The organism is Litorilinea aerophila, from assembly GCF_006569185.2.
In the GTDB taxonomy this organism is placed as follows: domain Bacteria; phylum Chloroflexota; class Anaerolineae; order Caldilineales; family Caldilineaceae; genus Litorilinea; species Litorilinea aerophila.
Window position 1 is genome coordinate 57672 of the sequence record NZ_VIGC02000024.1, and the last position, 47105, is coordinate 104776.

General features: G+C 64.9%; 46 protein-coding genes (1 of these 46 only partly in view). 22 read left to right on the forward strand and 24 right to left on the reverse strand.

Annotated features, from left to right (window positions below; translation table 11 throughout):
• From FKZ61_RS17005 to FKZ61_RS17025, 5 genes are all read right to left on the reverse strand, one after another.
• Nucleotides 1-1904, reverse strand: partial view of an MGH1-like glycoside hydrolase domain-containing protein gene (locus FKZ61_RS17005; protein WP_141611329.1) — the 5' portion only. Its footprint begins 751 nt before the window's first position; 1904 of the gene's 2655 nt are visible here — the first part of the coding sequence; the start codon lies at nucleotides 1902-1904; the stop codon falls past the left edge of the window.
• 134 nt (nucleotides 1905-2038) lie between these two features.
• Nucleotides 2039-2482: a hypothetical protein gene (locus FKZ61_RS17010; RefSeq protein ID WP_141611330.1), complete on the reverse strand. Its 444-nt coding sequence runs from the start codon at nucleotides 2480-2482 to the stop codon at nucleotides 2039-2041.
• A gap of 126 nt (nucleotides 2483-2608) precedes the next feature.
• Entirely contained in the window at nucleotides 2609-3730 is a 1122-nt protein-coding gene (locus FKZ61_RS17015; protein ID WP_141611331.1) for a hypothetical protein, read from the reverse strand.
• A 407-nt stretch (nucleotides 3731-4137) separates the two neighbouring features.
• Nucleotides 4138-5898 carry an NAD(P)/FAD-dependent oxidoreductase gene (locus FKZ61_RS17020; RefSeq protein WP_170199876.1) on the reverse strand — a complete coding sequence of 587 codons (1761 nt, stop codon included), beginning with the start codon at nucleotides 5896-5898 and terminating at the stop codon, nucleotides 4138-4140.
• Nucleotides 5899-5955: 57 nt separating this feature from the next.
• The gene (locus FKZ61_RS17025) at nucleotides 5956-6930 is read right to left on the reverse strand and encodes a ferritin-like domain-containing protein (RefSeq protein ID WP_170199878.1); all 975 of its coding nucleotides are present in this window, start codon (nucleotides 6928-6930) and stop codon (nucleotides 5956-5958) included.
• 338 nt (nucleotides 6931-7268) lie between these two features.
• Between FKZ61_RS17025 and FKZ61_RS17030 the strand changes: the two genes are divergently transcribed.
• The 10 genes from FKZ61_RS17030 (at nucleotide 7269) to FKZ61_RS17075 (ending at nucleotide 16464) form a co-directional block, all read left to right on the forward strand.
• A complete protein-coding gene (locus tag FKZ61_RS17030) occupies nucleotides 7269-7487 on the forward strand; it encodes a Kelch repeat-containing protein (RefSeq protein ID WP_141611334.1) in 219 nt (72 codons plus the stop codon).
• 260 nt (nucleotides 7488-7747) lie between these two features.
• The gene (locus FKZ61_RS24595) at nucleotides 7748-8143 is read left to right on the forward strand and encodes an isoamylase early set domain-containing protein (protein WP_170199880.1); all 396 of its coding nucleotides are present in this window, start codon (nucleotides 7748-7750) and stop codon (nucleotides 8141-8143) included.
• The gene (gdhA, locus tag FKZ61_RS17040; RefSeq protein ID WP_141611336.1) at nucleotides 8140-9477 is read left to right on the forward strand and encodes an NADP-specific glutamate dehydrogenase; all 1338 of its coding nucleotides are present in this window, start codon (nucleotides 8140-8142) and stop codon (nucleotides 9475-9477) included. The genes FKZ61_RS24595 and gdhA overlap by 4 nt, the downstream gene beginning before the upstream one ends.
• Before the next feature lie 329 nt (nucleotides 9478-9806).
• Entirely contained in the window at nucleotides 9807-10622 is an 816-nt protein-coding gene (gene cnbZ / locus FKZ61_RS17045; RefSeq protein WP_211358607.1) for a 2-amino-5-chloromuconate deaminase CnbZ, read from the forward strand.
• 94 nt (nucleotides 10623-10716) lie between these two features.
• Nucleotides 10717-11493, forward strand: a complete 777-nt coding sequence (locus FKZ61_RS17050) for an SDR family NAD(P)-dependent oxidoreductase (protein WP_141611337.1) — start codon at nucleotides 10717-10719, stop codon at nucleotides 11491-11493.
• 42 nt (nucleotides 11494-11535) lie between these two features.
• Nucleotides 11536-12201 carry a carbohydrate-binding family 9-like protein gene (locus FKZ61_RS17055; protein WP_141611338.1) on the forward strand — a complete coding sequence of 222 codons (666 nt, stop codon included), beginning with the start codon at nucleotides 11536-11538 and terminating at the stop codon, nucleotides 12199-12201.
• A gap of 10 nt (nucleotides 12202-12211) precedes the next feature.
• Nucleotides 12212-13111 (forward strand): nucleoside hydrolase, encoded by a 900-nt coding sequence (locus FKZ61_RS17060; RefSeq protein ID WP_141611339.1) that lies wholly within the window; start codon nucleotides 12212-12214, stop codon nucleotides 13109-13111.
• A 258-nt stretch (nucleotides 13112-13369) separates the two neighbouring features.
• Nucleotides 13370-14395, forward strand: coding sequence for a zinc-dependent alcohol dehydrogenase (locus FKZ61_RS17065; protein ID WP_141611340.1), 1026 nt, complete (start codon nucleotides 13370-13372; stop codon nucleotides 14393-14395).
• Between the two features lie 24 nt (nucleotides 14396-14419).
• Nucleotides 14420-15160 (forward strand): MBL fold metallo-hydrolase, encoded by a 741-nt coding sequence (locus FKZ61_RS17070; protein WP_141611341.1) that lies wholly within the window; start codon nucleotides 14420-14422, stop codon nucleotides 15158-15160.
• A 74-nt stretch (nucleotides 15161-15234) separates the two neighbouring features.
• Nucleotides 15235-16464 (forward strand): threonine synthase, encoded by a 1230-nt coding sequence (locus tag FKZ61_RS17075; RefSeq protein ID WP_141611342.1) that lies wholly within the window; start codon nucleotides 15235-15237, stop codon nucleotides 16462-16464.
• Nucleotides 16465-16499: 35 nt separating this feature from the next.
• Here the strand turns inward: FKZ61_RS17075 and FKZ61_RS17080 are convergent, their stop codons facing one another.
• From FKZ61_RS17080 to FKZ61_RS17110, 7 genes are all read right to left on the reverse strand, one after another.
• The gene (locus FKZ61_RS17080; protein WP_141611343.1) at nucleotides 16500-16838 is read right to left on the reverse strand and encodes a HepT-like ribonuclease domain-containing protein; all 339 of its coding nucleotides are present in this window, start codon (nucleotides 16836-16838) and stop codon (nucleotides 16500-16502) included.
• Nucleotides 16828-17190: a nucleotidyltransferase family protein gene (locus tag FKZ61_RS17085; RefSeq protein ID WP_211358608.1), complete on the reverse strand. Its 363-nt coding sequence runs from the start codon at nucleotides 17188-17190 to the stop codon at nucleotides 16828-16830. Before FKZ61_RS17085 ends, FKZ61_RS17080 begins: the two co-directional genes overlap by 11 nt.
• Nucleotides 17191-17360: 170 nt before the next feature.
• The gene (locus FKZ61_RS17090) at nucleotides 17361-18206 is read right to left on the reverse strand and encodes a carbohydrate ABC transporter permease (RefSeq protein WP_141611344.1); all 846 of its coding nucleotides are present in this window, start codon (nucleotides 18204-18206) and stop codon (nucleotides 17361-17363) included.
• A complete protein-coding gene (locus FKZ61_RS17095; RefSeq protein WP_141611345.1) occupies nucleotides 18203-19144 on the reverse strand; it encodes a carbohydrate ABC transporter permease in 942 nt (313 codons plus the stop codon). Before FKZ61_RS17095 ends, FKZ61_RS17090 begins: the two co-directional genes overlap by 4 nt.
• 364 nt (nucleotides 19145-19508) lie before the next feature.
• Nucleotides 19509-20870, reverse strand: coding sequence for an ABC transporter substrate-binding protein (locus FKZ61_RS17100; protein ID WP_170199882.1), 1362 nt, complete (start codon nucleotides 20868-20870; stop codon nucleotides 19509-19511).
• Nucleotides 20871-21248: 378 nt separating this feature from the next.
• Entirely contained in the window at nucleotides 21249-21608 is a 360-nt protein-coding gene (locus FKZ61_RS17105; protein WP_141611347.1) for a DUF5615 family PIN-like protein, read from the reverse strand.
• Nucleotides 21601-22026: a DUF433 domain-containing protein gene (locus tag FKZ61_RS17110; protein ID WP_211358609.1), complete on the reverse strand. Its 426-nt coding sequence runs from the start codon at nucleotides 22024-22026 to the stop codon at nucleotides 21601-21603. Before FKZ61_RS17110 ends, FKZ61_RS17105 begins: the two co-directional genes overlap by 8 nt.
• Before the next feature lie 237 nt (nucleotides 22027-22263).
• Here FKZ61_RS17110 and FKZ61_RS17115 point away from each other — a divergent pair, with 237 nt between their 5' ends.
• The 5 genes from FKZ61_RS17115 (at nucleotide 22264) to FKZ61_RS17135 (ending at nucleotide 27035) form a co-directional block, all read left to right on the forward strand.
• Nucleotides 22264-23427, forward strand: a complete 1164-nt coding sequence (locus tag FKZ61_RS17115) for a M20 family metallopeptidase (RefSeq protein WP_141611348.1) — start codon at nucleotides 22264-22266, stop codon at nucleotides 23425-23427.
• A 119-nt stretch (nucleotides 23428-23546) separates the two neighbouring features.
• Nucleotides 23547-24545 carry an AraD1 family protein gene (araD1, locus tag FKZ61_RS17120; protein ID WP_141611349.1) on the forward strand — a complete coding sequence of 333 codons (999 nt, stop codon included), beginning with the start codon at nucleotides 23547-23549 and terminating at the stop codon, nucleotides 24543-24545.
• A gap of 117 nt (nucleotides 24546-24662) precedes the next feature.
• On the forward strand, nucleotides 24663-25634 hold the full coding sequence (gene ltnD / locus FKZ61_RS17125) for an L-threonate dehydrogenase (protein ID WP_141611350.1): 972 nt from the start codon (nucleotides 24663-24665) through the stop codon (nucleotides 25632-25634).
• Entirely contained in the window at nucleotides 25631-26017 is a 387-nt protein-coding gene (locus tag FKZ61_RS17130) for a RidA family protein (RefSeq protein WP_141611351.1), read from the forward strand. Before ltnD ends, FKZ61_RS17130 begins: the two co-directional genes overlap by 4 nt.
• Nucleotides 26018-26246: 229 nt before the next feature.
• Nucleotides 26247-27035, forward strand: a complete 789-nt coding sequence (locus FKZ61_RS17135; RefSeq protein ID WP_141611352.1) for an SDR family NAD(P)-dependent oxidoreductase — start codon at nucleotides 26247-26249, stop codon at nucleotides 27033-27035.
• A gap of 134 nt (nucleotides 27036-27169) precedes the next feature.
• On the opposite strand, the gene FKZ61_RS17140 is transcribed toward FKZ61_RS17135, so the two are convergent.
• On the reverse strand, nucleotides 27170-28882 hold the full coding sequence (locus FKZ61_RS17140; protein WP_141611353.1) for a PQQ-like beta-propeller repeat protein: 1713 nt from the start codon (nucleotides 28880-28882) through the stop codon (nucleotides 27170-27172).
• 218 nt (nucleotides 28883-29100) lie between these two features.
• Between FKZ61_RS17140 and FKZ61_RS17145 the strand changes: the two genes are divergently transcribed.
• The 5 genes from FKZ61_RS17145 to FKZ61_RS17165 all read left to right on the forward strand — a co-directional run bounded on the left by FKZ61_RS17145 (nucleotide 29101) and on the right by FKZ61_RS17165 (nucleotide 34766).
• Nucleotides 29101-30108: a LacI family DNA-binding transcriptional regulator gene (locus FKZ61_RS17145; protein ID WP_141611354.1), complete on the forward strand. Its 1008-nt coding sequence runs from the start codon at nucleotides 29101-29103 to the stop codon at nucleotides 30106-30108.
• A 164-nt stretch (nucleotides 30109-30272) separates the two neighbouring features.
• Nucleotides 30273-31604 carry an ABC transporter substrate-binding protein gene (locus FKZ61_RS17150; protein ID WP_141611355.1) on the forward strand — a complete coding sequence of 444 codons (1332 nt, stop codon included), beginning with the start codon at nucleotides 30273-30275 and terminating at the stop codon, nucleotides 31602-31604.
• A gap of 104 nt (nucleotides 31605-31708) precedes the next feature.
• Entirely contained in the window at nucleotides 31709-32713 is a 1005-nt protein-coding gene (locus FKZ61_RS17155; protein WP_229964299.1) for a carbohydrate ABC transporter permease, read from the forward strand.
• A 99-nt stretch (nucleotides 32714-32812) separates the two neighbouring features.
• Entirely contained in the window at nucleotides 32813-33685 is an 873-nt protein-coding gene (locus FKZ61_RS17160; protein ID WP_141611356.1) for a carbohydrate ABC transporter permease, read from the forward strand.
• A gap of 109 nt (nucleotides 33686-33794) precedes the next feature.
• Nucleotides 33795-34766, forward strand: a complete 972-nt coding sequence (locus tag FKZ61_RS17165; protein WP_141611357.1) for a glycoside hydrolase family 130 protein — start codon at nucleotides 33795-33797, stop codon at nucleotides 34764-34766.
• 76 nt (nucleotides 34767-34842) lie between these two features.
• On the opposite strand, the gene FKZ61_RS17170 is transcribed toward FKZ61_RS17165, so the two are convergent.
• Nucleotides 34843-36336 carry a sulfatase-like hydrolase/transferase gene (locus FKZ61_RS17170; protein WP_141611358.1) on the reverse strand — a complete coding sequence of 498 codons (1494 nt, stop codon included), beginning with the start codon at nucleotides 36334-36336 and terminating at the stop codon, nucleotides 34843-34845.
• Nucleotides 36337-36512: 176 nt separating this feature from the next.
• On the opposite strand from FKZ61_RS17170, the gene FKZ61_RS17175 reads away from it, so the two are divergent.
• Nucleotides 36513-36848 (forward strand): nucleotidyltransferase domain-containing protein, encoded by a 336-nt coding sequence (locus FKZ61_RS17175; protein WP_170199884.1) that lies wholly within the window; start codon nucleotides 36513-36515, stop codon nucleotides 36846-36848.
• Nucleotides 36826-37239: a HEPN domain-containing protein gene (locus FKZ61_RS17180; protein ID WP_141611360.1), complete on the forward strand. Its 414-nt coding sequence runs from the start codon at nucleotides 36826-36828 to the stop codon at nucleotides 37237-37239. The genes FKZ61_RS17175 and FKZ61_RS17180 overlap by 23 nt, the downstream gene beginning before the upstream one ends.
• Here the strand turns inward: FKZ61_RS17180 and FKZ61_RS17185 are convergent.
• The 10 genes from FKZ61_RS17185 to FKZ61_RS17230 form a co-directional block, all read right to left on the reverse strand.
• On the reverse strand, nucleotides 37236-37931 hold the full coding sequence (locus FKZ61_RS17185) for a PIG-L deacetylase family protein (protein WP_170199886.1): 696 nt from the start codon (nucleotides 37929-37931) through the stop codon (nucleotides 37236-37238). The two genes, FKZ61_RS17180 and FKZ61_RS17185, sit on opposite strands and share 4 nt — an antisense overlap.
• A 245-nt stretch (nucleotides 37932-38176) precedes the next feature.
• Nucleotides 38177-38854 carry a response regulator gene (locus FKZ61_RS17190; protein WP_141611362.1) on the reverse strand — a complete coding sequence of 226 codons (678 nt, stop codon included), beginning with the start codon at nucleotides 38852-38854 and terminating at the stop codon, nucleotides 38177-38179.
• A complete protein-coding gene (locus FKZ61_RS17195) occupies nucleotides 38854-39402 on the reverse strand; it encodes a cupin domain-containing protein (protein ID WP_141611363.1) in 549 nt (182 codons plus the stop codon). The genes FKZ61_RS17190 and FKZ61_RS17195 overlap by 1 nt, the downstream gene beginning before the upstream one ends.
• A gap of 6 nt (nucleotides 39403-39408) precedes the next feature.
• A complete protein-coding gene (locus FKZ61_RS17200; protein WP_170199888.1) occupies nucleotides 39409-41439 on the reverse strand; it encodes a sensor histidine kinase in 2031 nt (676 codons plus the stop codon).
• A gap of 34 nt (nucleotides 41440-41473) precedes the next feature.
• Nucleotides 41474-41725 (reverse strand): hypothetical protein, encoded by a 252-nt coding sequence (locus FKZ61_RS17205; protein WP_141611365.1) that lies wholly within the window; start codon nucleotides 41723-41725, stop codon nucleotides 41474-41476.
• Nucleotides 41725-42624 (reverse strand): NmrA/HSCARG family protein, encoded by a 900-nt coding sequence (locus tag FKZ61_RS17210; RefSeq protein ID WP_141611366.1) that lies wholly within the window; start codon nucleotides 42622-42624, stop codon nucleotides 41725-41727. Before FKZ61_RS17210 ends, FKZ61_RS17205 begins: the two co-directional genes overlap by 1 nt.
• Nucleotides 42625-42652: 28 nt before the next feature.
• Complete coding sequence (locus FKZ61_RS17215) at nucleotides 42653-44689, reverse strand: Calx-beta domain-containing protein (protein WP_170199890.1); 2037 nt, start codon at nucleotides 44687-44689, stop codon at nucleotides 42653-42655.
• Nucleotides 44690-44801: 112 nt separating this feature from the next.
• Entirely contained in the window at nucleotides 44802-45068 is a 267-nt protein-coding gene (locus FKZ61_RS17220; RefSeq protein ID WP_170199892.1) for a hypothetical protein, read from the reverse strand.
• A gap of 140 nt (nucleotides 45069-45208) precedes the next feature.
• Nucleotides 45209-45796, reverse strand: a complete 588-nt coding sequence (locus tag FKZ61_RS17225; RefSeq protein ID WP_170199894.1) for a DUF3592 domain-containing protein — start codon at nucleotides 45794-45796, stop codon at nucleotides 45209-45211.
• A gap of 114 nt (nucleotides 45797-45910) precedes the next feature.
• Nucleotides 45911-46807, reverse strand: a complete 897-nt coding sequence (locus tag FKZ61_RS17230; RefSeq protein ID WP_170199896.1) for a c-type cytochrome — start codon at nucleotides 46805-46807, stop codon at nucleotides 45911-45913.
• Nucleotides 46808-47105 lie beyond the last annotated feature (298 nt).

Below are 47105 nucleotides of genomic sequence, written 5' to 3' on the forward strand. Positions count from 1 at the left end.
TCGGGAAGATGGAGCGCGTCATAATAGAATCCATCGGTATCATCCCACAGGGAGACGCCCCGACCGCCCAGGTGGTTCATGGCCGTGGCGATGCGCAGAAAGTGCTCGAAGAACTTGACAGCCGTGTCCTGATAGACCGGATTCTCCTGGGCCAACTCCAGCGCGATCTGCATCATCTGCAGGCTGAAGAAGCCCATCCACGCCGTGCCGTCGGCCTGGTCCACATGGCCGCCCAAAGGGTGCACAGTGCTGCGGTCGAAGAGGCTGATGTTGTCCAGCCCCAGGAAGCCACCCTGGAAGACGTTGCGACCGTCCGCATCTTTGCGGTTGACCCACCAGGTGAAGTTCAGAAGCAGCTTGTGGAAGATCCCTTCCAGGAAGGCCCGGTCGGGCTCTCCGTTCTGTTGGGCATCGATTCGGTAGACCTGCAGCGCGGCCCAGGCGTGCACCGGTGGATTGGCGTGATCACAGTCCCATTCGTAGGCGGGCAGCGCACCATTGGGGTGCATGTACCATTCCCGGGCCATCAGCGTCAGCTGACGTTTGGCGTAGTCTGGGTCGATCAGCGCCAGGGGGAGGCAGTGAAAAGACAGGTCCCAGGTGGCATACCAGGGGTACTCCCATTTGTCCGGCATGGAGATGACATCGAAATTGGTCAGATGCCCCCAGCCGTTGTTGCGTCCCTGCCAACGGGACGCTGGCGGGGGCGGCATGCCGGGGTCGCCCTGAAGCCATTGGAGGACATCGTAGTAGTAGAGCTGCTTAGTCCAGAGCAGGCCGGCGAAGGCCTGTCGCTGGATGCGGCGCTCTTCTTCATCCAGCTCCGGGGGGTGGATGGCCGCGTAGAAGGCGTCTGCCTCTTCCTGACGCCGGGCGAAAATCGGGTCGAACCCATCCAGCGGGTGGGATAGCTCTGCCGGGGCCAGGCGCAAGCGCAGCTGGACGGCCTTCCCCGGGCCAATTTCACGAGAGTAGAGGGCCGCTCCCTTGGTGCCCACGTTTTCGGGGTTCACGGCTGCAAGGTCGCCCTCCACCAGGTAGCGGTGAAAGGCGTCTTTGACATACGGGCAAGGATTCGGGCTTTCAAAAAGGCGTTCTCGATTGGTTTCGTTCTCGGTGAAGAGGAGTTGATCCGCATCCTCCGCGTAGAGCCAGTAGACACCCGCCTCCGGGTGGTCGGCCCGGACCCGGGCCACGCTCTGGCTACGTCCCACAAGATGGAGCCGCGGTCTCTGGGGGGTATTGTCCATAGGACCCCTGGGATAACCCCAGCTCCACGTATTGCGAAACCAGAGGGTAGGCAACAGATGGAGCGTGGCGGCTTCGGGGCCCCGGTTGTGGGCGGTGATGCGGATGAGAATATCGTTCTCATCTGCCTTGGCGTACTCCACGAAAATGTCGAAGTAGCGGTTTTCAGCGAAGACGCCTGTGTCCAGCAGCTCGTACTCGAAGTCGTCCAGGCCGCGCCGCGCGTTTTCCGCCACCAGCTCGGCGTAGGGGAAGGCTGCCTGGGGGTACTTGTAGAGCATCTGCATGTACGAATGGGTGGGCGTGTTGTCCAGGTAGAAGTAATATTCCTTGACATCCTCCCCGTGATTGCCCTCGGCATTGGTCAGGCCGAAGAGCCGCTCCTTGAGGATCGGGTCCCGGCCATTCCAGAGGGCCAGGGCAAAGCAGAGCCACTGGTTCCGGTCGCTGATACCCGCCAGACCGTCTTCGTTCCATCGGTACGCGCGGCTGCGGGCGTGGTCGTGGGGAAAATAGGTCCAGGCTTCGCCATCAGGGCTGTAGTCCTCCCGCACGGTGCCCCAGGCCCGCTCGCTCAGGTAGGGGCCCCAGTTGCGCCAGTTGGCCCGTCGCTCCCGATGGGCCAGCAGACGCTGGTGTTCAGCAGTGTTGGACATGGGCTTCATTCCCTTCGCGCATCCTGTTCCCACGGATTGTTCCCCAGGACCACGCCCACAGCGCTCACTCGGGTTAAAGATCCTGGAGCTGTGGGATGATATCCAGCCCCCAGGCCGATGCTATGCCGTCGGGGTTATCGATTGACCCACCAGGCATAGACCAGCCCGGCAATACCCCCGTAGATCAGATGGCCCACCAGGCTCATCATGTTGGAGCTGGTGAAGGCGTTGCCGAACTGGGGGCCCATGCCCATCATGATGGGCATGATCAGCAGCGGGCCCAACACCCACCAGACCAGGCCGTAGAGCAGACCCCAGCCCAGGCCGGCGCCATAGGTGCTGCTCATGCGGCCGAAGATCACGCCAAACGACGCGCCGATGAGCGCGCTGATCACCATGTGCACCAGGAAGCCCACCACGGCGGAGCTGCTGCCTACCATGCCGGCGATCATGGGGAGCGCACCCATCATGCCCATCATCATGCCGAAGACGATCCCCCCGGCCAGGCCGCCAATCACACCGGCGACAGCTTGCTGTGTGAAGTCGGATGTCTGTCCCTGGAAAGTCGATTGAGTCATTGGAATCCTCCGTTCTGTACTAAGCTTTTGAGTGAGCCGACAATGATGAGTATGGACGACGTCCGCGCTTTGGACTGTAACCAGCCCTACCTCACGATCATGGCTTCCAGTTGGGACCATCTACCCTCATCCGGCCAGCAGCAATGGCAGGATCACGCCCATTCCCAGGGCAAAGGCCCACAGAGCCGGCACCGGTGTGTCGGTCCGGGATGCCGGCTGTTGCTCCGTTCTGGGGCGGGGGGGCACCCTGTGCCGCTGGATCAAATGGTGGGAGAGCAGGCCGGTGGCACCGCCATAGGCCAGGTGGCCCACCAGAGAGGGATAGGCAGCCAGGCCCGCAGCCAGGGTCCACTGGACAGACCCGCCCAGCAAGATGGGCATCAGGGTCAGTGGACCAAGAACCCACCAGGTGAAGCCATAGAGCAGGCCCCAGGTCATGCTGTCGCCGTAGGTTGCGCCTTCTCGCCAGAAGAGCAGGCCATAGCTGGCGCCGATGACGGTGCTGATGGCCATGTGCACCAGGAAACCGACTGCCGGAGCAGATTGGCCGATCAAGCTGGCGACCTGGGGCAATGTGCCGGTTTCCACCATGATCAGGGAAAAGAGCAGGCCGCCGGCCACGCTGCCGGCCGCTCCAATGGCCAGCGCGCGCAGGCTGCGCGTCCCCGGGCCCTCTGGATCCCGGTAGAGTGGATCGGACTCGGTGAAGAGCAACCGCACCAGGCGGTCGATGGCCGCATAGATCACGCCCAGCAACACGCCGTAGACCAGGTGGCCAACCAGGGAGCCGAAACTCTGCTGCACAGCGGCGAGGCTCCAATCGACCCCTGACCCCGACCACCAGGGAAGCAAGGTCAATCCCCCCGCGATCCACCAGATGAAGCCGTAGGTGATACCCCAGGCTATGCTGGCCCCCAGACCTCTGACGTCGGGGCGAAAGAGCAGCCCGTAGCTCGCCCCAATGATCACGCTGATCAGAAAATGCAAAGAACGCCCCGTCTCGGGCGACTGGGAGCCTACCAGCCCGGCAATCAGCGGAAACATGCCCACCTGGGCCATCCAGGCCCCAAAGGCCAACCCGCCAATCCAACCGGCTATCCCTCCCATGAGGGCCGAACCCACGGAGGCACGCAGGCCCCGGGCCATGGCCGGAAAACCCTTCCAGCTCAACCAGGTAGCCGACCCTGTATAGAACAGACCCACAAGCCCACCATAGTAGAGGATGAAGTGGAGCAAGAGGGGAAGCATAGCGCGTGCAAATTCCGGTCCCGGCTGCGGTGTTCCTGGGAACGGTTCACCTCCTGGGAAATGCCAGCCTGCGGCTCCCAGCATCGGCAGGATGAGAAGCCAGCCAAAGAACCCATAGGCCACTCCCCAGATCAGGCCGGCACCGGGGCCGCGTGCCCGGCGGCCAAAGAGAAGGGCAAACGTCACGCCGCTGGTGATGCCCAGAAGCAACTGGGTTGAAGGCGGCGGCTGAAGCCCGTCAACTCGCGGGACCGCCAACCCACACAGAGCGGCCAGCAGACCCGCTCCTGCGCCACGCCAGAGTCTGCCCACCATGGGTGAAAGATACATTCGCTCTCCCTTCCAGCGATGGTTTTGCTGCCGCTTTCTGCGTTTTTCCGCTTCGGTGCGTTTTTCTTGGGGGGGAGCTATTTTTCTGCCCGGCGATTTTCAGCGGGCGCCGCCAATGTTGCGCTCGCCGGCCGCAGGTGCGCCCCCGGGATGGTGGCCAGCTCCACGATATCACGGGGGAAGAACAGGTCCACCAGCCAATCCAGGCTGACCCGGAATTTTTTCTGCAGGGTGGGCAGCTTGGCCAGGTAGATACCGCGCCACAGCCACCAGGCCAGCATCCCGGCAAAGCAGATTCCGTAGAGCTCTGCGCACGCGGTCTGATGGCCCAGCACAGCCAGCGCACCCACATTGCGGTGGGCAAATGTTTTGGGCGGCCGACCGTGGAGGGTGGCCCAGATGTTGTAAGCCAGCACTGCGGCGGCCCGGGTGGCGTGTTGGGCCGTGGGGGGCGCGATTTCACCCGTGGCCCGATTGGGGATGGCGGCGCAGTCCCCTACGGCCCATAGGCCAGGATGCCCAGGCACGGCCAGGGTGCTGTCCGTCTGGATGCGTCCCCTGGGATCCGTCTTCAGTTTCAGCGTGGCCACCAAGGGGTTGGCCCGATTGCCCGCCGTCCAGATCAACGTCTGAGCGGGGAATCCCTCCCCGCTCTCCAACATCACATATCCCGCCGTCGCCGTCGTCACCCGGCTGTGCAGTTTCACAATGACCCCCCGCTCTGTCAGCTTGCGCCGGGCAAACTCCGCCAGGGCAGGACTCAGTTCCGGCAGAAGGCGCTCTCGGGAATGGACCAGGTAGAGGGAGATTTCCTCGGGCAGGATGTTGGGGTAAAAGCGTAGGGCGCCGCGGACGAAATCGTTGAGCGCGCCGGCCAGTTCGACACCGGCAAACCCCCCACCGGCCACCATGAAGGTTAACAGCGCCCGGCGCATGGCCGAATCCGGCGTGGCGTCCGCCCGTTCCATCTGTTCGATGATGTGGTCGCGCAGGCGGATGGCATCCCCTAGGCTCTTGAAGGGAAAGGCGTGCCGCTCCACAGAGTGGTTGCCAAAAAAATCTGGCACCGCGCCCACGGCCAGCACCAGGTGGTGATAGGAAAGAGAAACGAGTTGGGGAGCCGTTCCCGCGGCCAACTTCACCTCCCGATGCGCCAGATCCACCTGATGGATGCGCGCCTGAATGAGCCGGGTGCGTCGGAAAAAGGTCCGGAGCGGGGTGCTGATGTGTTGGGGCTCCACACTGCCGCCTACCACTTCCGAGAGCATCGGGGTAAACAGCAGGTAGTTGGTCTCGCTGACCAGGACAATTTCCGTCCCCTCGTCGTCTCGCAGGAGATGTTCCAGTTGCCGGGCCACGGTCACGCCGGCAAACCCGCCCCCCAGGATAACGATGCGGCGGGCCGTCGGCTTTCGGATGGGCGGGATGGATTCCGCCGCGGCCTGTTGGCGCCACCGCAGCAGTGGAGGGAGCGTCAGGGCCATCCAGATTCCCTGGCCTATGGCCGAGATCAAAGCCGGCAGGGCATCAGCCGCTGCCTGGACATGCCATCGAGGAGGGTGCCCCCCGGCCAGGGGAATGACGACCAGGGCAATCAGCAGCCACCAGATCACTCCATAGACCAGGCTCGCCATGAGGCGGTCGGGCATGTCGGCCGAGTATTCCTTTCCCCACAGTTGGAGGTAGATCACGCCGAAAAGGGCGTTCAGCACGAAAAATGTCACCAGGTCGATCTCGGCAAGACGTTCCCCGGGGGTCTGGATCACAACCTGAGCCGGCTGGATACCCACAAGCGTAGCAACCAGCAGGCCTCCAGCCACGCCTGCGCTGGCTGCCATCAACGGCCGACTCCACCTTGACATCATCGATGAGCCTCCCTGTCGGAAAGGGTCCGGCTAAGTCGGGTGCACAGAAATGGCAGCAGAGCGGTCGGCTGCATTGACGCCCTGCATGATTTGCGCGGCTTCTGGCGCCCGTTCGGGATGGACCAGGACCTGGAGGAAGATACGTCCATGATGGACACCTTCGTTGTACAGGTACTGATCCTCCTCTGCGATGCTGAGTCCGATCAATAGCCCTATCATGGCCAGGATACCCATACCGACAAGGGCGCCACCTGCAACATACGGGGCAAGTCGGAGAATGAAAGCCGCCAGGGAAGCGACACCCCCGTCGATCCAGGCCAGGGCTGCCAGACCTACCCCTGTACCCAGGAGGGCGCCCAGGGTCAGGCCCAACAGCACGGCGGCCAGCATAGTCTCAAAAATCGTGCTCCGACGGGTCTGGGGCTGATAGGGGCGGAGCAGATTGTCCAGGTTCCTCGTGTCGATACGGCTGGCGTCGAAGCCGGCCTGGAGCAGTGTCTCTTTCGCCAGCGCTGCTGCCTGGGGGGTGTCAAAGAGGCGAACAACCAGCCGCTCCTCCCCGGTGCCCCGCAGACACGCCACCTGGTGGATGACTTTTTCAATTCGCTGATGCTGGCGGGTGAGAAGGTCATGGAGCTCCTGGGATAGGGGCACTTCCAATGCGCGGCGATAGGCCTGTTGGGCCACCCGTTCCCCGCGCAGGACTTCATCCAGGACGATACGCTCCGTGTTGAGGGGGCCAATGATCATGGCCGCCTTCAGGTCAATCCAGCCCCGATGCAGGGCAGCCAACAGGCTGCCGCTGCAGCTCGGCTCCCCGTCCAGTTGTCGGATGGCAGCCGCCAGCTCCCGGGCAAATTCCACCCGTTCTTGGGCGTACGCCTTGAGCAGCATCTTGAGTCCCCGGTTGCTGATGTTTTCGGCCGCCACCTGGAATCCAGCTTCGCTGTCCCGGCAGAGGCACAGGAGCCGGTTGAGTATGCGCGTCCCCTGTTGTGGATCCATGGGAATCCTCCTGTTTATGAGCTGTCCACCGAAACCCTTTGGATGCCCTCTACTATTCCCGAATTGGGGCTGGGAGACTGTGAGCCCCCCTACGTCGACATGGCAGCGATGGGCACCCGTCGTCATGCCTGGGTTTTCGATTTCGGGAATGTCAGGTTGCGCAGTTACAGTCTTCGCTTGACGCCTGGAAGCCGCCCTTTCGTCCAAACAGGGGGTGTGTCCATGGGCCTGTTGCTGGCCTGGTTGGCTCTTCTTCCTTCACCGGCGCCTGGTCTTCCGGGGGCAATCTGACTGCGACGTATACTGCGCCTGGGCTTGCGCTGCTGAGGGATGGGCGGGTGCTGGTCGCCGGCGGCAGCCTCAACGGCGGCCCGGCCAACGTCGCGGAAATCTATGACCCGGCGACGGGTGCCACCACCATGGCCAGCACCATGGCCGGTCCCTTCGTGTGGGGCAGCTATGTAGCGGTGCCCCTCAACGACGGTCGGGTGCTGATCTTCGGCGGGAATGACGGCCAGTTCCACAACCTCAACAGCGCCGAGCTCTACACGCCCTGAAGCGCCGCCCCCTCTCTCCTGGATTTTGGGGTCGGCGTAGGCCCATGTAGGGCGTGTTACGGCAGCAGAGGCCCGCGTGCTGGTAGGCTGGAATGACCCCAGGCACAATGATGGTTTGGGCTGGTCTATCCCGGCGGAAATCCATTCAGAGCCGTTGCCCGAATCCGCGCCGTCCGATTCCCGCCGGAGTCGTTACGCTAGTTCGGCGAATTTCTGCCGGGATTTACCAGCCTGTACGAAGGCTGGTAAGGAGGACACCCATGATCGAAAAGCGCTTTGTGGAGCAAGCGGGCCGGATCGTCCTTCAAGTGACCTTCCGTCTGCCGGAAACCCTGTGGGCGGATGAAATTTTTCTGGTGGGCGATTTCAACGGCTGGAACCGGGCCTCACATCCCATGCAGCGAGATCGAGCCGGGTGTTGGTTCCTGACGCTGGAGCTGGCGATAGGGCGTCTGTATCAGTTCCGCTATCTGCGGGATGGCGCGGAGTGGTTCAACGACGATCACGCCGATGCTTACATCTATAACCATTACGGCAGTTGCAACTTTGTGGTGGTGGCCGATCCCCATTTTACCGGTTACGTGGATGAACAGAGCAGCCGACCAGATTTCTGTGAACCATCGGCGGCTCCAAGGCAGGCGGGAGGACCCCAATGACCATGCATCTTGATTCGTTTATGGCCGGCCTGATCCGCCGCAACCCCGGCCAGCCTGAGTTCCACCAGGCCGTCTGTGAAGTGGCGGAAACCCTCATCCCCTACATCAATGCCCACCCGGTCTACGAGCGGGCTTGCATCCTGGAGCGGCTGACCGAGCCCGACCGGATTGTCATCTTCCGCGTCTGTTGGGAGGACGACGCGGGCAACGTGCGGGTGAACCGGGGGTATCGGGTGCAGTTCAACAACGCCATCGGCCCTTATAAAGGCGGGCTGCGTTTCGATAAGTCCGTTTCCTTGAGCATCCTCAAATTTTTAGGCTTTGAGCAGATCTTCAAGAACAGCCTGACCACCTTGCCCATGGGCGGTGCCAAAGGAGGCAGCGATTTCAACCCCAAGGGCAAGTCCGACCGGGAGGTGATGCGCTTTTGCCAGGCCTTCATGAGCGAGCTATACCGCCACATCGGCAAGGACGTGGACGTGCCCGCCGGCGACATCGGCGTGGGCACCCGGGAGATCAGCTACCTCTTCGGCCAGTACAAACGCCTCCGCAACGAGTTCACCGGCGTGTTGACCGGCAAGGGGTTGGCCTTCGGCGGGAGCCCCGTGCGCACGGAGGCTACCGGCTACGGCTGTGTCTACTTTGCCCGGGAGATGCTGGCCCGGCAGCATGAGGGGCTGGAGGGCAAACGCTGTGTGGTCTCCGGCGCCGGCAACGTGGCCCAGTACGCGGCCCAGAAGCTGATGCAGGAGGGGGCCAAAGTGTTGACCCTCTCCGATCGCAGCGGCTACATTTTCGAGCCGGAGGGATTGACCGAGGAAGAGCTGGCATTCATCATCGATCTCAAAACCAACCGACGGGGCGACCTTTCCGAAGTGGCCAAAGAATTTGGCACCGACTACTTCCCCGGCGAGAAGCCGTGGGGTGTCCCCTGTGACATGGCCTTCCCCTGTGCCACCCAGAACGAGATCGAAGAGGAAGATGCCCGGCGGCTGCTGGCCAACGGCTGCCGGGCCGTGGTCGAAGGCGCCAACATGCCCACCACCCGGGAGGCTTTGCGACACTTCCGGGCCGCCCGCATTCTCTTTGCCCCTGGCAAGGCCGCCAACGCCGGCGGTGTGGCCATCTCCGGCCTGGAGATGACCCAGAACTCCATGCGCCTGACCTGGCCCCGGGAAGAGGTGGACCGTCAGTTGCAGCAGATCATGAAGCGCATCCATGAACAATGTGTGGCCCATGGCCAGGAGGACAGCTGGGTCGACTACGTGAAGGGGGCCAACATTGCCGGTTTCATCAAAGTGGCCGGCGCCATGCTGGCTTACGGGATTCTTTGAGGGGGGAAGTGGATACACGGGAGCACGGACGCAGGCACGATGAAACCCGATTTGACGGCGGATCTGCCAGGGATGGTGTTGTCCTACTACAAAAAACATAGCGCGTGTGGGTAGGTTTACAGAAGGACGCTGCGCCGGGGCGTATTTCCCCTATTGTGTCTCCACCCTTTCCAGCGTCGGTGCCGTTCTGGAAGCCCGTCGCGTCCACCCGATCCCGGGGGAGGATAAGGAGAGGGCATCCCTTTCGCCGTCCGCCCGGATGTGATATCCTGAACCGTGGCCAATGCGGACGGCGTCACTCTTTGGCCGCGCCCAAAGCTGTGCTATGATTGAAAACAGCCGAACGGACCGCCCGGCCTACGCCCAACCTGCCAGGAGGAAGCACCATCCGCCTCGTCGACCACCCCCAGGGCCACTACCGATTCCTGACCGGCATCGCCCCCTATTCGTCCGGTGTGATCGCCATGCCCGGCTACGAGATCGTGCGGGCGAGGCTGGCCGCGCCGCTGCCCTATCGCCAGGGCTTCGAGCTGATCGACCGCCACCTGGACGGCTGCGGGCGTCCTCCCCAGGCCCTCTGCGCGGTAGAGCTGCGCATTCCCGAGCCCCTGACCTTCGACGGCTTCGCCGCCTTCAACGCCGACTATCAGGAGCTCCTGGCTCGCAAGGGACTGTTGGTGGAGGGGCTCAACCCCATCGCCCGCACCAACGTCGCACCGGCCGTGGCCCCGCCCGAAGAGGCGGTGCTCTACGCCTTCTCGTACACGGTACCCAACCCAGAGACCCGCCCCACCTTCGTGGTGGCCGGCGCCGGCGACCTGCGGGATCAGGCCGATCTTTCCCCCGCGGCCATCGTGCGGCCTGGTGACACCACGCCCGCCGGGCTCCGGGCCAAGGCCACCTGCGTGATGGAGGTCATGGCGGCACGGCTCCAGGGGCTGGGCCTGGCCTGGGCGGACGTGACAGCCGTGGACGTGTACACGGTACACTCCTTGTCCCCCTTGCTGGTGGATGTGTTACTGGCCCCCATGGGGCCGGCAGCCCGCCACGGCGTCCACTGGTTTTACAGCCGCCCGCCCATTTCGGGCCTGGATTTTGAGATGGATCTGCGGGGCGTGGCCCGGGAGATCCTCGTCACGCCCTGATAGGCGCGCACCCAGGCCGACCGTTACGCGGTGCGTGGTCCGTTCACCACCGGGACTTACTACACACCAGCCCATTGCCGTAAGGATCGACCCGATGGACCCATCCACTGCCCGTCTCCTCGACCTATCCGGACAGGTGGCCCTGGTCACCGGGGCCAGCCAGGGCATCGGCGAAGCCATCGCCCGGGTGTTGCATGGGGCCGGCGCCCATGTGGCCTTGCTGGCCCGCAGCCAGGATCGGCTGGCGGCCCTGGCCGCAGAGCTGCGCCAGAGCCGTCCCAACGCCCCCGGCGCGCTGGCCATCCCCACCGACGTGGCCGACCCGGGGCAGGTGGACGGGGCCGTGGGGCAGGTGTTGGAGACATGGGGGCAGATCGACATCCTGGTCAACAATGCCGGGCTTATCCGCGCCGGCCCGTACACGGAGATCGACCTGGCCGAATGGCAGCGCCTGCTGGACGTCAACCTCACCGGGGCCTACGCCTGTGTGCGGGCCGTGGCGCCCCACATGCAGGCCCGCGGGTACGGCCGCATCGTCAACATCTCCTCCATCAGCGCCCAGACCGGCGGCGTCTCCGGCGGGGTGCACTACGCCGCATCCAAAGGCGGCCTGCTGGCCATGACCAAAACCCTGGCCCGGGATCTGGCCCCCCACGGCATCACGGTCAACGCCATCGCCCCCGGCCAGATCGACACCCGGCCGGACCTGCTCTCCCCGGAGGAGCGCCGCAGGTTGGAAGCCCTCATCCCCCTGGGGCGCCTGGGTCAACCCGAGGAGATCGCCTACGGGGTACTCTTCCTGGTATCCCCCATGGCCGCCTACATCACCGGTGCCACCCTGGATGTGAACGGCGGCATCCTGAAGCGTTGAGCATTCAGTGCCGGCTGCGAGCCCAAGGAGGAAACCTAACCCATGACCACCCAACTGCCTCGTTTCTCGGTGCTTCGCGCCCCCGCCTGGGACCGGACCGCAGATCCCGCCACCTGGGACTGGTCCGGCGTGCCTGCCTTGCCGCCCTTCACCCTGGCCGACGGCAGCGGACCCGCCCGTCAGCAGACCCAGGCCCGACTCTGTGGCGACCACGAGGCCCTCTACGTCCGCTTCGACTGCGAAGATCGGGACATCTGGGGCCACTACACCCGTCGGGATGATCCCATCTACGACGAGGAGGTGGTGGAGGTCTTCCTGGCGCCCGGGCTGGCCGACCCGGTGGACTACTATGAGTTTGAGGTGAGTCCCAACGGCGTGCTCCTGGACGTGCGCATCCACAATCCCCGCGGCGACCGCACAGCCATGGAGGCGGACTTTTCCTGGGACTGTCCGGGCCTGCGCTGGCAGGCAGGGCGCAATGACCCTCAGAACCACTGGTGGGCCATCCTGGTCATCCCGTGGGCCGCGGTCTCCCCGCCTGGTGAAAGCCCCCGCTTCTGGCGGGCCAACTTCTATCGCATTGAACGGCCCCATGACGGGCCGCCCGAGTTCAGTTGCTGGTCGCCCACCCTGACCGCCCCGGCGGACTTCCACCGTCCGGCCCGCTTTGGCGTGCTGGAGATGGAGGGTATAGTTTTTAACCAGTGAGGGAGAATCCATGGCCGAACAACCCACCACCGAGAAGATCCTCCTGGACACCGACATCGGCTCGGATATCGATGACGCTGTCTGTCTGGCCTATCTGCTGGCCCAGCCCCGCTGCGAGCTGCTGGGCATCACCACCGTCACCGGGGAGCCGGTGAAGCGGGCCATGCTGGCCAGTGCCCTGTGCCAGGTGGCCGGCAAGGAGGTACCCATCTATCCAGGTGCCGCGGACCCCCTGCTGGTGCCCCAGAAGCAGCCGGAAGCGCCCCAGGCCCGGGCCCTGAAGAACTGGCCCCACGCCACCCGCTTCCCCCAGGGCGAAGCGGTGGAATTCCTGCGCCACACCATCCGGGCCCACCCGGGCCAGGTGACCCTGCTCACCATCGGGCCGCTCACCAACATCGCCCTGCTCTTCGCCGTGGACCCGGAGATCCCTTCCCTGCTGAAGGGACTGGTCATGATGTGCGGGGTCTTCACCGAGCACCTCTCCACCCGGGCCACCCGGGTCGAGTGGAACGCCCGGGTCGATCCCCACGCCACGGCCATGGTCTACCGGGCCCGGCCGCCCATCCATCGCTCGGTCGGGCTGGACGTGACCACCCGGGTGACCATGGCCGCGCCGGCTGTGCGTGCCCGTTTCCGGACGCCCCTGCTGCGCCCCGTGTTGGACTTTGCCGAGGTCTGGTTCCAGCAGCGGGAGCAGATCACCTTTCACGATCCCCTGGCGGCCGCCACCCTCTTCGACCCCGAGATCTGCGGCTTTGAGCGGGGACGGGTGACGGTGGAACTGCAGGATGAGGCCCTGCTGGGGCAGACCCGGTGGGAACCCGGCGCTGACGATGGCTACCATGAGGTGGCCTTGCGGGTGGATGCCGACCGATTTTTCGCCCACTACTTCTCCGTCTTCCATTGAGGGACGCTGTCTTTGTAGATTCGATTCGATCCACAGATTGCACAGAGGGCACAGATTTTTTTGGGTCTGTTGAAACGCTTACGACCGATGGGGTGTACAGTCGTCCTCCGTCGGTAGGGGCGGGCCGCCACGGGGGGCGGCCCCTACCGTGGGTGCCAGTACCCAGGCGGATGAAAGGACGGCGACGGCTGTTCCCGTCCGTCCTCCCATCTGTGAAATCTGTATCATCTGTGGATCCAATCTAGAAGGAGTTGCGCCATGCAAGCACTTGTCTGGGAAGGCCCCCGGCAGATGCACCTGCGGGAGGTGTCCGATCCCCAACCCGCCGCGGACGAGGTGTTGATCCGCACTGCCTTTTCCGGCATCTGTGGCTCGGAGCTGGGCGGCTACCTGGGCCACAATTCCCTGCGCAAACCGCCCCTGATCATGGGCCATGAGTTTTCCGGCGAAATCGTAGCCCTGGGCGAACAGGCCACCGCAGTCCGGCCAGAGCTGGCCGTGGGCCAGCGGGTGACCGTCAACCCCATCATCGCCAATCCCCTCTCCCGGGCCAGCCTGAAGGGGCGGCCCAACCTGAGCCGGGACCGGCGCATCATCGGCATCCACCGGCCGGGCAGCTACGCGGACTATGTGACCGCACCCGCGGCCAACGTCTACGTTTTGCCCGAACACCTGAGCCTGGAACTGGCTGCCCTCACCGAGCCCATGGGCTGCGCCCTGCGGGCCGCCCGGCTGGCGGGGATCACGGCCACGGACCGGGTCCTGATCACCGGCCTGGGGCCCATCGGCCTCCTGATCTTGCAGGTGGCCAAAGCAACCGGCGCTCGCACCATCTTTGCCAGCGACCTGGACCCGGATCGGCGGGCCATCGGCGCCCATTTCGGCGTCCGGGTCATCGATCCCCGGGCCGAAAATGTGGTGGAGGTGATCCAGGCCGAGACCGGCGGCGAGGGGGTGGATGTGGCCATCGACGCGGTGGGCGCGGACGCCACCCGGCGAGAGTGCATCGCTGCCGTGGCCTGGGGCGGCAAGGTCATCTTCACCGGCCTCCACGCGGAGGAGAGTCCCATCCAGGCCAACCTGGTCATCCGCTCCGAGATCACCATCCAGGGCAGCTTTGCCTACACGCCCATTGACTTTGAAGACGCCCTCACCTGGCTGGCCGATGGGCGCCTGGAGATCGAGCCCTGGCTGCTCAAGGCGCCCCTGGCCCAGGGCGGCGCCATGTTCGAACGCCTGTTGGACAGGCCAGGGCGGGTAGCCAAGATCTTGCTTCATGGCTGATGCCACTCCTGAAGGGGGAATCCCATGCGCATTGCACCCCACGTCCACCTGGTGGCCAGCGGCCAGATGGGCTTCGACCTGACCGACCGCTTCGACTGCAACGTCTATCTGCTGGCCGCGGGGGAGGAGTATGTACTCTTCGACGCCGGCGCGGGCCTGGGGGTGGACCAGATCCTGGCCGTGTGCGCTGAAGACGGCATCGACACGGCTCGCATCCGGCATCTCTTTTTGACCCATGCCCACGCTGACCACGGCGGCGGCGCTGCGTCCCTGCGGGAACACCTGCCGGTGACGGTCTACGCCGGGGCAGCCACGGCGGGCATTCTGCGGGCCGGCAATGAAGAAGCCGTCTCCCTGCCGGCTGCCCGCCGGGCCGGCATCTACCCCGCAGACTATCGCTACCGGCCCTGCCCCGTGGACCGGGAGCTGGCCGACGGCGGGCAGGTGACCATCGGCCCGCTGACCATCGAGGCCATCGCCACGCCCGGCCACAGCCACGACCACATGTCCTATTGGGTCAGCGGCCTGGACCGGCGCTACCTGGTCAGCGGCGATGCCATCTTCCACGGCGGGAAGGTGGTCCTGCAGGACACCTACGACTGCAACGTCTACGAGACCAACCGCTCCATCGAGAAGCTGGCCGGTTATCCCTTTGAAGCGCTACTGCCCGGCCATCTCACATTCAGCCTGCAGCGGGGCCGCCGCCACCTGGAGGCTGCCTGCGCCGTCATCGCCCAGCTCGGCTGCCCGCCGGCACTGGGCTGAGTCAGAGTCAAGAGTCCGAAGTCCGGAGTCCTGATTCCAGACTTCGGACTCCGGACTATCCTTCAGGAGGTATCATGGCCCACTACCAGGTGATCTGTCTGAGCTGCCAGGCTGTGCAGGACGAGGCCGCCATGACCAGCCCGGCGGTTGGCTGTACCCGCTGTGGCGGCCCGCTGGGCTTTCACTACGACTACCAGGACGTGCGCTGGGACGGGCGCTTTGGCCGCACCATGTGGCGCTACTGGCGCCTGCTGCCTGTGCCGGATCCGACGCAGCTGGTGACACTGGGCGAAGGGGGCACGCCGCTCCTGCCCAGCCGCATGTTGACCGGCGCGCGGGTCTATCTGAAGGATGAGACCCGCAACCCCACCGGCTCCCACAAGGATCGGCCCCTGTCGGTGGCCATCAACCACGCCCGCCGCATGGGGGCCACCGCGTCCTTCGTGGTTTCCACCGGGAGCACCGGCATCTCCAACGCTGCCCTGGCCGCGTGTGCAGGCCTGAAGAGCGTGGTGCTCATGACCCAGGGGACCCCGGCCGCCCGGGTCTACCCCATGTACGCGCTGGGCTCTCAGGTGGTGGAGGTGGAGGGGGCCATCGACGACCTCATCGAGCAGGTGATCCAGCTCTGCCGCCGTCACGGCCTCTACCTCAGCTCCACCAGCCGGGCCTCCAATCCGTACCAGGCCGAGGGGAATAAGACCATCGCCTACGAGCTGGTGGAGGAGTTGGGGCGTGCGCCGGACTGGGTGGTGGTGCCGGTGGGCGGTGGCGGGACCCTGGCCGGCCTTCTGCGGGGCTTCCAGGATCTGCAGCGGCTGGGGCATGTGGAACGGCTGCCCCGGCTGGTGGGGGTAGTGCCCCGGGACTACAACGCGCTGGAGGTGGCCTTTCAGCGGGGACTGACCCGTTGGGAGGAGGTGTTGGCCTTACCGTACCACGACTGCCCACCCTCCATCCTGGTGAAGTTGGCCCACAGCTATCCACCCGACGGCATGGAAGCCCTGGAGGCGGTGCGGGCGTGTGGAGGGTGGTTTCTCTCTGTGACGGATGAGGAAGCCCTGGCCGCCCAGGAGGCCTGTGGGCGGCAGGAAGGGCTCTACGTGGAGCCATCCACGGGTGCGGCGCTGGCTGGCGCCGCGCGGCTGTTGCAGGGGGGCGAGGTACGGCCGGAGGAGACAGTGGTGGTGTTGGTCAGCGGCTCTGGCTTCCGGGAGAACTTCGTCACCATGGAGCGGCGTCCCCTGGAGAAGCGAACCACCACCGTTCAGAAATTGGAAACGGTCTTGCTTGCCATGGCTTGATGATATTTTCTTTGGTACGAGTGAACTTGGGACTCTTATCGATCTAACAGGCGGCTGACATCTTCTAACAAGAGGCTCAAGTCATCTTGACAAATTTCCCATACTACTTCATCGGATATCGCGTCATAACCATGGGCCAACAAATTCCGAAAGCCGATGATTTTTCGGTATTCGCGAATATCTTCCAACACGTCTTCGTCTGAAATCTGTAGACGCCGAAGGGCCTCGCCGATAATTTCAAACTTTCGCTCCACTGCAGCGCGCATCATTTCGTCCTGCTGATAATCGACCAGGCTTTTGCCTTTCACGAACCGTTTGATTGCGCTGCCAGCGTCGAAAATATCAAACAGTAATTTCTTGGTTTCAAGCTGCATAGAGGAGTTTTTTGTCACGCTCGATAGCCTGCAAGAGGTAAGGGTTTCGGATTGCCTCCTGCTCCAGTAAGTCGACTTGCCGACCCAAATGCTCTTCCAGATAAAACAGCAGGCCGAAAAAACGATCCGAGCGTCTATCCGTACCTGTTGGTGCCTTGTCAAAAGTAACGACAAAGTCATAATCGCTCGCCACGCTGGAATCACCCCGGGCGTGAGAGCCAAACAGCTTCAATTCCTTGACGCCGAACTGCTTGCAGGCTGGAGCAACCAGCTCCCTGAGCGCCTGCAAATCAGATACATCCTCCTGCATGTTTGTTGACTCCAATGTCGCAGCCTGAGGGTCCTGCTTCATGTTCAAATACTTCTCTAGTTCTTTCCCCGCTTTGCCACTTCTTCTCCAGGATACCATATCTGACTCTGCTGCAAAAAGGGGCACATAACCACAGAAAGTCTCCTTGGGACATCTCTGCGTCCTCTGCGGTGATATGTCCCTTTTTACCGTAGAGCCATCATCACGCCCAGTTACCCCTTGACTGCGCCCGCTGCCAGGCCGCCCACCACGTAGCGCTGGGCCAGGATGTAGAGAATGACCACCGGCGCCATGGCAATCAGGGAGCCCGCCATCATCGGCCCCACCATGTAGTAGTCCGAGCGGTAAAAGTTGCTCAGCCCCACGGAGATCATCCGCCTGCTTTCATCCTGGGCCAGGACCAGGGCGAAGATGAACTCGTTCCAGACGCCGTTGAAGACGAAGATCGCGGCGGTGACCAGGCCGGGGACCGAGAGCGGGAGCACAATGTGCCAGAGGGTGCCCAGGCGTGTACAGCCATCGATCATGGCCGCCTCTTCCATCTCCGCCGAGATTCCCCGCAGGTAGCCCATCAACAGCCAGGTACAGAAGGGCACGGCAAAGCTCATGTTGGCAATGATCAGGCCCAGGTAGGTATCCTTCAGCCGCAGGTTGACGATGATCAGGTACATGGGGATGAGCATGAGGGAGCCGGGGATCAGGTAGACGAAGAGCACCCCCCGGGCCAGCCAACCCCGCCCCGGGAAGCGCAGGCGGGTCATGGCATAGGCCGCCAGGGTGGAAAAGACCACCACGATGGCCGTGGTACTCAAGGCCACAATCAGGGTGTTGCGCAGGTAGAGGGGAATCCGAAACGAGTAGATGACGGCCCGGAAATTTTCCAGGGTGGGCTCCCGGGGAATCCAAGTCAACTCCGAGTAGATCTCCCGTTCCACCTTGAACGCGGTGGTGGCCATGAAGTAGAGGGGAAAGAGGATCATCCCCAGCAGCAGGGCGATGACCACAAAGGCGATGACTCGAAACACCCCTTCGGGAATGCGGTCCAATAGCGCAGTCATTGTTGCGTCGCCTCCCGGTCCATGTAGCTGGCCACGCCCAGGACCAGCATGGCGATGACGGGTAACATGAGGATGGGCACGGCCGCACCCTCACCCAGCCGAAACTGCACCAGGGCCAGATGGTAGGTCAGCAGTGGGAAGACCTCGGTGGCGTTGCTGGGTCCGCCTCCGGTGAAGAGGAGTGGGATCTCCAGGGTGTTCATGGTCCAGATGGTGGAGAGCAGGATGACCACGCCCATCACCTGGCGCAGGCCCGGCAGGGTAACGTGGATGAAACGCCCCAGGCGTCCGGCCCCATCCACCTTGGCCGCGTCGTAGAGCTCGGCGGAGATGGTCTGCATCCCGGCCAGAAAGGTCAACGCGTAGAAGGGGTAGCCCTTCCAGACCAGCACAAAGATCAGCAGGGCGATGGCCGACCAGGGCCGGGCCAGGAACGGGATGTTGGATTCGATCAGCCCCCAACTGGTCAGGATCTGGTTCAACACCCCGGTCTGCCCGTCGAAGATCCAGCGCCAGACCAGGACGATGATGTAGGTGGGCAGGATCCAGGGCAGCATGAAGACGCCCCGCAGGATGTTACGGCCGCGGAAATCCTGGTTGAGGGCCGTGGCCAGGATCAGCCCCACCACGGTCTTGAGAAAGACGGCCGCAATGGTGAAGGCGACCGTCCGCGCCACCATCTGGCCAAACTCCGGCCAGCCCAGGATGAAGCGATAGTTGGCCAGCCCCACCCATTCGCCCGGCCCCCGCCCAATCATGCGATCGGTGAAGCTGATGCGGATGGCCTCGACAAATGGATAGCCCACCATGCCGATCACCACCAGCAGGGCCGGCGCAACCAGCAGCCAACCCAGGCGTGCCTCCTGGGTGTAGACGGAAGTCTGTTTCCGGGCCGTAGCGCCCGATGGCAGCGGCCTTGGCAAAGATTGTTCAGCCATGGGGATCCCCCTCGTACACGCTGTTTTGAAAACTCCTGGGCCTGGTGAAATCGGGCGGCTCTCAGCCGCCCCTACGGCAAATCGGCGTCCTCTCCCGTAGGCGCAGCCCGCAGCTGCGCTTCGTCGCCTTTCCTTCACCCGCCCGGGGCTGGCGGAATCGGGCGGGCACGGAGGCCCGCCCCTACGGGACAGGGTCGCCCCTTCATCTGCCTGGGGTCAATTACGGTAGGGGTGAATAATTATTCACCCCTACGTCCCGGCCTGCGCAACCGTTGCCGTGCCTTCACCCGCCCTTACGGCCAATCGGCGTCCTTTCGGGCCTGGCGAAGTCGGGCGGGCACAGAGGCCCGCCCGGCGGGACGAATTAGAAGTACCGACGGAACACGTCTTTGGAGAACTGGTCCGCTTCCAGGATCGCCTCTTCCGGCGTCCACCCATCCAGCAGCACCCGCACCGTCATGGTGCCGATGGGGTCGTTGGGCCCCAGCAGGTCGGCCATGGCCGCGTTGTCGTAGGGGGCCGGGTAGCCGCCGTAGACGCCCAACTGGGCCGCCAGGTTGAACTGGGCCCGCTTGCCCGTCCACATGGGCAGGTCGTCGTACTCGTGCAGTACATTGGCCACGAAGCCGGCCTCCAGCCAGGGCGCATAGATCTCCTTGTCGTAGAGGGCGCGGATGAGATCGAGGGTGGTCGCCTCGTCCCGGACATCCTTGGTCATCACCACCGTGTAGCGCAGCCCGGCGTTGGTGGTGTCCCGCACATCCTTGGGCTTGGGCGCCAGGCCGGTGACCTCGGCCAGCTCCGGCTTGTTCTGGGTCGCCCAGACGTAGATGGAGGCGGCGTTGATCACCAGGATGGCCTGATCTTCCTGGTAAGCCTTGTTGTTGGAGGACCAGTCCCAGGAGGCAGCGTCATCCGGGAAGAGGCCCATGTCCCACGCTTCCTTGGCAAAGTTGAGGGCTTTGGTGGCCTCTTCCATGTGTTGCTCGGCCAGGATGATGTTCTGGCCGGTCTCGTCCCAGAGATCTGCCCCCATGTTGCGGAAGAGGTCGTGGCACCAACCATCGTGCTGTTGCTTGACCACGCCGAAGCCCCAGCCCACCATCTTCTTGCCCTGCTCTTCGGTGAACTGCTGGGCCTGCAGGCAAAGATCCCGGGTCTCTTGCCAGGTCCACTGGCCTTCAGGCACCTGAATGCCCGCTTCTTCGAAGATGTCCTGGCGGTACTGGACCATGGGGGTGTCGATGGAGTAGGGCAGGAAGTGGACCTCACCCTCGCGGGTGACGTATTCGGTGAGCTTGGGCAGCCATCCCCCGTGGGCCTCGCCAATCTCGGCAAAGAGGTCGGTCAGTTCCCGGGTGCCGCCGGCATCCATCATCAGGAGGGCCGGCCCCGAGCCCACGAACAGGGCATCGGGCAGGGTGCCCGCCTCCAGCGCGGGCATCACCTTGGTCTGCTGGTTGCCGTCGCTATCGCGCGAAATTTCGATGGTCACGTTGTTGGCTGCCGCCCACTCCCGCAGCTTCTGTTCCATGATCTCATCCGCCGGGGGCGCAAAGGTGTTCCACATCCAAAACTCCAGGGTTTTGGCCTGGGCCGGGGCCTGCTCGCCGGTGCCCGGGCTCTGGACCGTGGCCGGCGCACAGGCCGCCAGGGCCAGCGCGGTGCCGGCGCCGGTCCACTGCAAAAACGCACGCCGGGACAGTCTGCGGATCTGCTGTGACATGGGGTAGCCTCCTCTTGGTTCTTGGGTACGGTTTTTGATGACCTGCTGGCAAAGGTTTGGTGAATGCGGAAAGGATGGAAGCAAAGGACAGAAGCAGGAATCCAGCATCAACGATTCGGGCCGTACGGCTGTCTGGCCCGTGCACCAAGGGGGAGCAGCACGGCTCAGAAGCAGCTCGTGGGAAGCACGGTGGGGAACCCTGTCAGTTCCCCTGATGGTTGATGGGCAAAATCCTGTGGGACCACAACCATTATACCGATGGCCCGTGGCGGGTGTCAACACGGATGAAAACAGGGGAAAACAGGGGTCAGTCGCCGGAATGCCGTCGCCGGGCTCCTGGGTCAAACCCGGCTGGCGCAGACCCTGCGAGGCAGGCTGCTATGGCACCCGCCACTGGCCGAGCCAGCGCACCTGTCCGATCCACTCGTCGGCCTCCGTTTCCGACAGCATTCGATCCAGGGCAGCGATCAATTGGGAAAGATTCCACCGGCTCTGAGCCGCCAGCACGATGCCCCGGTGGTATGGGTAACGCTGGGCCAGCTCCAGGTAGTCGCGAATATTGAAGGTGAAAATCACACGTCCCTGCGCGGTGGCGCCGAGCAGTTGGGCCTCGTCACTGGCATCTAACGGCATCCATGGGGTCGGTGTCCGGGTGACGTCATGTCCTCGCTGCAACAGCGCCTGCTGCAACGCCTTGATGGCGGCATCAGCGTCTAGATGCAAACGTGGTTTAGGCATCCTGATCCGCCAGCGCGTTTTCAGCGGCAATGTTCAAGTCGATCTCCTGGCGATGGGCTGTGTAGAAGGCCAGGGCCTCCTGCACCAGATCGACCCTTAGATCATATTCCGCCGCGATCTGTTCCGGCGTCCACCCCCAATGATACGCCGCAATGACAATCGTCTGCACCCGAATGCCGCTGCCATGCAGGACCGGCTGGGGTTGGCCGCTGGCTCCGCGTCGATAGGTGATGTGGGGAAACCGCAGATCGTCAAGCTGCTGGTTGAGCGCCCCTATCTTTTCGGAAACCGCCCACAGGATAAATTGGTTGAGAGAAACTCCCTGGCGGGCGGCCCAGGCTTCAGCTTCTTGTTTCAACTGTACGGGCAAATTCAGAGGGTAGCGAGCCACCCAATGCCTCCTTCCCTGTATCGTCATGATCCTCTAGATGTGCTATCCGCAAACATGTTATGAGAAGTCGTATACGATGTCAAATATGATGTCTAATCTTAGTGAGGATGGCTACTATCGGCGTTCATCTGCGTGGGGCATCTGGGGCGGTGCCGGTCTTTGGCAAAGTGGGCCTGCTCCTATAAGATTAAGGTATCTGCGGATCGTATCCGGGTTGCTTGACACTTTTGACCCCCGCCATTTACCACAAGGAGACCTGACCCCATGATCCCTGCCCCTGCCCTCGCGGCATGGCTCAGCCGCCTGGTCCAGATCCCCAGCGTCACGCCGGTGCAGGCCGGCCCCAAAGCCCTGGCCCACGGCCCCGCCGGCGAGGCCCGCCTGGCCGAACGTCTGGCCGAATGGTTCCAGCAGTTCGGCGGCCAGGTCACCGTGGAAGAGGTCCAGCCCGGCCGGCCCAGCGTCTACGCCCTCTGGAGCGGACGCACCGACCGCTGGGCTGCCCTGGATGTCCACACCGACACAGTCGGCGTGGAGCAGATGGACGACGACCCCTTCAGCGGCGCGATTCGGGACGGCCGGGTCTGGGGGCGGGGCGCCGTGGACACCAAGGCCTCCCTGGCCATTGCCCTGGCCCTGCTGGAGGAGATGGACCGGCGGGGCATACAGCCGGAGCCCAACCTCCTCATCGGCGCCACGGTGGATGAGGAGTTCGGCGCCACCGGCGCGCCCGCCTTTGCCGCCTGGATCCAGCGACAGGGCCTGGTGATCCACCAGCTCATGGTGGCCGAGCCCACCGGCTGCGTGCCGGTCCACGGCCACAAGGGCGTGGCCCGCTTCGAGCTCACCGTCCACGGCGAGGCTGCCCACACCTCCCAACCCGAGCGGGGCAAAAACGCCGTGGTCGCGGCTGCCCGCATCGTCCTGGCCTACCAGGCGGAGCACGAACGCCTGCAGACTTTGCCTCCCACGGCCCTGGGACGGGCCAACCTCACCGTGGCCCAGATCCAGGGCGGCACGGGCATCAACGTGGTACCCGATCGCTGTCGCCTGGGCGTGGATCGACGAGTCCTGGATGGAGAGTCCCCATCTCACCTCATAGACGAGCTCTACGCCCTGGCCCAGTCTGCCACTCCCCTGCCCGTGGAAATTCAGCGGCTGCGGGAGATGGACGCCTTCCTCCAGCCTCCCGATGCGCCCTGGATTCGGCAACTGGCCGCCTGGTCCGGCCACCAACCCGCGGTGGCGCCCTACGGTACCAACGCCTGGGCCTACAAGGATCTGCCCGGAGAAACGGTGGTTATGGGACCCGGCTCCATCGACCAGGCCCACGCTGCTCAGGAGTGGGTCGCCATCGACCAGCTGGAGAAGATGGCCGGGATCTATGCCCGCTGGTGGGGGCTGGCGGAGGACGGAGCCGCCGCCTGATGGACACAGATTTTTCGATCTGGTCCATCAGGCGGTTGCTACAGTGGGGTCAGCGATTTCAATGAGCGATTCCAAGAGGAGAATTCTTGTTCCATTCCCAGCCACGAGGAGCAGAGCCCATGCGACTGGTTCAATTTGTGGATGCCCAGGGGGGGCGCCGGGTGGCCCGGGTGGGCGACGATGGCCGTACCCTACACCCGTTGCGAGAGGTAGCATACTTGCGGGACCTGGCCCTGGAGGCCCACCGGGCCGGCGTGCGCCTGGCCACCCTGGTTCAGGCGCGGCAGGAGGACGCCCCCGAAGACTACGATCGGGTCATCGCTGAGAAGCGCCTGCTGCCCCCCCTGGATCATCCCGACCCCGCCCACTGCATCCTGTCGGGTACGGGCCTGGATCATCTGGGCAGCGCCCAGGCCCGGGATGCCATGCACGCCAAATTGAGCGGCGATCAGGAGCTGACCGACTCCATGAAGATGTTCAAGCTGGGGTTGGAAGGGGGGAAGCCCGGCCCGGGCGAGATCGGCGTCCAGCCCGAGTGGTTCTACAAAGGGGACGGCAGCTGGCTGGTCCCGCCCGAACAGCCCCTGGAGCTGCCCGCCTTTGCCCTGGACGGCGGCGAGGAGCCCGAGCTGGTGGGCCTCTACGTCATCGGTGACGATGGACAGGTGTTGCGGGTGGGCTTTGCCCTGGGCAACGAGTTTTCTGACCATGTCCTGGAGAAGCAGAACTACCTCTACCTGGCCCACTCCAAGCTGCGCAACTCTTCCTTCGGGCCGGAGGTGTTGCTGGGCGAACCGCCCGCCGACATCCAGGGAACCGTCCGCATCCTGCGGGAGGGTCAGGAGCTTTGGTCTGCGCCCTTTTTAACCGGCGAGGCCAACATGACCCACTCCATCGCCAACATCGAACACCACCATTTCAAGTACCGGGCCTTCCGCCGTCCGGGCGATGTCCACTGCCACTACTTTGGCACCGCCACCCTGAGCTTTGCTGCTGGCGTCCAGGCCCGGCCGGGGGATGTGTTTGAGATCGCCGCGCCCGACTTCGGCCGGCCCCTGCGCAACCCCCTGGCCGCGGCAGCAGAGCCGGACCGCCTGGTGGAGGTCCATACCCTTTGAACGCAGGTCGCAGGCAGCCCCGTAGGGGCGGGCCCCCGTGCCCGCCCGCTGTTCCCAGGCCCAGGTGGGCGAAGGGACGGCGATCGACATCAGACTCTACCAACCAGGAGGAAGCGCATGACCAAGGGGACCGAAATCACCGTCGGCTTTGTGGGCCTGGGCGCCATGGGCCTGGGCATGGCCTGTTCCCTGCTGCGGGCCGGCTTCACCGTCCAGGGCTACGACATCAACCCCGACGCGGTGCGCCGCTTTCAGGAGGCCGGCGGCCGCGGGGTGGAAAGCGTGGCAGACGCCGCCCGGGGTGCCCCGCTGTTCATCGTCATGGTGGTCAACGCCGAACAGGCGGAAGACGTCCTCTTCGGGACGGGACAGGCCGCCAGCCATCTGCCGCCGGGCGCGGTGGTGCTTCTCTGCAGCACCGTGCAGCCGACCTTCGCCCGCCAGACGGCCCAGCGCCTGGCCGCCATGGGCCTGGAGATGCTGGACGCACCCGTGAGCGGCGGCACCGCCCGGGCCGCAGAGGGCCGGCTCAGCATCATGGCCTCGGGACCGTCGTCCGCGTTTGAAAAGGCCGCCCCTGTGCTGGACGCGCTGGCCGAGCACGTCTACCGCATGGGTGACGAGCCGGGCCAGGGCTCCACCATGAAGCTGGTGAACCAGATCCTGGCCGGCGTCCACATCGCCGCAGCCGCGGAGGCCATGGCCTTTGGCGCGCGGGCCGGTATCGATCCCCACCAGATTTACCAGGTCATCTGCAACAGCGCCGGCGCGTCCTTCATGTTCCAGAATCGCATGCCCCATGTCCTGGCCGACGACTACACGCCCCACAGCGCGGTGGACATCTGGGTGAAGGACCTGGACCTGGTGCTGGCGGCGGGCAAAGAGACCCGCTCGCCCCTCTTCCTTTCAGCCGTGGCGCACCAGCTCTTCATGATGGCGGCGGCAGCCGGCTTCGGCCGCCTGGACGACGCCGCGGTGATCAAGGTCTTCGAGAAGATCGGCGACTTTCGGGTCCTGGATGCTGCCCGCTCCGCCTCGACGGAGTCTGAAACCCCAACCCACACAGAAAAATCGACAGGAGCAGCATGATGCGAAAACCCATCTTCAGCGAAAAGGGCGCGAAGCCCAAAGGACCCTACACCCCGGCCATCGTGGCCCAGGGGCCCATGGTCTATGTCTCGGCCCAGGGCCCCTTCGACCCGGAGACAGGAGAGATCCGGGCCCGGGACTTCCGGGAGCAGGCCCGGCAGGTCTTCGACAACGTCACCGTCCTGCTGGAGGCAGCCGGCACCTCCTGGGCCCATGCCGTCAAGGTCACCGTCTACCTGGCCGATTTCAAGGACTTTGCCGTCATGAACGAGGTCTACAGCCAGTATGTGACGGAGCCGTACCCGGCCCGCACCACCGTCCATTCCAAGATCGGCCAGTCTGACATCGCGGTGGACTGCATCGCCCTGGTGCCGGAAGAATGATTGACTCCCCTGCAAAAAGGGCATGTTTGAACGCAAAGACGCAAAGGCGCAAAGAAGCGCAGGGGAGAATCACCCGAATCAGCGTTCATCTGCGTGGGTCAGCGTCCTCATTTGGCCTTTGTGCAGTAGAGCCATGATTCGAAATCCTCCGATGCCGACCCAGGCTGAATCTGACCATATCTGTGTCATCCGTGGATAGAAAAAGGGCAATGAAAGCCGGAGGGATGAGATGAAATTGGAAAATCGCGTGGCCATTGTGACCGGCGGCGGCTCGGGCATCGGCCGGGCGACGGCCGAGCTGTTGGCCGCGGAGGGCGCCCGGGTGGTCGCGGCCGACCTGCATGAGGCCCGAGCCCGAGAGACCGCCGACGGGATCACGGCCCAGGGCGGTACGGCCCTGGGCGTCCAGGTGGATGTCTCCCAGGCCGCGGCGGTGGACCTGATGGTGACCCGAGCGCTGGACACCTTTGGCCAGGTGGACATCCTGGTGAACAACGCGGCCATCGCCGAAGGGGACGATATCCTGACCATCGACGAAGCCACCTGGGACCGCAACCTGAACGTGGTCCTGAAGAGCGTCTACCTCTGCTCCCGGGCGGTGCTGCCCCACATGATCCGGCAGCGCCAGGGAGCCATCGTCAACATTGCCTCGGTCAACGGGCTGACGGGCCTGGGCGAGGAGGCCTACAGCGCGGCCAAAGCCGGCGTCATCAACCTGACCCAGAACATGGCGGTAAAGTACGGCCAGCACAACGTCCGGGCCAACGTCATCTGCCCCGGCACCATCCACACCCCCATCTGGCAGTCTCGCCTGGACCGGGATCCCCAGATCCTGGAGCGGCTGGCCGCCTGGTATCCCCTGGGCCGGGTGGGCCGGCCGGAGGACGTGGCCAAGGCGGTACTCTTCCTGGCCTCCGACGACGCGGCCTGGATCACCGGCGCGGTGCTCAACGTGGACGGCGGGTTGATGGCCGGCAACTATCGCATGGCCCGGGCGCTGGAAGGCGAGGCTGGGTAACCCTCACCCAACCCCTTCCCTCCCGAGGGAGAAGCCGTTGGCGCGTCGTGGCGGTTGGTGGGCCATCGGCGGCCGTGGCGAATGTGGCTGCTACCCCCGCGCCCAGGGACGCCCCTGGGGCGCGGGGGTGTTTTCTACCGGTAATGGGGCGTGTCCTTCAGGTGATACTCCAGCAGATGTCCCCGCGCGCCCACGTAGAAGACCCCGGGCCGCCCCTCCACAATCTGGTACAGGTCGGGGATGGGTGGCGGATCCAGGTAGACGATGCGGTCGGTGCTCACATCCAGCTTGAAGAGATCCCGCTGGGTGACGCCGTAGATGTCCCCATCGCTGCCGGCCGTCAGGTGGATGATGCCATAGGTCTCGGGCACGCCCATGAGGGGCGTGCCCCGGCTGCGTAGCTGCCAGTGCCGCACCACCTGCCGCTCCTCCCGGTCGAAGGCGAAGAGGTGGCCGGTGTCGGTACTGCCGTAGACCAGGCCGGTAGCCGGGCTCACCGCCAGGGAGGTGACAGCGATGGCCTCCGAAATCGGGATGCACTCGAAGACGCGCCGTTCCGCCGCCGGGTCAAAGAGGAAGAGCTTGCCCTGGGTGGTGGGGTCGATGCATCCCCGGCCGCCGCTGATGCTGGTGCCGCCGTAGACGAAGCGGTCGTCGGCGGCCACACTCTGGACGCTCTGGGCTTCGTCCCGGAAGACATGGAGGGCATCGGTGGCCGGGTCATAGCGTCCCAGGCCGCCGCCGGTGACGCCGTAGTCGGCCCGGCAGGCGATGTAGATGCGGTCATCCGGCCCCACCGCGTACTCGAAGGGCCGGTTCATCTGCTGGCCGAGCTGGCCGATGAGGCGCGGATTGGCGTCGGGTGCCTGCCCCTGCACCTCCGGCCGGGGGTTCCAGGGGCGGGTCGGGTCATAGACGGCCCAGTAGGCGCCTGTGTAGCTGCCCATGTAGAGCCGGTTGCCGTGGGCGATGACGTCATAGATCTCGCCGTTGCCGAAGCCCACCCGGCCCAGGTCTTCCAGCCGGCGGCTGTTTGGATCGAAGCGGAAGAGGTGCATGGAGATGATGGTGCTGCCGTAGATGCAGCCGTCCGGCCCCTTGTTCAGCCCTACGATGTCGGTGGCGACCGACGGCTCGTACTGGAAGGTGCGGGTGACGCCGTCCACTGTGTAGGCGCGGCGGTAGAGATTCGCCTGGATCTCCCGGTGGACGCCGGTGGAGGTGGGCACCAGGGATGGCAGCTCCTCCAGCACCTGGCGCTGGCCGGTGGCCGGGTGAAAGGCGATGTGCTGGCCGGGCCGGGTGCGCACGATGGTACAGACGATGGCCCCTTCCTGGCTGACACCCTGGGGGCGGCACCAGATCTGCTGGCCGGGGACGATGGGCTCGGGCGCCTGACAGCCATGGTCCTGCCAGCTTTCGGTGACCGGGTCGAAGCTGACCAGATGGCCGTGGGGATGGGTGCCGATGTAGACCCGACCTTCCTCTCCCAGGATCGCGCCCACAAAGCGTTCGCCGCTCAAGGGGGGGAAGCCATGGGAGATCACCCGGCGCGTTTCCGGGTGCCACGACAACAGCAGGTTGCCCGGCTGGTTCAGGCCGTGGTAAGTCTGAATCCAGACCCGGCCATCAGCTGGATCCACCACCAGGGAAAATTCCCGGGCGCCGATGGGGTGCTGCTCCACCAGGGCGCCGCTGTCCGCGTCCACCGCGAAGAGGACGGCGCCCTCCTGCCCAAACTCACCCCCCCAGATCAGGTCCAGGCCCCGTACCGGGTCATGGGAAAGCCACGGCCCCCCCATCCAACCGCCGACCACCGGCCGGCCCAGGTCGTAATAGATGCCCATTTCCTCTGTTCCTCCTCTGTGTGTGTTGTCCTGTGGGATGCCGCTCCTACGGCAGCTTAAACGATACCCCTGACAAGTCGAATTTGACAAACAGGCTTCCTTTGAGGAATAATGAACGTAAGCGTTTACGTTGAATTTTCGTTCATCCAATCTTTGTTCATCTCTCTGTTTCCTGGCCCGTGAGCGAATCATCCTCTGAAAAAAAACAGGCAGCGACCATGAAGGAAATTGCCAGGGCGCTGGGCGTCTCGGTGGCTACCGTCTCCCGGGCCCTGAACGACCAGCCCGGGGTGGGCGCGGAAACCCGGCGGCGCATCCTGGAGATGAGCGAGAAGCTCAACTACGCCCCCCACGGCGCGGCCCGGGGCCTGGCCACCACCCAGACCCGCACCGCGGCCTTTTTGACCGTCCACCGGGCCCTGCCCCTGGATGCAGACTACTTCTACCAGCGCATCCTGCTGGGCGCCCAACAGGAGCTGACCCACCACGGCTATTACCTGATCGTGGCGGCCCTCTCGCCGGAGCAACTGGCCGATCTGCCCGGCCTGCCCCTGCTGCGGGAGCAACGGATCGACGGCGCCATCCTGGCCGGCCCCGAAATTCCTGCACGCCACATTCTGGCCCTGCGCGCCCAAAAGCTGCCTCTGGTGCTGGTGGACAACGCCCTGCCCCACACCCCCGTGGACTGCGTCCTCAGCGAGGACGAGGCCGGCGGGTACGCGGCCACGGCCCACTTGCTGGAGCACGGCCATCGGCAGGTGGCTGTATTGACCGGGCCCCTGGACTGGCCTTCCAACCGGGCCCGCTACCAGGGATATTGTCGGGCCATGGCCGAGAAGGGCCTGGCTCCGCTGGAGGTTCACGAGGCGGAGACCACCATCGACAGTGGCTACCGGGCCATGCAAACGGCGCTGGAGCGCCACCCCCATCTGACCGCTGTCTTCGCAGTCAACGACTCCATGGCCATCGGCGCCATGCGCGCCGCCCGGGAAGCAGGCCGGGTTGTGCCCCGGGATCTGGCCGTGGTGGGTTTCGACGACATCGAGTGGGCCACCCATGCGGACCCACCCCTGACCACGGTCAAGATTCCCAAGCGGCAGATGGGCGCGGTGGCCGCACGGCGTCTGGTGACATTGATGGAACAACCGGAAGAAGTGCCCATCCGCAGCATGGTGGCCACCCAGCTGATCGTGCGGGCCTCCTGCGGCTGCCCAGGCGCATCGTAGGCCTCTGCCCACCCCTGGCCCATGCATGGCCAGGGGCGACCTGTCTGTGCGCTTGACTTGGCGTGGTTGCAACAGAACGCCGCCGTACCCCTTTCGGTACGGCCACCCTGTCCAAATTCCATTTTCGTTTTCCTTTTCGTTCACAAGAACCAAGGAGAATCCCCATGAACATCCGAACCCTACGTTCCCTCATCTGGCTGGTGGCCGTGGCCCTGTTCCTGGCTGGCTGTCCGGCAGCGCCCGTGGCACCGGGAGGACAGGCTCCTGCCTCTTCTGCCGGCGAAGGCAAGGTCCAGATCAAGCTGGCCACCTGGGCCGGCGTGGACGAGGCCAACGAGCTCCAGGCCATCCTGGACGAGCTGAACGCTGCCTCTGAGACCTATGAGATCATCCAGGAGTCCAGCCCGGCCGAGTATTGGACCAAGCTCCAGACCACCGTGGCGGCCGGTACCGCGGCCGACCTCATGTGGATGGACCAGGAGCACCTGCCCGACTTTGCGGCCCGAGGTGCATTGCTGGACATCACCGACCGCCTGGAGAACGACGACCATCCGGCCGCGGACCTGACCGACTACTTCCCCGCCGCGCTGGAGCGCTACACCTACCAGGGGAAGCACTACGGCCTGCCCTGGATCGCCATGCCGGTGATGCTCTACGTCAACCTGGACCACCTGGAGGCCGCCGGCTACAGCGAGGATCAGGTCAACGATTGGACCTGGGCCGACTTTGCCGAAGCCTGTGTGGCCATGACCCTGGACAGCAACGGCAACCACCCGGGCGACAGCGACTTCGACCGCACCGAGGTGCAACAGTACGGTTTCAGCATCGTGCCGGGCTGGCCGCCCCTGCAGATGTGGATCTGGCAGGCCGGCGGTGAAGTCATCAGCGAGGACCTCACCCAGTCGCCCATCGATACGCCCGAGGCGCTCCAGGGCGCCCAGTACGTGGCCGACCTGGTGGCGTCCGGCTGCACGCCGGAGCAGTCGGTGATCAGCGAGCGGGGTTTCGGCGAGATGATGAAGGCCGGCACCGTCTCCATGTTCATGGGCGGCGCGGCGGACGACTTCGAGCGCACCGAGGGCAAGCGCATCAAGGCCTTCCTGCTGCCCCAGGGGCCCGTCAGCCGGGACACCTGGGCCTGGATCGGCGGCATGAGCATCAACGCCAACACCGCCAACCCGGACGTGGCCTATGAGGCCTTCATGGACCTGACCGAGGCCATCCACCACTGGAAGGTCCCGGCCCCGCGCCGCTCCCTGGCCACCCGGGAGGGTATCGTGGCCGCCACGCCCTACAAGGAGATCTCGGCCGATAACATCATCGCCAACATGGAGCACATGCGGGCGCCCCGCATCTTCCCCGGCTACGCCCAGTGGGCCACCGTCTTTGGCGAGCGCTACGTAGATCCCCTGGTGCGGGGCAACGCTACGCCGGAGGAACTGGCGGGTGAGGTGCGGCCGCTGCTGGAGGAGATCCTGGCCGAGGCCGGGCAGTAACGGTCCGCCCGGCGTCAGCTGGGTGGTGCATCGGACAAGGAGCAGTTGACGGCGAAGGGGGCAGACTGGTCCCACGGGTCTGTCCCCTTCCCAGGAGCATATCCATGATGCCTGAACTCTTTTCCCAGGCCTACCTGCCCACCCTGTTGCGCTACCTGTTCATCGCGGTGGGGATCGGCGTCACCATGCTGGTGCTCTACCAGGTGTTGACCCGGCTGGGGGTGCGCGCGGAGGCAGCCACCGGATACACCCTGATCACGCCCTGGCTGTTGGGCTTCCTGATCTGGACCGCGTTTCCCATCCTGGCCTCCCTCTACCTGAGCTTCACCGAGTACAACGTCCTGCAGCCGCCCCAATGGGTGGGGTTGGAAAACTATGGCCGCATCTTCAGCCGGGACATCGACTTCTGGCCAGCGCTGCGCATTACGGTGCTCTATGCATTCCTGAGCGTGCCCCTGGGCGTGGCCGGCTCGCTGCTGGTGGCCATCCTGCTCAGCACCAACATTCGGGGGCTGGGCATCTACCGGACCATCTACTACCTGCCCTCCATCGTGCCGGCGGTGGCCACGGCGCTGCTCTGGCGCTGGCTCTTCAACCCGGACGCGGGGCTGTTGAACAACTTCCTGCGCCCGCTGTTGCGGCCGTTCAACCTGCCGCCGCCCAACTGGTTTGGCGACGAGCGCTTTGTGTTGCCCGCCTTCATCATCATCAGCCTGTGGGGCATCGCGGGGGCCAACATGGTGATCTTTCTGGGCGCGCTGAAAAACGTGCCTCGCCACCTGCTGGAGGTGGCGGAGATCGACGGGGCCAACGCCTGGCAGCGCTTCTGGGCGGTAACCCTCCCCCTGATCACGCCGGTGATCTTCCTCCAGCTGGTCATGGGCATCATCGGCGCGCTCCAGATCTTCACCGTGGCGGCCTTCATCCGCTATACCCCGGCTGCGGGTAAGTTCATGAACATCCTGATCTACCAGGCGGGCTTCCAGCAGTTCCGCATGGGCTACGCCAGCGCGCTGGCCTGGATCCTCTTCGCCATCATCCTGGGCCTGACCCTGCTGATCTTCCGCTCGTCTGAGGCGTGGGTCTACTATGAGACGACGAGAAAGTAGGGATTGGGTAATTCGGTGAGTGGGCTGTCAATCCCGGCAAAGTCAATTCTGGCAAAGTGAGGTGTTTGTATGGCGCAGATGACGCAGGCAGGTCAGGCAATGTCCCAGAGAGGGGTGGCGTGGCGGGAGAGCCGCCGGCGTCGGACGCTGGTGGGGCAGGTGGTGGCGTACACGGTGGTGACCCTGGGCGCAGTGGTGCTCATGATTCCCTTCGCCTGGATGCTTTCCAGTTCCCTGAAGCCCCTGGACCAGGTCTTCGCCGACCCGCCCCAGTGGATCCCCAACCCGATCCAGTGGCACAACTACGTGGACGCCTGGACCGCGCTGCCCTTTACCCAGTTTTTGTTCAATACCCTTTTTATTACCCTGTTGGGCATGGCGGCCAGCATCTTCACCTCCGCGCTGGTGGCCTATGGCTTTGCCCGCTACCGTTTTCCCGGTCGGGACCTGCTCTTCATCGTCTTACTCTCCACCATGATGTTGCCCTACGTGGTGACCCTGATCCCGGCCTTCCTCATCTGGCGTACCTTGGGCCTGATCAACACCTATGATCCCCTGGTGATCGGCTCCCTGTTTGGGGGTGGGCCCTTCTTCATCTTCCTGATGCGCCAGTTCATGCTCTCGGTCCCCCTGGAGATGGAAGAGGCGGCCCGCATCGACGGCGCCAACACCTTCCAGATCTTCACCCGCATCATGTTGCCCCTGGTGCGGCCTGCCCTGTTGGCCGTGGGCATCTTCAGCTTTCAGGGTTTCTGGAACGACTTTTTGGGTCCGTTGATCTACCTCAACGACCTGCCCAAATACACCATGACCCTGGGCATGTTCTTCTTCGTGGGTGGGACCAGCGAAGCCCCCAAGTGGCACTGGCTGATGGCCATGTCCACCCTCATCGCGCTGCCCATCCTGGTGATCTTCTTCCTGGCCCAACGCCAGTTCATCGAAGGAGTCATGCTCACGGGCCTCAAAGGATAAAAAAATCAAAGCTCATCTCCCAAATGTGTGCGAACCTGTTTGGTCCGGCGAAACCGGGTGGGTAGCGCACATTTGTGGTAGATGAGCCAAAATCAAAAGGAGCGATTCCATGAGCTTTCGCCTGCAGCGGCACCCCCAGAGCCCGGTGATGATCCCGGATCCGACCTCCACCTGGGAGTGCTACAACGTCTTCAACCCGTCGGTCATCTACCACAACGGCCTGTTCCACATGCATTACCGGGCCCAGGGGCTAGATTGGGTGAGCCGCATCGGCTATGCCGTCAGCGTGGATGGCGTGCACTGGAACCGCCTGCGGGAACCGGTCCTGGCACCTTCAGATGGGACCGACTCCCGGGGCATCGAGGATCCCCGAGTGGTGGCCCTGGATGATGCCTTCTACATGACCTACACTGCCTACGGCCGGGAATTTTTGGGCCAGGGAGAACCCACCCACCTGGGGGGCGGCATCCTGCCCATGATCGCCCGCAGCGAAAATCTGATCACCTGGGAGCGCATCGGCCCCATGGTGGTGGGGGAGGACAACAAGGACCATGTGCTCTTCCCCCGCAAGATCGGGGGGCGCTATGCGGCCTTCCACCGGCGCTGGCCCCACGTCTGGCTGGCCTACTCCGAGGATCTGCGCACCTGGCCGGAAGAATGGATGGCGCCCATCTACGGCCCCCGGCCGGACAACTGGTGGGATGCCACCAGCGTGGGCAGCAACGGCGTGCCCATCGAGACCGAGCACGGCTGGCTCTGCCTCAATCACGGCTACACCACCCAGGTGCATGACAGCGCCAACAGCCTGGGCCAGGGCAGCACCGTGACCCGGGTCTACCGGCTGGGCGTCATCCTGCTGGATCTGGAAGATCCCACCCGGGTCATCAACCGGCCCAAGGAGCCCATCTTCTGGCCCGAGGAGCTGTGGGAGCTGCGGGGGGATGTGCCCAACGTGGTCTTCAGCAACGCCAATCCCGTGGTCGATGGCACCGTGTACGTCTACTACGGCGGCGCCGATCACGTGATCGGCCTGGCCACCTGCAGCCTGGACGAGCTGGTGGATTACGCGCGATTTGGGTGAGTGAGTCGTAAATCCCGGCAGAAATTCGGCGATCGTATCCACCGGGGGGAGTGCCGCCGAATTTCTGCCGTGGGATTTACGCCAGACCGTAGTAGTGCTTTGGGTCGGGTAGGGGCACCGGCCTGGCGTCCTCGGTGGAGATGCTCCAGTCCGCCAGACGCAGGCGTAGCTCTGCCAGCACATCCCGGTGCTGGGGTTCGTCCACCACGTTGACCAGCTCCCACGGGTCGTTGGCCAGGTCGTAGAGCTCGTCCCGATCCCCCATGGGGTCGTGGACGTACTTCCAGCGACGGGTGCGCACCATCTTGCGGCGGCCCTCCGCCTCCCGCCACTGCAGGGAGGCGATGAGGGTGCGGCGTCCCCAGGGCCGGGGAAAGCGTTCCAGGTCGGCCATGCGGAAGGGCGGGCCGCCGGCGCCATATTCGGCAAAGGCGGCGTCCCGGGGAGGCGCGTCGGTGACTGTGGGCAGGGGAGCTCCCTGTACGGTGGGGGGCACGTCCAGCCCCTGCAGGGTCAGCAGGGTGGGCAGCACATCCACCAGGTTGACCAGGCTGTCGTCCCGGCGGCCGGCCGGAATCTGGCCCGGCCAGGAGATCAGGAGGGGGACCCGGGTGAGGCAGTCGTAGAAGACGCCGCCCTTGCACTGCATGGCGTGCTCGCCCATGAAGTCGCCGTGGTCGGAGCAGAAGACCACGATGGTCTTCTCCCGAAGTCCCAGGGCTTCCAGCGCGTCCAGGATCTGCCCCACGGCGTCGTCGATGAAGCGCACCATGCCGTAGTAGACGGCCATCAGCCCGTAGAGGTCCTCCAGCCGATCCTGCCGGACGCCCAGCATCTGGTACAGCACCCGGTTCCGCTCGGGCGCGCGGGGATCATCGAACTCATCGTCCCGCCAGGGAGGCAACTGGATCTGGTGGGGCGGGAAGAGGGCCGCGTACTGTTCCGGCGCCACCCAGGGCTCGTGGGGATCGGGGAAGGAGACCCAGAGCGCGAAGGGGTCGGCCCGATGCTGTTCCAGAAAGCGCACCGTTTGCCCCGCGATCAGGCCCGTCCCATAGTCTTCCAGGGGAAAGTTCGAGGTCCCGTAGGCGAAGCGTGGGTTTTGGGGGACCAGGGTACGGCGGAGCTCGTGGGCGGCGCGGATGCCCTCCAGGGGGCGAAACCAGGCCATTCCCCGGGTGGTGGGGTTGGCCGGCAGGCCGCCGTGGGAGATCTCGCACCAGGTATCGAAAAGGGCCAGATCGTCGGGCTCGGCGAAGCAGTGGTTTTTGCCGATGAGCCCCACGTGGTAGCCGGCCTCCTTCCACAGGCGGGGGCCGTGCACCGCGCCCCCGGGCATCAGCGTCTCGTTGCGCCGGCCTCCGTGGCTGTGGGGATATTGGCCGGTCCAGAAAGAGATGCGGGCCGGCACGCAGAGCGGATGGGGGGTGAAGGCATGCTCGTAGCGCACACCCTCTTCGGCCAGCCGTTGCAAGTTGGGCGTGGTGCAGAAAGGGTTCCCGTACAGGTGGCTGGCCGTTGCCTTCATCTGGTCGACCATGATGACCAGCACATTGGGGCGATCGTTCATTCTTCCTCCTGAGTAGGGCGTGTACCGGATTTCGGGGGTAGGTGATCTGCTTGACTTCCAGGTTACCGGAATTATACTGGTGGGTGGGTACGCATGTGGGTTATCAGGCCAGATTCACGTCCGGTTTTACATGAAGTTGAATAGACCGGCAAGTGTCTGGATATAAGGAGGCAGTGGTGGAGACAAGACAGCTCCAGAATCTGCTCGATGAAATCGTGCGCCGCATCCTTGCCATCAGCGAGCCAGAACAAATCATCCTCTTCGGCTCTTATGCCCGAGGAAACCCGAGCCCAGACAGTGATCTGGATCTGTTGGTCATTGGGCGAGGGATCGATGCCCCCCGCCAGGAAAGTATTCGGCTGCGTCAGGCCTTGCGGGGGTTGCCAGTTCCCATCGATGTCATTGTAGCCTCTCGGGAACAAATCCGCCGTCATCAAAAGTCGCCGGGCCTGATCTATGGGCCCATTCTGCGCGAAGGAAGGATTCTGTATGACCGGCCGACCGCCTCCTGATTCGCCAAATGCTTGGCTAGAGCGGTCTCATTCGGACCTGGTATTAGGGCGGGCTGCCCTGGAAATATCAGGCGTGCTGCTTGAAGACGCCTGTTTCCATGCCCAGCAATGTGCAGAAAAAGCGCTCAAGGCCCTCTTGATTCAACGGGGAATCGTCTTTCCACGTACCCACGTATTGGAATATTTGCTGGACCTGCTAAAGAAAGATGGAGCGACGATTCCGCCTGCTGTAGACGCTGCAATTCAGCTCACCCAATATGCTGTAGAGACTCGATATCCTGGCGTGTGGGAGCCGGTCACTGAGGAAGAGGCACGTGCGGCGTTGGATACCGCCGCACTTGTCTTCAATTGGGTGATTCAGCAGCTACAGGATGATCTGAATCCAGACTAAAATTTGAACCGCTTGAACGCTTCGGCGTACTCGCAGCCGGCCTCTTCCCCGGTCTTGCGGCTGCGTTCCTTGATGCGTTCGGCCAGTTTCTCCCGGTCGGTGCCCACCTGGCTCACGTGGCAGGCCAGGGCCTCGATGCGCTTGTCGATGGTCTCGCTGATGTCCTCGTAGTAGTCCGGCTGGTCTGTCCAGAAGAGATACGCCTCCTTCACCCGCCACGGCTCCTCGTCCCCATCCAGCTGCTCGGCAAAGATGTGCCATTCCCGGGCCGACCAGAGCGCGTCCAGCGCGGCCTGGCCTGCGGCCCGGTGGTCGGGGTGGAGCTGGTAGTGACGCCAGGGGTCGATGGCCATCAAAATGTGGGGCTTGTGACGACGGATGATGGCCGCGAGTTGGTGGCGCAGGGTGAGGGTGTTCTCCAGCAGGCCGTCGGGGTAGCGCAGGAAGAGCACCTCCTTGACCCCCAGCACTGCAGCCGCAGCCCGCTGCTCGGCTTCCCGCCGGGTGGCCAGCTGGCCCGGCCGAATGTTGGGATCCCGGCTCCCCTTGTCCCCGCTGGTCAAGAGGACGTAGGTGATCTCCTTGCCCGCCGCAGCCCACTTGGCGATGGTGCCCCCACAGCCGAATTCTGGATCGTCCGGGTGCGCGGCGATGAGCATGACCCGATCCAGGGATTCTGTCTGTTCGCTCATGGAATCCATCTCTCCCGATCTGTTTGAGGTGGTTTGGTTATGTCTGTGGCAAGTTCATGTCAGGACGATGGAACGGCCTGGAGCCAGGTCGGTGCCTGGAATGGTTGGGGAGCTGACCGGATGGAGAGGCCCGACAGCAACGCCGTCCCTGATTAGGGTAACACCGAATGGCACGGGACACAAAACCAGGGCACCCCGTCCGTGTGCAGAGCGACCCGCGCGGCCGTCGCGAGCACCTTGCTGGATTACCCCAACCCCGCGTCCCGCGCCCGCAGGGCCGCCTGGGCCCGGTCCACCACCTGGAGCTTGTTGAGGATGTTGGAGACGTGGTTGCGCACGGTCTTGACGCTGATGGTCAGGGCTGCGGCGATCTCCGCGTTGGTCTTGCCCGCCGCGATCAGGGCCAGCACCTCCCGTTCCCGTTCGGTCAGCTCGGCCAGGGCCGCGTCATCTACCGCTGTGACCGGGGCCGCAGCCGCCGGGCGACCGGTGGCGAAAAAGCCCATCATGCGCGCGGCGATGCCCGGGCTGAAGATGGCCTCGCCGTTGCCCACGGCGCGGATAGCCCGCAGCATCTCGTCGCGGCGGGCGCCCTTGAGCACATAGCCCCGCGCGCCGGCCCGCATGGCCGCAAAGACCGACTCGTCGTCCTCGAACATGGTCACCATCAGGACGTTGATCTGGGGATTGGCGGCCAGGATCTGGCGCGTGGCCTGGATGCCGTCCATGTCTGGCATCTGCAGGTCCATGAGGACGACCTGGGGCCGGAGCTGGGCGGCCAGGGCGATGGCCTCCCGGCCGCTGGCCGCTTCGCCCACCACCTGGGTGTCCGGTGCGGAGAGGAGCAGCGCCTTCAGGCCGTCGCGGAAGAGGGGATGGTCGTCGGCGATCAGAACGCGGAGGGTGGCTGCAGGTTGGTCCATCACCATGCTCCCTTGCCGGTGCGATCATAAGTGGGGCGGTAGCCCAGCAGCCGGCCCATGGGCGCCAGGATGGCGAAGAGGACGCGCTGGACCGGATAGGGCGGGCTGCAGGCGCGGAACTCGTCGGCGTACGCCCGCAGGATTACCGCCAACTGCAAGAGGTTGGGGACCCCGCCGGCGTTGGTCTTGCCGTCCGCCTGCAAGCCCCACATGGTTTCGAGAAAGGCCTGGGTGCGCATGGCCGGGCGCACCTGCCACAACAGGCGACCTTCCCCGTCGCCGATGTTGTGCATCCAGTGGGGCGTGTTGGCCGGCACGGTGAAGCTCTCGCCGCTTTCGTAAACCCGCTCCACGCCGTTGATGCTGGCCCGAAAACGGCCCTGCAACACCTGAAACCGCTCCTCCTGGTAGGGATGGTAGTGGGCTGGCGGCTGCGGGGAATGGGCCGGATAATGGGCTTCCATCTCCAGCAGGTCGCCGGCGGTGTCGGCGCCGTCCCGCAGGATGGTGAGACGGCTGCTGGCTGGTGCGGTTGGTTCCTGGGTCATGGAGTGTTATCGCTCCTTGCCGCTGTTCAGCGGCAGCACGGCCGTCACCAGGATTCCCCGGCCCGGCGCCCCCTGCACAATCAGCGTCCCGCCCAGCTCCTCGGCCCGCTCCCGCATGGAGGCCAGGCCAACGCCGCTCCGGGCCGCGCCCGCCATGCCCCGGCCGTCGTCCTGCACCGTCAGGTGCAGGCGGTCGTCCTCGACCCACAGCCGCAGGGTGCAGCGCTGGGCCTGGGCATGGCGCACCACGTTGGTCAAGGCCTCCCGGCCGATGTGATAGGCGGCCACCTCCACGGCAGCCGGCAGGGGCGGCAGGCTGGACGGCGTCTCCACCTGCACCGCCAGGGCTTCGCCGGCGTAGCTTTCGGCAAAGACCCGCAGCGCGCCGGCCAGCCCCCACTGGTCCAGGGCCGGCGGCCGCAAAGCATAGACGATGCGGCGCACCTCGACCAGGGCGCCTTCGGTGTCGGCCTCCATCTGGGCCAGGAGCTGCGCGGCGACCTCCGGCCGGTCGGCCAGCAGGGCCCGGGCCGAGCCGATCTTGAGCAGTTGCGCGGCCAGGGAGGGACCCAGCCCGTCGTGCAGGTCCCGGCGCAGGCGGCGGCGCTCCTCCTCGCGGCCGGCGATCACCTGCTGGCGGGCCTGCTGCAGGTCGGCGGTGAGCTGCAGGGCGTGGACGGCCGCGCTCGCCTGCCGGGCTGCGTTGCGCAGCAGCGCTTCCTCGGTAGGGGTAAAGCTCTCCCCCGCCGCGCGCGGGGCAGCCCACAGAAAGCCGACGGTTGCACCCTGGTGGACCAGGGGAAAGGAACGGGCGTGGGGCGTGGGCCGGCCGTAGGCGGCGGCCATCCCTTGCGCCTCGTCCTGGCCGGTGGCCAGGGCCACGTAGGGCAGCTTGAGCGCCTGGGCGATGGTCTCCACCAGCGCCGGCAGCGCCTGCTCCGGGGCCAGCGCATCCTCCAGGCGTTGGCCCAGCCGGGCCAGCACCGCCAGGGGCTCATCCCGCTGTCCGTAGAGCAGGCGGTTCACCCCGCGCTGCAGGCGCTCCCGCAGGGGCTGGAAGAGCACCGCGGCCACGCCCGTGGCGATCAGGGCCAGCAGCCGGTTGTCCTGGGTCTGGACCAGGGCGCCGACGCCCCCCACCACCAGCCCATAGATGGCAACGACCGCGGCCGTCAATGCCCCGTAGACCAGGGTGCGGCCGAGGAGCAGGTCGATGTCCCACAGCCGGTAGCGCAGGATGGAGATGGCCAGCGTCGCGGGCAGCAGCAGCCCCAACGCCGCCAGCACACTTTGGTGGAGGTAGAAGGGCAGGGGCTCGGCAGGCAGCGCGTAGACGCCCGGCTCGATCAGCAGCACCCAATTCACCACCAGCAGCACCGGCCCCACCGCGCCCAACACCACCCACTTGGTCTGCTGCCGCTGGGCCGGCGAGGAGCGGCGCAGATAGCGGTAGACCTGCACCCCCAGCCCCAGGAGCATCGCCGCGGGGATAAAGGCCGCGGAGAAGCTGCCGTAGGCTTCTGCGGATAGCAGCATCCCCAGGGCATAGACGCCTGCCAGGAACAGGGTCAGGCGTTGCATCCAGCGGTTGAGGAAACGCCCGTCGGGAAAGGTGAACAAAAAGAGGAAGAAGAGGATGCCGCCCACAATCAGCAGCAGCCGGGCGAGCACTTCCCAGCCGGGCTGCTGGCTGACGGTGACGTTCACGCCGGTGAGCAGATACGGCCCCAGGAAGACCAGCGTCAGCGAGGTGAGGATGGCCATGGGGTCGTCCGGTTTGCGCACCACCAGCAGCACGGCCACCGCAAAGTAGCCCAGGGGCATCACCACGCCGTAGGGCACGTCCAGGAAGTTGCTGCTGACGGTGGTCTGGCCTGCGGCCCAGAGGCGCACCGACCAGAGCCAGAGGCCGGCCACGGTGAGGGCCAGGATGGGCCAGGCTGTCCGGGCCAGCCGCAGCCCCCAGCCCGACCACGGCGGCGCGGCTTCTGCCGGTGACGGATCAGGTTGCGTGGGGTTCCAGGATTGTTCGATCATGGCGAGACGCTGATAATCATTGGCGGGCGTCCGGTCAATTGGGTTCCCCGGAGCTGGCCGCGGCCAACTGCTGCCATTGTAACCCCAAAAACAGCATTGCGTAAACGGCATTTAGCGCCACGATCAGCCCGAACAGTTCCGCCACCACAAAGAGGGCGCTGCTGGGAATCTCCACCAGCCCAATGGCCGAGACGTTCAGCCCCAGCAGCAGCACCAGCACCGTGCAGGTGAGCAACACCGCCAGGAAGTGGCGCAGGGTGCGGCCGTGATCCCTGTGGCCGCCCATCACAGACCCTGCCCATTGCGCTCTGATTTGAGCCAGTCGGTCACGCTGTGCAGTTGCGGGCACGCCTCTCGCGCCGCCGCCAGCATCTCCCCTTTGGCTGCGTTGATGTCGTTGGCCGCCAGGTAGTCGGCCAGCCAGCGCCACATGGTCACCATCTCCGGACCGGCCATTTTGTTGAAGAGCGCCACCGGCAGGCCGATGCCAAAGGGCTTCTTGCCGGTGATGGCCTTGAACGCCTGCTGGCACTGGCGCATGCTGGCCACATCGCCGATCAGGTCGATATCCCGACCGATCCATTTCGTCGGATTTTCAAAGACGTTGGCGATGGCGGCGCCGATGTCGGCCACGGCCGTCCACGGCAGGGGCGTCTCCCAGCCCACAATTTTGGGCATCATCCCCCAGGCGGCCAGGGGCGGAAAGAAGGCCTTGTCGGTCATCAGCTCCATGAACGGGCCGGGACGTATCACCGTCACCGGCAGGCCCAGTTCGTCGCGCATGTACCGCTCCACCACCACTTTGCAATCGAAATGGGGCACGCCTGTGTCCGGCTGCCCCACCCCGGCCGAGCCAAAGACCAGGTGCGTCACCCCGGCTGTTTTGGCCGCGTCGGCGACGTGCTTGCCCTGGCGGATTTCGCCCTCCACGCCGCTGATCGACCAGTTCTGCACGCTGAAGACCCGGGTCACGCCGTCGAAGGCGGCCTCCAGCGAGGCGGGGTCGTCCATGTCGGCCTGCACCAGCTCTGCGCCCAACGCGGCCAGGGCCTGGGCCTTTTCGCTCTGGGGATCGCGCGTGACCGCGCGCACCCGCCAGCCCCGTTTCAGCAGCTCCCTGGCTGCCGCGCCGCCCATGTTGCCGGTGGCGCCAAACACCAGAACGCCCTTGGATGTGGTTGTCATTTGGGTTCTCCCTTGTATGGATGGATGCTCATCGAGTGATGACCGGCAAAAAGATCTGGAAACCGTCGTCGTTCCAGATCGTAGCCTGGGTGGCGTTGGTCTCGAGGGCGATGGCCGGGGATGGGTTGCTCAGGGTGAGGCGGAAAATCTCGTCGGATTCCGGGCGCACGTCGCCATAGACCGGTACGTCGATGTGGGCAATGGTCTGCCCCGGCGGAATGGTCAGGGTGCCGCTGGTAGCCTGATAGTCCTCTCCCGCCACAGCCCCCTGGAAGCCGTCGGATGTGGCGTACTCCACAGTGACGGGAAACGCCGCCGGCGTCGTCAGGGTGACCGTAAAGACGGCCGGCGTGACGCCAGTGTCTCCCTCTGTCACCCGGGGACCGAATTCGATGCGCAGGCGGGCTGTATCGTCGTCGGTGATGACCCCCACCGCCTCACCGTCCCCCAGGGTGGCGTTGGCCGGCGTGCTCAGTTGCACCACCAGGCTCTCCTCGCTTCCCTCATCCACATGGTCGCCCAGGATGTCCACCGTCACCACGTGGCTGGTCTCACCAGGGGCGAAGGTGAGTACGCCCGAGGTGGCGGTGTAGTCGCTGCCGGCGGTGGCGGATCCGTCGGCGGTGGCATAGGCCACGGTGACCATCGAGGCGCTGGCCGGCGAAAGGGTGACCACAAACGCCATGCTTTGGGCGCCGCGGTTGCCTTCCAGCACCGTCTGATCGGCGATGGAAAGCACCGCCAGGCCGTCGTCGTCGATGATGGCCCCGGTGGCCTGGGCGTCCAGCAGATCCGCGTTGACGGCCGCGCTCAGTTGCACCGTCAGGGTCTCGTCCAGCTCATCCTCCACGTCGCCGAGGATCGCAACCGGGATCGTCCGCTCCGTCTCGCCGGGGTTGAAGGTCAGCACACCGGCGGCCGGCGCATAGTCGACGCCGGCGAGGGCTGTGCCGTCGGCGGTGGCGTAGCTGACCTGCACGGTTTGGGTGCTGGCCGGCGCCAGGGTGACCGTGAATACGGCTGTGGCTGTGCCGGCATTTCCTTCGCGGATCGCGGTGTCGGCGATGCTGACCTGGTGTCTGGCCTCCACGGCGCCCACATCACAGAGAGCCGAGCCGTCTCCATTGCCGTCATAGGGCCGGGCCACACCGCGCGCGTCGAGGGAGGGGCATTGGGCGTTGTCTCCGCCATCGATGGCGGGGCTGCCCGGCAGCAGGCTGTGGGTCGGCGCCCAACCGCCGTTGTCGGCCAGCGGCCCCAGCCGTGGGTCGGTGCTCGGCTGATCGCCGCTCTGGTTCAGCCCGCAGGAGCCATCGCTGGACAGGTTGTAGCCCAGGGATGTGGGCGGCGAGAAGCGGGAACAGTTGTTGTCCTGGTTGTCGTCCAGGATGGTGTTGACCAGCGTGGCCACGGCGCCGTTGGCTGCATTTACACCGTTGACCCCCGTGCCTGCCGTGCTGGTGCGGGTGTTGTGGGCGATGGTGCTGTTTTGCAGGGAAAGGCTGCTGTTGGCGCCGACGAGATAGATGCCGCTGAAATTTCTGGTGGCGTTGTTGCCGCTCACAGTGATGTTGGTGGCCGTGATGGCGCCCAGCTGTGCATACAGCCCTGCGCCCGAATCTGCATGATTGCCCGACAGGGTCACCCGGTCGAGGATGAGTGCGTCGTTGGTGAACACGGCCAGCCCGCCGCCATAGGAGCCGGTGCGATTCCCGGCCACGGTCGTGTCCTCGATCCGCACGGACTGGCCGCCGGCGTAGATGCCGCCGCCGAAGAAGCCGTCTGCCGTGTTGTGGGCAAGGAGGCTATGGGTGATGGTGATGACACCCTGATTGGCGTTGTAGAGGCCGCCCCCGTCGCCGGCTGTCGTATTGCTCAACACCTGCGTGTTTTCCAGGACCAGTGCGCCCAGGTTGTATATCCCGCCGCCTGCCACCCTGGCTTGATTGTCGACCAGCGTGACATTCTGCAGGGTCAGGAACGCAACGCTGCCGATGAGCATGGCGCCGCCCACATCGGTGAACAAGTCCTCAGGCCCGTCGGCCAGACCATTCTGCACCTGCACACCCGCAATCACCACCGGCGAGGCGGTGACGTAGAAGGCCCGCCCCTGGGCGCCGGCATCGACGATGGTGTTTCCGGCGCCGTTGAGGGTGAGGGCTTTCGTGATCTCAATGTCATGCTCCGGATAGGTTACCCGCTGCGATCTCGAGGGTATCCCCGTCGGCAGCCTTGTCCACGGTCGCGGCGATGGTGGCGCAGGCCGTGCCTGGCGACCTGCAGTTGTTGCCATCGTTGCCGGTGGCAACGTCGACATACCAGGTAATGGCGGCCGGCGCAGCCAGCACACGGGCGTCGCCGGTGAGAGCCGATAGGGCCATGGCTCCCCAGGTCCCGCCCATGAACAGAAGAAAGAGCCCCCACCAGTTTCGACGCCGCATCATGATTTTCCTTTCGCGTGGATTAGATTGATGGTTCTGCTGCAAAAAGGTCAAATGAGGACGCTGACCCACGCCGATGAACGCTGATTCGGGAGATTCCCTCCTGCGTTTCTTTGCGCCTTTGCACCTTTGCGCCTTTGCGTTTAAAAATGCCCTTTCTGCAGGGGAGTCATTGATCCATGGCCGGACACCAGCGCTTTGCGCCGGGAGTAAAAACGTAACAAGGCTACGCCGGCCAGCAGGAACAAGAGGCCTAGCAGCAGCGGGGCGTATGCGCCAAAGCCTGCGCCCGGCAGCAAAACGGCCTCTTCCGGCGCGGCCGGGTCGTAATAGACGGTGATGGCGCTGCCGGCTGTGTACGCGGCTGCGGCAGCCCGGGCTGCCTCCTCGCTGTCGTAGGTGCGGCCGGCGGCATTGCTGCCATGGCCCAGCGAGAAGCGCTTGCCTGTGTAGGTGTGACCCTCCACCGCATAGGTGTAGTGCACTTCGAAAAAATACTCCCGGTCGGGCATCGATCCCTGGCTGTTGCTGAGATTCCTGGTGACGCGCACGTTCTGGACGCGTCCCGTGACCGCCGGCCAGTCCCGGCTGGCATTGGCTTTTTGCAGGAAAACGAAACCGAAGGCCAGCAGCGTCGCGCTGATTGCCAATGACAGGGCGGCCGTTCCCAACAGCAGCCGCAGTTGGGAACGTGTTGGGATCTGTGAGGGTTGGGTCTTGTGCGTTTCCATTGTCCCTCGCACATGGTCAGGTGAGAAGCATGGCGCGCCCATCGCGCTCAGCCTCGGCCCGGGCCAGGCCCCTGCCGCCGGCGGCCAGAAGCACCCGTCCTGTCCACATGGTGATCACTCCTGGCCGGCCACGGCGGGCAGAGATTGCAGGTAGAGGAAGAGCGCGGTCAGGTCCTCCTCGGTCATCTGTCCGTAGCCCGGCCACGGCATGTAGGCCGGGTTCAGCGCCTTGCCCGCGGGCGTGACGCCGGTCTGCAGGGTGCGGACGAAGTCGGCGGCCGTCCAGGTCGCCAGGTCGCCGCCCGGGGTCAGGTTAGGGCCAGGGGGCGCGCCCGGCTCCGACGACCGGCCGCCGGCCAGGGCCGGGCCGTGGCAACTGCGGCAGTCGCTGATGTTGGCCACATATTCGCCGTAGGCAGCGTCCACCTGTTGGGGTGGCGCGACCGGCCGCGGGCCGTCGTGGTCGATCCGCTCGGCTGCCAGCACATTCAAGACGCCCGCGCCCACCAGCACCCGGCCGAGCAGGCCCAGCGTGCGCTCGCCCAGGTCGTTGTCCACCGGCGGCGCGCTGTGCAGATAGGCGATGACCGCGGCCAGGTCTTCGTCGCTGTAGTGCCAGAAGGCGTCCGAGGGCATGATCATCAGGGGCCGGCCATCCTGGCCGATGCCGTGACGGATGGCGAGGAGCAGGTCCTGGTCGGTGTAGGTGGCGCCGATCCCACCTGCGCCGCCGGTCAGGTTGGGCGCGGGGATGCGGCCCAGGGCCGGGTCCTCGAAGAAGGGGGTGCCGGCCAGGTTGCCGCCGTGGCAGCCGGCGCATCCCGTGGCCACGAGATATTGGCCCCTTTGCAGCGCGGCCCCATCCGCGGGCACGGCCACGGTTTCCGGTTGCACCCGATAGACTTTGTTCAGCCGGCTGTTGCCGAGCAGCACCAGCGTGGTGACGGCCACAGCCGCCAGGCCCAGCAGGGCGGCCAGGGCGATGGCCAGGGTCTTGATGCGTTTTCCCATGGGTCGTTGCCTCCTGTGGAGATGGTGTCGTGATGCTGCCATCATAGCCGACGGCAGAGCACCCTGTCATGAGGCAGACGCCCATCTGGGGCGGGAAATGGGGGGAAGCGGTCGGGACGGCGTCCCGGCCGCTGCGGGAGATTTTCCCGTTGCAGCAACGGCCAGGAACCGGACCACGTCGGCCAGGAGGGGGGACGGTTGCCCTGAATCCCATCCCTGAGAACAGTCATTCCGGTTCCCAGGGGAGAGCGGGTATAATGGGCCGTAGCCGTAGAGACGCAGCATGCTGCGTCTCTAC

Coding starts and splice junctions, on each gene's coding strand:
- FKZ61_RS17185 (WP_170199886.1), bottom strand. CDS start 37,931: ATGAGCGAACAGACAGAATCCCTGGATCGGGTCATGCTCATCGCCGCG.
- FKZ61_RS17140 (WP_141611353.1), bottom strand. CDS start 28,882: ATGGGCATCTATTACGACCTGGGCCGGCCGGTGGTCGGCGGTTGGATG.
- FKZ61_RS17135 (WP_141611352.1), top strand. CDS start 26,247: ATGAAATTGGAAAATCGCGTGGCCATTGTGACCGGCGGCGGCTCGGGC.
- FKZ61_RS17105 (WP_141611347.1), bottom strand. CDS start 21,608: ATGCCTAAACCACGTTTGCATCTAGACGCTGATGCCGCCATCAAGGCG.
- FKZ61_RS24595 (WP_170199880.1), top strand. CDS start 7,748: ATGATCGAAAAGCGCTTTGTGGAGCAAGCGGGCCGGATCGTCCTTCAA.
- FKZ61_RS17180 (WP_141611360.1), top strand. CDS start 36,826: ATGACCGGCCGACCGCCTCCTGATTCGCCAAATGCTTGGCTAGAGCGG.
- FKZ61_RS17100 (WP_170199882.1), bottom strand. CDS start 20,870: ATGTCACAGCAGATCCGCAGACTGTCCCGGCGTGCGTTTTTGCAGTGG.
- FKZ61_RS17130 (WP_141611351.1), top strand. CDS start 25,631: ATGATGCGAAAACCCATCTTCAGCGAAAAGGGCGCGAAGCCCAAAGGA.
- FKZ61_RS17150 (WP_141611355.1), top strand. CDS start 30,273: ATGAACATCCGAACCCTACGTTCCCTCATCTGGCTGGTGGCCGTGGCC.
- FKZ61_RS17145 (WP_141611354.1), top strand. CDS start 29,101: ATGAAGGAAATTGCCAGGGCGCTGGGCGTCTCGGTGGCTACCGTCTCC.
- FKZ61_RS17090 (WP_141611344.1), bottom strand. CDS start 18,206: ATGACTGCGCTATTGGACCGCATTCCCGAAGGGGTGTTTCGAGTCATC.
- FKZ61_RS17225 (WP_170199894.1), bottom strand. CDS start 45,796: ATGGAAACGCACAAGACCCAACCCTCACAGATCCCAACACGTTCCCAA.
- FKZ61_RS17195 (WP_141611363.1), bottom strand. CDS start 39,402: ATGACCCAGGAACCAACCGCACCAGCCAGCAGCCGTCTCACCATCCTG.
- FKZ61_RS17220 (WP_170199892.1), bottom strand. CDS start 45,068: ATGATGCGGCGTCGAAACTGGTGGGGGCTCTTTCTTCTGTTCATGGGC.
- FKZ61_RS17160 (WP_141611356.1), top strand. CDS start 32,813: ATGTCCCAGAGAGGGGTGGCGTGGCGGGAGAGCCGCCGGCGTCGGACG.
- FKZ61_RS17110 (WP_211358609.1), bottom strand. CDS start 22,026: ATGACGATACAGGGAAGGAGGCATTGGGTGGCTCGCTACCCTCTGAAT.
- gdhA (WP_141611336.1), top strand. CDS start 8,140: ATGACCATGCATCTTGATTCGTTTATGGCCGGCCTGATCCGCCGCAAC.
- FKZ61_RS17200 (WP_170199888.1), bottom strand. CDS start 41,439: ATGATCGAACAATCCTGGAACCCCACGCAACCTGATCCGTCACCGGCA.
- FKZ61_RS17085 (WP_211358608.1), bottom strand. CDS start 17,190: ATGAAGCAGGACCCTCAGGCTGCGACATTGGAGTCAACAAACATGCAG.
- FKZ61_RS17205 (WP_141611365.1), bottom strand. CDS start 41,725: ATGGGCGGCCACAGGGATCACGGCCGCACCCTGCGCCACTTCCTGGCG.
- FKZ61_RS17165 (WP_141611357.1), top strand. CDS start 33,795: ATGAGCTTTCGCCTGCAGCGGCACCCCCAGAGCCCGGTGATGATCCCG.
- FKZ61_RS17190 (WP_141611362.1), bottom strand. CDS start 38,854: ATGGACCAACCTGCAGCCACCCTCCGCGTTCTGATCGCCGACGACCAT.
- FKZ61_RS17210 (WP_141611366.1), bottom strand. CDS start 42,624: ATGACAACCACATCCAAGGGCGTTCTGGTGTTTGGCGCCACCGGCAAC.
- FKZ61_RS17065 (WP_141611340.1), top strand. CDS start 13,370: ATGCAAGCACTTGTCTGGGAAGGCCCCCGGCAGATGCACCTGCGGGAG.
- FKZ61_RS17155 (WP_229964299.1), top strand. CDS start 31,709: ATGATGCCTGAACTCTTTTCCCAGGCCTACCTGCCCACCCTGTTGCGC.
- ltnD (WP_141611350.1), top strand. CDS start 24,663: ATGACCAAGGGGACCGAAATCACCGTCGGCTTTGTGGGCCTGGGCGCC.
- FKZ61_RS17080 (WP_141611343.1), bottom strand. CDS start 16,838: ATGCAGCTTGAAACCAAGAAATTACTGTTTGATATTTTCGACGCTGGC.
- FKZ61_RS17095 (WP_141611345.1), bottom strand. CDS start 19,144: ATGGCTGAACAATCTTTGCCAAGGCCGCTGCCATCGGGCGCTACGGCC.
- araD1 (WP_141611349.1), top strand. CDS start 23,547: ATGCGACTGGTTCAATTTGTGGATGCCCAGGGGGGGCGCCGGGTGGCC.
- FKZ61_RS17010 (WP_141611330.1), bottom strand. CDS start 2,482: ATGACTCAATCGACTTTCCAGGGACAGACATCCGACTTCACACAGCAA.
- FKZ61_RS17055 (WP_141611338.1), top strand. CDS start 11,536: ATGACCACCCAACTGCCTCGTTTCTCGGTGCTTCGCGCCCCCGCCTGG.
- FKZ61_RS17050 (WP_141611337.1), top strand. CDS start 10,717: ATGGACCCATCCACTGCCCGTCTCCTCGACCTATCCGGACAGGTGGCC.
- FKZ61_RS17015 (WP_141611331.1), bottom strand. CDS start 3,730: ATGCTTCCCCTCTTGCTCCACTTCATCCTCTACTATGGTGGGCTTGTG.
- FKZ61_RS17060 (WP_141611339.1), top strand. CDS start 12,212: ATGGCCGAACAACCCACCACCGAGAAGATCCTCCTGGACACCGACATC.
- FKZ61_RS17070 (WP_141611341.1), top strand. CDS start 14,420: ATGCGCATTGCACCCCACGTCCACCTGGTGGCCAGCGGCCAGATGGGC.
- FKZ61_RS17170 (WP_141611358.1), bottom strand. CDS start 36,336: ATGAACGATCGCCCCAATGTGCTGGTCATCATGGTCGACCAGATGAAG.
- FKZ61_RS17115 (WP_141611348.1), top strand. CDS start 22,264: ATGATCCCTGCCCCTGCCCTCGCGGCATGGCTCAGCCGCCTGGTCCAG.
- FKZ61_RS17230 (WP_170199896.1), bottom strand. CDS start 46,807: ATGGGAAAACGCATCAAGACCCTGGCCATCGCCCTGGCCGCCCTGCTG.
- FKZ61_RS17020 (WP_170199876.1), bottom strand. CDS start 5,898: ATGGCAGCCAGCGCAGGCGTGGCTGGAGGCCTGCTGGTTGCTACGCTT.
- FKZ61_RS17075 (WP_141611342.1), top strand. CDS start 15,235: ATGGCCCACTACCAGGTGATCTGTCTGAGCTGCCAGGCTGTGCAGGAC.
- FKZ61_RS17025 (WP_170199878.1), bottom strand. CDS start 6,930: ATGGATCCACAACAGGGGACGCGCATACTCAACCGGCTCCTGTGCCTC.